Below are 56,995 nucleotides of genomic sequence, written 5' to 3' on the forward strand. Positions count from 1 at the left end.
GTGGCCACGCGCTACCTGCCGAACTACCTGGGATGGCGCTGGATACTCGACGCCGGGCGCATCCGCTCGCCCGAAACCTTATTGAAAGCAACGTTGGGAGCGTTCCCACACTTGATGGTGACATAGCCTAAAAAAAAGCGCCGCTCCATGGCCTGGAGCGGCGCCTTGCGCTACATCAAACGGGCAAACATCAGAACTTCATGTTGGCCGTCAGGGTGGCCGAACGGCCCGGTGCCACGCCGGCATAGTGCGGCGAGGAAACCTTGTCGAAGTACAGCTTGTTCGTCAGGTTCTGGATATTCAGCTGCAGGGTCACGTTGCGGCTGACCACGTAGCTGGCCATGGCGTCGAAGCGGGTATAGGCCGGGGCATATTTGTTGTTGGCCACGTTGGCATAGACCTTGTCGACGTAGTTCACGCCGCCGCCCACCGTGATGGCAGGCGTCACCAGGTAGGACGTCCACAGCGAGGCGCTGTTCTTCGGCGTCGTCGGGAACTGGTTGCCGTTGTACGGCGACGGCGCGTACTGCGTCACGCCATTGATGACGCCATTCGTCACGTAGCCATTGTTTTCCACGATGGCGTTCAGGTGCGTGTAGCCGCCGAAGACCGACCATTCCTTGGTGATATTGCCGCTCAAGCCCAGCTCGATGCCCTTGACTTGCTTGTCGCCCACGTTTTGCGTGCTGCCGTCCGGTGCCGTCACGCGCGCATTGCTCATGTCGCTCTGGAAATAGGCGCCGCTCAGGGACAGGCGGCCACCCGGCAGCACTTCCCATTTCGTGCCCAGTTCGAAGCTCTTGCTTTCTTGCGGCTTCAGGTTCTGGATGGCGACCGTCAGGCCGTCGATGCCGTCGCCGCCGTCATTGCCCGGTGGCGTGGACGAAGTGCCGTAGGACACATACACGCTGCTGTTGGTCGATGGCTTGTACACCAGGCCCGCCTGGTAGCTGGCGAACGTGGCGTGCACATTGGCGCTGGTGGCGGCGGTGGTCTTGCCGTCGAGCGTGTATTGCGGCGTGTTCAGCGAACTCTTGTAGTCATCCCAGCGGATGCCCACGTTCAGCAGCCATTGCGGCGTGAACTCGATCGTATCGAAACCGTACACGGAGCGCGTGTTGGTGACGATGTTCGTGCGTGCCGGCGACACCGAGCGCGTGTAGACCCATGGGTCGTTGGCGTTCGGGTTGAGCAAGGGCGCGCAGTTATACAGGGTGGCCGCGCCATAGGTCGGGCAATTGGTGCCGACTTTTTCCAACGGGTTGTTGGTGCCAGGACTAAACAGATAAGAGCTGCGGTCCGTTTCTTCGCGGCCGATTTCCAGGCCCACGGTATAGGTGTTCTTCACGCCGCCGGCCAGGAATTCGCCGCCCAGGCTGGTCGCATTGGCCAGCGCCTGCGTATCGGTCGTGCGGGTGTTGGCGCGGCGCCAGACGGTGCCGTACAGCATGGTGTTGCCCTTGGAATCGTCGGGCTGGGTCCACACGTAGTCGTTGCTGGTCTTGCCGTAGCGGGTCACGTTGCGCAAAATCAATTTATTGCCGAAATCGTGGCGCACGTCGATGGTGCCGATGTCGCTCTGCGTGTCGCGGAAATCGCGGTTCACCAGGCCATAGAAAGTGTCGCGCGGCACGTTGACGGGGGTGCCGTTGCCGTTTTTCGAGACATTCGCGCCCGAGGAGAACGGGTTATTGAACGGCAAGCCCGTGTCCGGCAACTCGCTCGACTGCATGTGGTAGTAGCTCAGGGTCGCCTGCGTGGCCGACTTCAGGCCGAAGGTGATGGACGGCGCGATGCCCCAGCGGTCGCCATTGATGTAGTCGCGGCCCGCCACGTGGGCGTCGTGCGCCATCACGTTCAGGCGCACGGCCACGTCGTCGCTGATGACGCGGTTGACGTCGGCCGTGGCGCGGCGGTACTTGGCGCTGCCCAGGCCCACGGTGGCGTTGGTGAAGTCTTCCGCCTTCGGCGTCTTGCTGATCAGGTTGACGCCGCCGCCCGCGGACGAGCGTCCGCCGTAGGCCGAGTTCGGGCCCTTGACGACTTCGATTTGTTCCAGCGCAAAGATTTCGCGCGATTGCGAGCCCGTGTCGCGGATGCCGTCGATATACGTATCCGTTTGCGCGTTGTAGCCGCGGATGAACAGGTTGTCGCCCACGGGGTTGCCGCCTTCGCCGGCGCCGATGGTGATGCCCGGCACGGTGCGCAGCGCATCCGTCAGCGAGACGGCGCCCGTTTGCGAAATGATCTCGGCAGGAATCACCGTCACGGATTTCGGCGTATCGAGCAGGGGCGCCGTCAGCTTGTCGTTGGCCGACTTGACGGGCGCCTGGATCAGGCGCTCAGCCGTGCCCACGACCTTAACTTCCTGCAACTGCTGCGGCTTGTCCGTCGTTTGCGCGTGCAGCGCCAGCGGCATGGCCAGGGTGGCGAACGCGGCCAGGGCCGTGCCGTGCATGCGCGGCGTGGAAGGGGTCTGGTGCTTGCGGCTGCGGATGGTGGCGCCCGCTTTGTCTTTCGATGTCATCGCTATCTTTCAATATATCGGATGGAATAAATTGGCTGGCTACTGCCCCCCGGCAGTTGGCTGGCTCGTTGATTGCTTGGTACTACAAACTTGGGGACTGCAAAACTAGAACCGCCACAGCGCCGTCATGCGCAGCGCCCGGGACGAACCGGGCGCGATGTTGTCGTTGCTGTGGGCGGAAGCGTAATATTTCTTGTTGAATAAGTTTTCCACGTTCAGCTGCAGCTGGAAACGCGGCTGCGGCTTGAAATAGACGGCGCCGTCGACGCGGGCAAAGCCGGGCAGCGCCACCGTATTCGACACGGAGGCGTACACGGCGCTGCGGGCGATCACGCCCAGCGCCGCGCCCCAGGCGCCTGAAAAATCGTAGCGATTCCACAGGGACAGGCTGTGCCTGGGCACGTGCGCCACCGTGGCCCCTGCCAGGGCCGTGGCCGATTGTGTGGCCGTCAGCACGGCGCGCTGCCAGGCATAGCCGCCGGCGATGCGCCAGCCAGGCAAGACCTTGCCATTGACGTCCAGTTCCAGCCCTTCGCTGCGCTGGCCGTCGACCAGCATGGCCCGCGTGCTGTCGCTCGGGTCGGTGACGGCGACATTGCTGCGCGTCAAACGGTACAGGGCCGCGCTGGCCGTCAAGTCCGGCGTCACTTCCCACCTGGCGCCCGCCTCCACGCTGCGGAAACGCTCCGGCTCGAAGACGGCGTTGCTGGGCGTCAAGGACGCCAGCTGTTCGCCCGCGCGCGGCAGGAAGGACTGGCTCAGGCTGGCATACAGCGACAGGGCGGGCAGCGGCTGGTAAATCAGGCCCGCGCGCGGCGACCATGGCGCATCCGTGCGGGACAGGCGCTCGCCATTGCGCCGGTTGACGAAATCGACGGCAAAGCGCTCGTAGCGCACGCCGGCGACGGCTTGCCATTGGGGCGAGAAGCGCACCTGGTCCTGCAGATACACGGCGGCCGTGTCGGCCACGCCATGGTTGTCGGCATCCGTGGCGCTGGGGCGGAAAGTCACGGGCAAGTCCGTCACGGGGTGGGACGTGGGCAGGCTGATGTGCGTGACGCTGTCGCCCAGGGTGGTGAAATACCCCGTGTTGCGCAGATTGTCCGTCGTCTGCCGGCCCAGTTCCGCGCCCGCCGTCAGCCGGTGCTGCACGGTCCCGGCCGCCACCGTCCACTCGACGTCCGTCTGGTTGAACAGGTTGCGCCGCCGTGTCGCGCTGTTGTACGCCAGCACCGTCACGGACTGGCCGTCCGCGCTGACGGGACCGGGAAAGGCGTTCTGGTACAGCTTGTCGTAATCGGCCAGGCGCGTGCGGTTGCGCACGCTCGCGCCGCTGCCCAGTGCATGCTCGACGGTCATGCCCAGCGCATCGATGTAGGCCCAGGACGGGCTGGTGCCGGCGATGCCGAAGAACGTGGACGGGTCCGTGTCGATGGGCCGCCCCCGGTACGATGGCACGCCCCGGTCCGTCACCCGGTCGTCGCGGAAATGTTCATAGCTGGCCACCACCGTCGTGCGCGGCGACAGGCGCCAGGCCGCGACGGGATTGATGGCGCTGCGGCGCACGTTGACGCCCTGGCGGAACGAATCGCTGTTTTCCGCCATGGCATTGACGCGCAGGGCCACGTCGCTGCCGACAAGGTGCTGCACGTCGAGGGCGGCGCGCCGGTTGCGCCAGGCGCCCAGGCTCGCCGTTGCTTCGCCGGCATCCGTCCACTGCGGCTGCTTGCTGCTGCGGTTGATGACGCCACCGCCGCCGCCGTGGCCGAAGACCAGGGCGTTCGGCCCCTTGATGGCCTCGACCGCTTCGATATTGTAGAAATCGCGGTAATACTGCACGTCGTCGCGCATGCCGTCCAGGTAGAAATCCGACGTGGAACTGTTGCCGCGCATCACGGCCGTATCGCGGTTGCCCTCGCCCGCCGCCGTGCCCACGCCCGGCATGTAGCGCAGGACGTCGGCCATGCTGCGCATGTCCTGGTCGCGCAGCAACTCGCCCGTGACCACGCTGACGGCTTGCGGCGTGTCGCGCAGGGGCGTGTCATGGCGGCTGGCGGCCGTCGAGCTGGCGCGGCGGTAGCCCGCGTCGCCCTCGCCCGTCACCGTGACGGGCGCCAGCACCTGCAGGCCGGCCCCTGCCCCGTCCAGGTCGGCGCGCACGGGCGGCGGCGCCAGGCGGACGATGTAACTGCCGTCGGCCAGGGCCACGGCCACCAGGCCCGTGCCTGCCAGCAATTGCTGCAAGCCCTGGCCGATGGCCACCGTGGCGTTCAGCCCGGCGCTGCGCTTGCCCTGCGTCAAGCCACCTTCGGCCGACAGCAGGATGCCCGCCTGCCCCGCGAACTGGCGCAGGGCCTGGCCCAGGGGCGCGGCGGCGATGCGGAAGCTGCGCGGCGCATCCGAGGCCGCCGCTGCCATCGCATACATGGCGGGCACGGCCAGCAACGCCGCGGCCAGGGACAGCGGCAGCAGACGGCGGGCAAACGGCAGGGATGACGGGGACAGGGGCACGGCGTTCCTATGTGGTGTTGAGCAGGCTACTTCTACCTTGCCAAACAACTTTTCAAAAAGGGAACCACTTTTTGAGAAATATTCTTATTTACAGTTTTCAGCGCGCTTCGACCGTCACCCACCAGTCGTGCAGGCGGCGGACCTTCACGGGCAAGGTCGCTTCCAGCGCCGCCAGGATGCGGTCCGTGTCGGCCAGCGGATAGCTGCCCACGAGGCGCAAATGGGCCACTTCGGGCGCGCAGCCCAGGTGGCCGCGCCGGTAGCGCGACAGTTGCGCGAGGAAATCGTCGAGGCGCATCTGCTCGGGCTGCAGGCGGTACTCGATCCACGCGGCCCCGTTCGGATCGGCGGCGAACGGCTCGCCGATACTGCCATCGCCGAAGCGGATCTGCTGGCCGGCAGGCACGATGCGCGGCGTGCCGCCATCGCGGGGCGCCACCTCGACGCGGCCCTCGTAGACGGCCAGCAAGGTCGTCTCACCCTGCGGCCGCACGCTGAAACGCGTGCCCAGCGCGCGCAGGCGGCCGTGCACGGTGTCGACGACCAGCGGGCGCGCCGGCTGCCGGCCGTCGGGTGCTGTGGCAAGGTGGATTTCGCCCGCATACAGCTTGATGAGGCGCAAGCCGGCGCCATAGTCGATGTCGAGGGAAGTTGCCGTGTTCAGCCACAGCTGCGAGCCGTCGGCCAGCGCCAGCTCGCGGATCGTGCCGACGGGGGTGTGTTCCGCCGCTTGCAGGCCGGCGACCCAGCTGCGCGCATCGCGCCGCCAGAACATGGCGCCGCCCAGTCCGCTCGTCAGGCACAGCAGCAGCAAGCCCTTGACGGCGCTGCGGCGCGGACCTGCCTCGTCGAGCGCCTGGCGCGCCGGCTCGCCCGGCAAGTGGCGGAATTCGGCGCTGACGGCTTCCACCCTGCGCCAGGCGGCCCGGTGGGCGGGAGACGCCGCATGCCAGCGCTCCCACGCTTGCCGGTCGGCGGGCGCCACGTCATCCCCGCGCAGCACGGCGAACCATTCGGCCGCCTCCTGCAGGATGGCGTAGTCGGCCGGTGCCTGGCGCAGCGCGGAGGCGGGCTCAGGCGGCATCATCCATGCACAGCATGCATTGCAGCATGGCTTGCGCCATGTATTTTTTCACCATGCGTTCCGATACGTCCAGCTGGCCGGCGATCTGCGCATACGTCAGCCCGTCGAGCTGGGCCAGCAGGAAGGCCTGGCGGGCGCGCGGCGACAGGGTATCGAGCATGGCATCGATGCGGTACAGGGTTTCGACCAGCAGCGCCCGCTCCTCGGGCGACGGCGCCGTCAGCTCGGGCCGGCTGGCCAGCGCGGCGAGGAAGGTGCGCTCCAGGGTCAGGCGGCGCCAGTGGTTGACCAGCAAGCCGTTGGCGACCGTGCTCAGGTAGGCGCGCGGTTCGCGCAGGCCGTCCGCCGACTGCGTGGCCAGCATGCGCACGAAGGTGTCCTGCGCCAGGTCCGCCGCGCCGTCGCGGCAGCCCAGCTTGCGCCACAGCCAGTTATACAGCCAGCCATGGTGGCTGGTGTACAGGTCGCTGAAGCTATCGAGGGAGGGAGAAATGGTGGACACGGGCAAACGGACAAAAGGGCTGCCGGACTTGCCTGCCAAGTGGGTCAGCCGGTATCAGGAATTCATGCTCAGGAATGCTTGATCATTTCATGATCACGAATGAGAATGATTTTTATTTTCACACAATTTCACTGCGATGTAAATTATCAATGTCATCATTTTCAAATTCCGTGGCGATTTTGCGCCGCCAAGGCATCCCGCCATTATTTGCGAATGATTCTCGTTTGCGATACTATAGCAGCCTTCACCACCCCTGCCATGCCATCCGACGCCCTGCATGGCTGCGCTATCGAAAGCCGATTCATGACCACCTCCCCTACCCTGCATCCGCCCCAGCTGCGCGCCAGCGCCGACGCCGCGCCCGAAGCGCGCCAGCAGCGCCAAGCTGCCGCCGCATCGCCGCGCCGGCACTGGAGCTGGAAGCAGGTGTGGTTCCAGTTGCACTGGTTTATCGGCATCACGGCCGGCACGGTGCTGGTGGTCATCGGCCTGAGCGGCGCCACCCTGGCCTTCAAGGATGAGCTGCTGGACCTGATGAACCCCGGCGTGCGCCACGTGCCCGTGGAAACGCGCGCGCCGCTGACGCCGGGCCAGCTAAGCAGCATCGCCGCGGCCGAACACGGCCAGCGCGTGGCTTCCATCACCATGTATGCGGAAGCGGGCGCGGCGCCCCGTTTATTCTTTGCGCCGAAGAATGGCCAGCGGCGCGGCGAATCCATTTATGTGCACCCGTACACGGGCGCGACCCAGCCGGCGCTGACGGGCGCGGAATTTTTCGAATGGACGGAATCCCTGCACCGCTGGCTGCTGCTGCCACGCGATCCGGGCCGGCAGGTGGCGGGCGCGCTGGCCCTGTGCCTGCTGGGCCTGGCATTGTCCGGCCTGTACCTGCGCTGGCCCCGCCGTCCGCTGGACTGGCGCACGTGGCTGACCTTCGATCCGGCCCTGAAAGGCCGCTCCTTCCTGTGGAATCTGCACGCCGTGGCCGGCACCTGGTGCCTGGTGGTGTACGTGGCGCTGACCCTGACGGGCATCTACTGGAGCTATGACGTGGTGCGCGACAATATCGACGCGTGGGCCGGCAAGCCGCCCCGCGTGGCGCAGGCGCCGGGCAAGAAAGGTCCGCCGAAAGAGAACAAGGAAGCGTCCGCCGTCGACATCGGCCCGGCCTGGACCAGCTTCCAGCAGCACGCCCCGGGCTGGACCCTGGCCAGCGTGCGCCTGCCCACGCGCCCGGACGAAGCCGTGCAATTCACGTGGCTGGCCGCCGACGCGCCGCACGAGCGGGCGCGCAGCCGCATGGACATCCTGCCGGCCGACGGCAAGGTGACGGATAACGCGCCGTACAGCCAGCAGGGACTGGGGGCGCGCCTCGTCAACATCATTTATCCGCTGCACATGGGCACCTATTTCGGCTTGCCAGGACGCATCATCGTCACCCTCGCCAGCCTGGGCCTGCCCCTGTTCGCCATCACGGGCTGGATGCTGTACCTGGGCCGCCGCAAGGCGAAGCGGGCCGTGCAGGCGCAGCGCGCCATGCTGGCCGGCACGCCCGGCAACGCGGGCACGGGCTTGCCCACCCTCGTCGCCTACGCCAGCCAGTCGGGCCAGGCCGAACGCCTGGCCCTGGAAAGCGCGCGCGCCCTGCAGCAGGCGGGCGTGGCCGTGGACGTGCAATCGCTGGACCAGTTCGATCCCGCCCAATTGCGCCGGTACGAACGGGCCCTGATCGTTGCCAGCACCTTTGGCGAAGGCGAGGCGCCGGACGGCACGCGCCGCTTCGCGCGCCTGCTGCAAGCCACCCCGGGCACGCCGCTGGCGGGCCTGGAAGTGGGCGTACTGGCCCTGGGCGACCGCCATTACAGCGCCTTCTGCGGCTTTGGCCATGCGCTGGAGCAACAACTGCACGCGCTGGGCGCCACGCCGCTGTTCCCGCTGATCGAGGTGGACAAGCACGATCCCGCCGCCCTGGCCGCCTGGTCGCAGGCACTGGCCCGCTGCAGCGGCAGCGCCATCGACGCCATCGGCGTGCAGGAAGAAGCATCGTATGACACGTGGCATCTGACGGGCCGCGTGCTGCTCAATCCGGGCAGCCTGGGCGGCGAACTGCACGAAATCACCCTGGCCGGCCCGGCCGGGGCGACCTGGGAAGCGGGCGCGCTGGCCGAAATCATTCCCTGCAATGCGGATGGCAGCGATGGCGACGGGGATACCGCCCACCATGCGCCGCGCAGCTATTCCATCGCTTCGCTGCCGGCCGATGGCGCGCTGCAATTGCTGGTGCGCCAGGAAACCCATGCGGGCGAGAACAATCAGGGCCATGGCCTCGCTTCCGGCTGGCTCACGCGTTTCGCCCCGCCTGGCGCGGCCATCCGCTTGCGCCTGCAAGCCAATCCCGCCTTCGCCCCTGCCCTGGCGGACGTGCCCTGCATTTACATCGGCAACGGTTCCGGCCTGGCCGGCCTGCGCGCGCACCTGCGCGCACGCCAGCGGGCGGGACTGGCCCGCAACTGGCTGCTGTTCGGCGAACGCCAGCAAGCTGTTGACAGCATCTGCGACGCGGAGTTGCAGGGCTGGCTGGACAATGGCCACCTGGCGCGCCTGGACCGCGTCTTCTCGCGCGACGGCGCCGGGGACGCGCGCGAATACGTGCAGGACCGCTTGCGCGCCAGCGCCGGCGCATTGCGCGCCTGGCTGGAACAGGGCGCCATCGTCTGCGTGTGCGGCAGCCTGCACGGCATGGCGGCCGGTGTCGATGCTGTGCTGCAGGAAGTGCTGGGCCAGGACGGCGTCGACGCCCTGCTGGCCGCCGGCCGCTACCGCCGCGACGTGTATTGAGCCACATCAAAGCACCTTGCCTGCCGCCGCCCTGTGTGCGGCGGCGAACGGTGAAATAGCGCCACGGGACTAGAGTGGGCACATGGCGGCAAGCCTGCCGCCCCACCCACCAGCTGCGAGGTCCCCCATGAAAAACCCCTGGATGAGCATGTACCTGAGCGCCGCCAACCGCATCGCCAACACGGCGCGCGGCCAGGCCACGGCGGCCGTCAAACGCGAGGCGGCGAAGAATACGCGGCAGCTGACGCAAGTGTGGTTCGACTCCTTCCTGCCGGCGGCGGGCCAGCCGCGCAAGCGCCGCAAAGCCAGGTAAGCGGGCGACGGGCAGGCAAACTGGTGCAGTGCATCACAGCAACTAGTTGAAGTTTCAATCAAATGAACTAAACTGCAAGCATGGTAGTAAAGATATGAGCACGCGATTGAAGTGACCGGCAGGCGCCGCACCCCCGCGCCGCCACCGGCTCATCAGGAGACGACCATGTTGACGCTCAAAGTGCTGGTCTGCCTTGCCCTCTCGGCGCTGCTGCTGATACCGCTGGTGTTGCGGGATGCCATGCAGACGTCGGCCGGGCAACAGTTGCAGGTGCCGAACGTGGATGCGCAAGGCATGTGGGCCCGCTGGCCCAAGCAATAGGCCTGCGCGCGGCTGAAAAACGCCGCCGGCTGCGTTGCCGCGCCGCGCCGCACAGGCGTATTGCCGTCGGCACGGCGCCTCGCCGGCAGTGTCGTTTGGCGGCGCCCGCCTATTGCCCGCCAAGGGTACGCATCGTTGAAACCGCTTTGTTGCGGGTGGGATAGTGTTCCCTGGCTCCCCCCTGCTCCAGCTTGCTTCTTCCCTCCCGTTCTTCACCATACTTTTGATCCAGATCATGGATTTACCGCGTTCCTGCGCCCACACTGGAACAGCCCGGCTCGCATCGGGACGGGTTCAACGGGGAGGTTCGGCATGCATGATTCGCATTGGAAAGAAGAGATGGCACTGGGCGTGCCCGCCATCGACGAGGCGCATGAGGCGCTGTTTCTGGAACTGGGGCGGCTGTCGCAGCTGGGCGACCAGCATTTCAGCGCGGCGTTCCGCGACCTGATCGCGGCCGTCGAACGCGATTTTCGGGAAGAGGAAGACTTGATGGAGGAAATCGGCTTTCCTTCGCTGGCGAACCACCGCGAACAGCATGCGCGGGTGCTCAGCGGCCTGCACCATGCCTGGGCCGCCGTCGACGAAGGCGACCTGGCACAGGGGCGCCACGCGCTGTCGCTGTTGCCGCAATGGCTGATCTTTCACCAGGCCACCATGGACCTGGCCCTGGCCGCGGCGCTGGAACTGGCGCAGCGCCAGCCCCACTGAGCGCCGCCCGCGCCCGTCCTACAGCAGCAGCACGGTGGCCTGCTCGGGCAGCACGACGCGGTAGTGGCCCGGGTATTTATCTTCGCCATCGAAGATCTTGCAGAACACGGGCTGGTTGATGTCGTTGACGGCCGGCTCGTTCATGGGCAGGGTGGCAATCAGCTGCTCGCCATCCATCAGGCGCAGCGCGCTGCCCGTCTCGGCCGCGCAAAAGGCCAGTGCCTGCACCTCGCTGGCGAACGGCCGCTTGTACCACGGCGTGATGGCCCGCACGGCGCGGCGGGCGTCGTGCAGGACCTGGCCGATGCGCGTGACATTCCACGCGTCGCGCGCAACCGAGGGCTGGATGACGATGTTCGCCGTCAACTCTCCCTTGCCCTTGTTGACGAGGAAAGTACCGTCCTGGGCCGCGATATCGTCATTCAGGGGCACGACGAACACGCCCCCTTCCGACACCTTGATGGGAATCGGCGGGCCATTGCCCTGCAGGGCCACGCGCACGTCGTCGATGGTGGCGCTGAGCTTGGCCGGAATCAGGCGCAAGGCCATGACCACGTTGCCGCTCGACACTTGCCAGACCTTCCTGGCCGTCAGGTAGCTGTCGCGGTAAGCCGTGAAACGTATGCGGGGCGGCTTGGCGTCGCCATTGGCCGTGATCGTCACCGTTTGCGGCGGCAACGCTTCCGCCGCGGAGGCGGGCTCGCCGGCCGGCGCGGCGGCAGGCGGCGCGGCCTCGCTGGCGGCCGAGGCCGCAGCACTGGCGCTGGCCGGCGGCGCGGGAACAGCCGGCGGCGGCGCGTGCTCCTGGGCCTGGCCCAGCGAGACGACACACCACCACCCTGCACAGGCTATCCATGTACGCATGCAATTCTTTCAAATAGGAAAATATTTTGTCAGCGTCTGCATTATCGCAGAAGCCCCGCCAACGCGCCGTCCACGGCCGGCATGCACTCTTCTGGTGCGCACGCTTGCTTAATTGGCAAATACCCCCTATATTGATAATGATTCTTATTCACGAAATGTGACAGGAATCGCACGCACGTCCCTCCCGCGCCCCGCGCGCCGGAACCGCTATCCGAGCCAGACCCCGGGCCAGCCTCCCGCCATCCCCCAGCTACTGCGCCATGCGCCAGACGCGATAGGAACCCTCACGACTAAAAATATGCCAGGAAAATGATGCAATCGACTACCGTCTTCTCTTCTTCGCGCCAGCCCGCCTTGCGCCCCCTCCCCCGCCTGCTGCCGGCCGCCCTGCTGGCCCTTGCCGCCGGCGCGTCCCTGCCGGCCCGGGCTGCCGATGCCGCGCCGGCCGACATGACCATGCCCGCCGTCACCGTACTGGGCCAGTCGACGGCCAGCACGGAAGGCACAGGCTCCTACACGGCGGGCGAGGCGCGCAGCGCCACGCGCATGGACCTGTCCCTGCGCGAAACGCCGCAATCGGTCAGCGTCATCACGCGCCAGCTGCTCGACGACCTGGGCGCCGTGCGCCTGGACCAGGCGCTGGCGCAAACGACGGGCATCCAGGTGGGCCAGAATGACACGGAGCGCACGACGTTTTATGCGCGCGGCTTCGGCATCAACAATCTCCAGATCGACGGCATGCCGCGGGGCGGCAATGCGCCACTGCAAGACACGATCCTGTACGACCGCATCGAAGTGATCCGTGGCGCCACGGGCCTGATGGGCGGCAAGGGCGACCCGTCGGCCACCATCAACATGGTGCGCAAGCGGCCGACGAAGACCTTCCAGGCCAGCGCCGGCCTCATCGTCAGCCGCTGGAACGACCAGCGCCTGGAAGCGGACGTCTCCGGCGCCCTGAACGGGGATGGCAGCGTGCGCGCCCGCGCCGCCCTGGCCTGGCAAAAACGCGATTCCTACCTGGACATGTACCACGAACGCAAGACGGTGGGCATGGCCATCCTCGAGGCGGACTTGCGTCCCGGCACCCTGCTGACGGCCGGCGTCGACTTCCAGGACAACCAGCCGACGGGCGCCACCTGGGGCGCCGTGCCCTACTGGAATGCGGACGGCAGCCTGGCGAACTTGCCGCGCAACACCAGTTTCACGACGCCGTGGAGTACCTGGGCCAACAAGCAGCATACCGTGTTCACGTCGCTGTATCAGCGCCTGCCCGGCAACTGGAATCTACACCTGGGCTATGCGCGCACGGAAAGCACGAACCGCACCACCGTCGCCTACGCGGGCGCGGGCCATCCCGACCCCGCCACGGGCGCAGGCATGCGCCTGTGGACGGGCGCCTGGGGCCCGGGCAAGAGCAGCAGCGACAATTTCGACGTGTACGCCAGCGGGCCGTTCACCTTGCTGGGACGCAAGCACACGGCCATCGTCGGCTGGAACGGCGGCAACCAGCGCGCCCGTTCGCTGGGCGGCGAGGCGGAAATCGCCTATCCCGACTTCATCCCAGACTACCGCAGCTGGACGGGCAACATTCCCCGTCCCGTCTTCCACGCGGACGGCTCCCGCACGGAAACGGTCACGCGCCTGGCGGGCGCCTACGTGGCCACGCGGCTGAGCCTGGCCGATCCGCTGCACCTGATCATCGGCGCGCGCAGCAGCACCTACCGCACGGATACGCGCAGCTACGATACGCGGGGCGCGTACACGGGCAGCGCCGACTTTGCGGAAACGCGCAATGAAGTCACGCCCTACGTGGGCGCCGTGTTCGACCTCAACCGGCAATATTCTGCGTATGCCAGCTTTACCCAGCTGTTCAACCCGCAGACGAGCAAGGACCGCAACGACAAGTTCTTGCCGCCGGAAACGGGCGACAACGCGGAGCTGGGCATCAAGGGCGAATTCTATGAGGGCAAGCTGAACGCGTCGGCCGCCCTGTTCCACACGCAGAAAAAGAACCTGGCGGAACTGGACCGCACGGTGCCGCCCGGCTTCCTGCTGCCCGACGGCAGCCAGGCCATGGTGGCCAACGGGGCCGGCGTCACGGCCAGGGGCATCGAGTTCGACGTGTCCGGCCAGCTCACGCCCGCGTGGGAAGCGAGCGGCGGCTACACCTACCTGCATGCGGCCGAGGCGGACGGGCGCCGCGCCGCCACCACGCAGCCGCGCCACCTGTTCCGCCTGGCCACCAGCTACCGCTTCGACGGCCAGCTGAACGGCTTGCGGGCCGGCGCCAGCATGACGGCGCAAAGCGCCACCTACAGCGAAGCGTGGTATGGCCGCCCGCCGTCCGGGGACGTCGCCAACATCCCGCAGGCGGGCTATGCGCTGCTCAATGCCATGGCCAGCTATGCGCTCAACAAGCATGCCAGCGTGCAATTGAACGTGGACAACCTGCTGGACAAGAAATACTACCGCAACGTGGGCTTCTTCGACGGCGTGTTCTGGGGCGAACCGCGCAACGTCAGCCTGTCCCTGCGCGGCACCTACTGATCACGCTGCAGGGTCGCTGCGCCAGTGCGCGGGCGCCGGCAGGTGGAAGCCTTCCAGCAGGGGTCCGCCCACGGGCGCCAGCACGGCGGCGGCCAGCTGCGCGAACGCGCGCTGCCCGGCCGGCAAGTCGCTGGCCACCAGGCGCAGCGCGCCATCGAGCTGGACGGCGACGGCCCCATCGAACGCCTGCAGGCGGCGGAACAGGTGCTTGCCGCCGCCGCTCCATGCGCCGGCCGCGCGCAGGCGCAGGTCGGCCAGCGCCTCATACAGCTGGCAGGCCACGGCCAGCGCCTCGCCCGGGTGCCGGCTGTCGACCAGGTCTTCCAGCAGGGTCGTGATGGCGTAGCGGCGCCGCAGCAGGGTCTCCCCGTCGAGCACGGGCGGCCCTGCCGCATCGATGGCCTGCGCCAGCGCCAGCAGCTGCGCATGGCGCGGGCCGGACGCGACGATGTTTTCCCCTTCCAGCACCATGCGCGCCAGCGGCACCGTGCCGCCCGGCGCATCCATTTCCTTGCAGAAATACGTGAACGTGGCCAGATCGTGCGCGAACAGTTCCACCGTGCGCCCCTCGGCCACGATGGTGGAACGCCAGGCGCAGTCGACGTGCTCGAACAGGAGCAGCAGGTCGATGTCGGAAGTGGGCGTGGGCCGGCCCGTGGCGAACGAGCCGCCGATGATGGCCGCCACGGCCGTGGGATACTGCCGCTGCACCAGCCGCGCGGCGATGGCGCGGATGGTGTCGTAGGTGGGGATGGTCGTCAAAGCCGGTTCTCCGTGCCGAAAAAACACTATCCTACCCGCAATAGGCAGGTGGCTGCCATGCGTCCGCCATCCTGCTACACTGGCGCTATCTCATTCAGCACGGCGTTCGCCCAGGCGGCCTGACCAAGGAACAGACATGGAATACAGATGCATGGTGGTGCCCTCGCCCGTGGGCGAGCTGACCCTGGTGGCGCGCGGCGCGGCCCTGGCCGCCATCTTGTGGGAAAACGACAAGCCCAACCGCGTGCGCCTGGGCCAGATGCGCGTCGATGAAGGCTGTGCCGTGCTGCAGGAAACGGCGCGCCAGCTGGCGGCGTATTTTGCCGGCACGCTGCAATGCTTCGACGTGCCGCTCGATTTCGCCGGCACACCCTTCCAGCAGGACGTCTGGCGCGCGCTGCTGACGATACCGTATGGCCAGACGCGCAGCTATGGCGAGATCGCGCGCCAGATCGGCCGCCCTTCCGCCGTGCGCGCCGTGGGCGCCGCCAACGGCAAGAATCCCATTTCCATCATCGCACCCTGCCACCGGGTCATCGGCGCCACGGGCGAGCTGACGGGCTTTGCGGGCGGCTTACACGCCAAGGAAACTTTACTGGCGCTGGAAGGCATTTCCCTGTCCAGCGACCGCGAAGCCCTGAAGACGGGCCACGCCCGGCGCCGCGCCGTGCACGTCGATACGGCGCAGGGCTGCCTGTTTTAGCAGGCAGGCTCGCTCCCCTTGTGGGATACTCGCGCCTTCCGTTCACGCCTGCCCATCCTATGCCCTACCTGTCCATCCTGTTCTTTGCCATCCTGTATTTGCTGGCCATCTTCTTTTTCCATATTCCCGCCCTGGTCGCCCTCGTGTATGGCGTGCTGAGCATCAGCTGCTTCGTGGCCTATGCCATCGACAAATCGGCCGCCAAAGGGGGCCGCTGGCGCACGTCGGAACGCACCCTGCTGCTGCTGGGATTGCTGTGCGGCTGGCCGGGCGCCGTGCTGGCCCAGCAATGGCTGCGCCACAAGTCGAGCAAGCGCTCGTTCCGCACCCTGTTCTGGATCACGGTCGCCCTCAATATCGGCGCCTTCGTGTACTTCAGCATGCATTACGCGGCGCCGGACATCGGCACGGACGTGGCGCCCATCGAACTGTAGGGCGCAAGAAGCGCCCGGCCGCTCACTCGCCCAGCAGGCGCAGCGACTCCAGCCAGTCCGCCTTCCACTCGCGCAGCAGCGGCTGCGTGGCGAAGGCCTTCTTCAGGTGCGCCATCGGCACGCGGTGCACGTCGTGCAGGCCGAACGCCAGCGTCACCGGATGCCACAGGTGGCTGTTCTTGCCGCCGCGCGAATTCTTGCGCACGCGGGCGCCATCGTCGCCAAAGATGCCCACGCCGCTGGCCAGCCCCTTGTCCAGGTCGACCTTGCCCACGCCGGCGAAGGCAAGCAGGATCTGTTCGCGGCCCAGGCCTTTCAGGGCGCTGGGCAGGACGACGGGCGCCGCCTTTTCCGCCGCCTCATCCGGCTGCGGCTGCTGCAATTCCTTGAGCAAACGCAACAGGTCGCGTTCCTGGAAGTGCAGGCCGTCCAGCGGCACGCGCAAGCCCGGCGCCTTCAGTTCGATGGCGAGGTTGCCCGAATCGCGCGTAAAACGCAGCCAGACGTCGCCCGCGCCCGAGGCCAGGTGCTGCTTGTCGCCAATAAACACGACGGGCGCCGCATAGCGCGTCACGCCATCCTGGAACAGCTCGGCCCATTCCTCGCTGTAGTCGAGCCACACGTACGGCGCGCCGCCCTGCTCCAGCAGGCGCGCCAGGGTCCACGGCGAACCTGTCTGTTCGGCCAGCCAGGCACAGGCTTCAAGGGTGGTAGCGCGGTAAGGCAAAGGGAGGGAAGTCATGGCGGTTCCGTGGATCAAAGTGGAGCGCAGTGTAGCAGACGCCGCCATTGCCCAGCCTGGCAAGCGCGGCGGGCGCGCCTTTTTTGCGCGATGTGCTAGGCTGGAAGCGTCAGCCCGCGCCATGGCCATCCTGGCCGCATGGCGCACAACCGCGAGGGGATCACCATGCAATCGAGCACCAATGCCGCCACCGCACCCGCACCGCCGCCGGAGCGCGATTCGCCCACGCCGGCCAGCGAAAGCCACGCCGAGGAAATCCTCGATGAAGCGCTGAAGGAAAGCTTTCCGGCCAGCGACCCGATCGCCATCGCCACGCCCAAACCTGCCCCCAAGACGCCCGCCTGAGAGCGCCAGCCCGCCTGCCACCCTCGCGGTGGCATTTTTTATGGCGATGTCACCATCAAGTCATGGCGGTGACAGTGTGCGGATTGGCAGACGGGGCAATGCAAGCGTTGCCGGGCCACGCTTTCGAGCAGTGCCACGGCGGCATCCGGCGATACGGCCCCATGCCGCAAGGCGATACCGGCCAGGCGCTGGCGCCGGCTCAGATTGGCAAACTGGGCGATAAAACGTTTCCATTCGGCTGCTTGCATGCGGTGCTCCCGGCTGGCTGGTCCACTCAGTTAGACCTCAGCCATACCGTGAGCTCCCCTATTTGACGGGGACAAAGCCTTTTTTATCTTCCCCTGAATCCGAACGGCGCGCCCGCGCGTAGATGGCTATGCCATCGCCCAAGGAAGTGACCACGCGGAAAGGGAGTGCCATGATGCAGCATTACAGCAAGAAGACGGACCCCATGGATCAGCGCCTGTACCTGGCCCGGCGCATCGACCAGGCCGACGCGCGCCTGCGGCGCCTGAATGGAGCGCTGGCCGATGCGCCGGCGCGCGAACGCTGCGCGCAATGGATCACGGCCTGGGCCGTGGCGGCCGGTGCCGACGCGCCGCGCGGCATGAAGCTGCGCATCCGGGACAATTTCATCTTGCTTTGACCTTCATCAAAAGCAAAAGCCCCGCCCCATGCAGGCGCACGGGGCGGGGCCAGTCACGCCGGCGGGCGCTCAGTCTAGTCGCGCGTATCGCGGTACTGTTCGGGCGTCGTGTCGCCGTCGGCGATTTCGTACCACATCGCATTGAGCACGGCGAAGGTCGCCGCCAGCGGCAGACCCAGTATCCAGGCGAAATACCACATAATGATTTCCTTTCTTAAACTTAGTAAGCGTGACCGCTGTCGTCGGCAATGGCCTTGCCGTCAACCTTGCCCCACAGCACTTTGTACACCCAGGTGGTGTACGCCACGATGAGGGGGATGAAGACGGCCGTGACGACCAGCATGATGAACAGGGTCAGGTGGCTGGACGAGGAATCCCATACCGTCAGGCTGGCGCGCGGGTCGATCGACGAAGGCAGGATGAACGGGAACATGGCCGCGCCCACGCTGAGGATGATGCCGGCGATGCTGGCCGCGCTGGCCAGCAGGGCAGGCACTTCGCGGCGCGCGCGCAGGAAGGCGAAGGCCAGCAAGGGGCCCAGCAAGCCCAGCGCGGGGGCGATCCACGTCCACGGATGGGCGGCGAAGTTGAGGAACCAGGCGCCCGCGTGCACTTCCGCCGTTTTCAGCAGCGGATTCGACGGGCCATCGACGAGCACCGTGCTGGTGAAGCGGTAGCCATCGACCCACAGCCACAGGGCCACGCCGGCCAGCGCGTACAGCACGACGGTGGCCAGCGCCGCCACGCTGCCGTAGTTGCGCGAACGGTCCGCCACGGCGCCGTCCGTTTTCACTTGCAGCCAGGTGGCGCCATGCATCACCAGCATGGCCACCGAGACGAGGCCGCACAGCAGCGCGAACGGGTTGAGCAGCGCGAAGAAGCTGCCGTCATAGAAGATGTGCATGTCCGGCGAGAAACGGAACGGCACGCCTTGCAGCACGTTGCCGATGGCCACGCCGCAGATCAGGGCCGGCACGAAACCGCCCACGAACAGGGCCGCGTCCCAGCGGGCGCGCCAGCGGGGATCTTCGCGCTTGCTGCGGAACTTGAAGGCCACGGGACGGATGATCAGCGCCACGAGGATGACGAACATGGCCAGGTAGAAGCCCGAGAACGAGACGGCGTACAGCTGCGGCCAGGCGGCAAAGATGGCACCGCCGCCGAGGATCAGCCACACCTGGTTGCCTTCCCATACGGGACCGATGCTGTTGATGATGACCCTGCGCTCGAGGTCCGTCTTGCCGGCGAAGGGCAGCAGGATGCCCGTGCCCAGGTCGAAGCCGTCCGTGATGGCAAAGCCGATCAGCAGCACGCCGATCAGCAGCCACCAGATCAGGCGCAGTGTTTCGTAAGAAATCATTTCATGCAAAATCATGGTCTGCCCTCCTTAGGCGTGTTGGGTACGAATGGCCGGGGCCGCTGGCGCGGGCGCCGGCGCCGTCTCTTCCGGCCCCTTGCGGATGGCCTTGAGCAGCAGCTTCATTTCGATAATCAACAGCACGGTATAGATGGCGGCAAAGCCGGCGATCGTGAGCAGCAGGGTCGTCGCGCCCAGGTTGGACACGGCCACGGCCGTCGGCAGCACGCCTTCGATGACCCACGGCTGGCGGCCCACTTCGGCCACGATCCAGCCCGCCTCGATGGCCACCCACGGCAGCGGAATGGCGAACACGGCCAGCTTCAGCAGCCAGCGGTGCTTGTCCAGGGTGCGGCGCGTCGACAGCACGAAGAAGGTCCCCATCAGCAAGATGAAGAACATGCCCAGGCCCACCATCACGCGGAAGGACCAGAACAGGGGCGCCACGGGCGGCACGGTGTCGAGCGCGGCCTTGCGGATCTGCTCCGGCGTGGCCTGGCGCGGATCGTCCACGTAGCGTTTCAGCAACAGGGCATAGCCCATGGACTGGCCTTTCGACTCGAACATGTCCTTCGCCTCCTGCGGCACGGGACTGCCTGGCGCCACGCCGCGGATGGTCTGCAGCGCGTCATACGCCTTGATGCCGTCGCGTATCAGCAGTTCGCCGCGCTCGACGAGCTGTTCGATGCCGGGGATTTCCGTCGTCAGCGAACGCGTGCCGATCAAGCCCATGACCATGGGGATGTGCACGGCGTAGTGCGTCTCACGGGCCTTTTCGTCAGGGAAGCCGAAGGCCGTGAAGGCGGCTGGCGCCGGCTCCGTGGTCCACATGGCTTCGATGGCGGCCAGCTTCATCTTCTGATGTTCCGACGACAGGTAGCCGCTTTCATCGCCGAGCACCACCACCGACAGCGAGGCGGCCAGGCCGAACGAGGCGGCCACCGTCATCGAGCGCTTGGCCAGCTGCACGTGGCGGCCTTTCAGCAGGTACCAGGCGGAAATCCCCAGCACGAACACCGCCGCCGCCGTATAGCCGGCCGATACCGTGTGCACGAATTTTGCCTGTGCCACGGGATTGGTCAGCACGGCGCCGAAATCGCTCACTTCCATGCGCATGGTCTGCGGGTTGAAGGCCGCGCCGACGGGATTTTGCATCCAGCCGTTGGCGATCAGGATCCACAGGGCCGAGAAGTTCGAGCCGATGGCCACCAGCCAGGTGGTCACCAGGTGGCCCCGCTTCGACAGCTTGTCCCAGCCGAAGAAGAACAGGCCGACGAAGGTCGCCTCCAGGAAGAAGGCCATCAAGCCTTCGATGGCCAGCGGCGCGCCGAAAATGTCGCCCACATAATGGCTGTAGTAGCTCCAGTTCATGCCGAACTGGAATTCCATGACGATGCCCGTCGCCACGCCCATGGCGAAGTTGATGCCGAACAAGACACCCCAGAACTTGGTCATGTCGCGCCAGATGGGTCGGTTCGTCATCACGTAGACCGTCTCCATGATGGCGAGGATCACTGACAGGCCCAGCGTCAGCGGAACGAATATAAAGTGGTACAGAGCTGTCAGCGCAAACTGCAGTCTGGATAAGGCGACAATATCGAAGTCCATATGATTTCCCTTGGTGTTTCCCTGCTGTAATTGTAAACTTGGTATCTATCTGATGCTGTTCGATTGGCGCCGCTGTTGTAAAGCGGTCAGGCAGCGCCCCCTGTGTCTCCCCTGTTCTTCCTTGTTCTTCGTCAATCGCCGCGCAGGGCGGCCAGCGCCGCCTCGTAGGCCGGCGTGCCGCGCCGTGCGTCGCCGACGATGCGTCCGCCGCGCAGGCTCACCAGCCGGTCCGCCAGCGCCGCTTCGCGCCGCAGGTGGGTTGCGATCAGCAAGCTGCGCCTTTCGCTGCGCGCGCGCAGGCGCTGCAAGACATCGATCGCCGTCTGCGCATTGAGCGCCTCGGTGGCCTCGTCCAGCAGCCATACATCTGATTCATGCAGGAACAAACGCGCCAGCGCCAGGCGCCGCGCCTGCCCGCCCGACAGGCCCAGGCCGCCTTCGCCCAGCATGGTGTCGAGGCCGCCCGCGAAGGCCCGCACCTCGTCCTCGAGGCCGGCCGCGTGCAGCGCCTGCCACAGGCGCGCGTCGCTGGCGGACGGGTCGGCCAGGCGCAGGTTGTCGCGCACGCTGTCCTGGAATAATTCGGTACGCTGGGTAAACAGGCAGGCGCGCCCCGCACGGACCGTGCCCGCCAGCGGCGCCAGCTCGCGCGCGGCAAGGGCCAGCAAGGTGGACTTGCCCGCGCCGCTGGGGCCGATCAAGGCCACGCGCTCGCCGGCGCCGATATGCAGGGAAATGTCGTGCAGGATGGCCGCCCGGCTGCCCGCGTGCGCTGCACTGACGTGCTCCAGATGCAAGCCAGGCGCCGCATCGACGGGCGGCGCCGCAAGGTCTTGCCGGTCCAGGCGCGGCGCCAGGCGGCGCATGGCCAGCAGCATGCGTCCCGCTTCCAGCGCGCCGCGGCGCAGTCCCGCAAACGGTTCCACGGCCGTCAGGGCGATCAGCAGGGCCAGGGCCGCCAGCGGCACGTCCAGCGCTTGCTGCTGCACCAGCGCGGCCACGGCCAGCAGCACGCCGGCCAAGGTCACGCTGCCGGCCACGCCATACGCGGCGCCGGCGGACGTTTCCAGGCGCTGCAGGGCAACATCGGCGTGCGCCAGGGACCGGTCGATCTGCGCCAGCGCGGCGCACTGGGCATCGATGCGGCCGGCCATCACCAGGTCCGTCTGGCCCGCCACCAGGTCGATGGTGTTGGAGCGCAATTTTTCGATGGCGCGGCTACGCACGATGGCCGGGCGGCGCGCGCGGCGGGCCGCCAGCCAGCCGATGCCGCCGCCGGCGGCCAGCAGCCATGCGGCCACGCCGACACCCAGCTGCCACCGCATGAGGCCCAGCGCCACGCCCGCCAGCAGGGCCGCGCACAGGGCCGTGAAAGCGGGCACCAGCAGGCGCAGATACAGCGATTCGAGGGCGTCGATGTCGGCCGTCAGGCGGAACAGCAGCTTGGCGGGCTGGCGCAGCAGGCGGCTGGCCGCCTCGGGACGCGACCAGCCACGGAACAGCTGCACGCGGATATGCGCCAGCGCGGCAAACGTGGCATCGTGCGTGACGAGGCGCTCCGCGTAACGGGAACCCGTGCGGCCGATGGCCAGCAGGCGGATGCCGGCCGATGGTCCGAATACGTCGAAGACGATGGCCGTCGAGGCGTGCAGGCCGGCAACCGAGGTGGCCGTGATGAACCAGCCGGACAGGCCGAGCAAGGCCATGCCGGCCAGCGCCGTCAGGGCCGCCAGCATGGCGCCCGCGATCAGCTTGCCGGGCTGGGCCAGCAGCAACTGGCGCAGGACGGGATTTAACAGGAGCGAGTTTTTCATGCGCGCGCCTCCTGTGACTGCGCCCGGGCATCGACCAGCACGCTGCGCTGCAGGCGCCCGGCCAGCACGGGGTCGTGCGTGGCGACGAGCATGGTCTTGCCTTGCGCCAGGGCCAGCAGGGCGTCCGTCACGCGGGCCGCCGTTTCGCTGTCCAGGTGGGCCGTCGGTTCATCGACGAGCAGCACGTCCGCATGCGGATGCAGGGCCACGCGGGCCAGGGCCAGGCGCACGGCTTCGCCGCCCGACAAGCCCTGCCCCCCGTCGCTGAGCATGACGGCCGGCTGTGCCTGCGCCACCTGCGCCAGGTCGGCCAGGTGCAGCGCCTGCGTCACTTGCGCGGCGCTGGCGCCCGCGCGGCCCAGGGTCACGTTCTGGCTGACGGAAGCGGCAAACACGTGGGGCCGCTGGCCCATCCACGCCATGCGCTGGCGCAAGGTATTCACGCTGGCGTCGTTCAGGCGCACGCCGCCGATGCGGATCTCGCCGCCGCCGGCAGGCAGCAGGCCGGCCAGCAAGGATAACAAGGTGGTCTTGCCCGCGCCGCTGGCGCCCAGCAGGGCCACGTGTTCGCCGGGGCGCACGTGCAGGTCGAAGCCGTCGAACACGGGCGCCTCGCCGGGATGGGCAAACGATAATTGACGAATGTCAATGCCGGGCGCCGCTGCCACGGCCATGGCGGCGGCGGAGACGGCGGCGACAGCCACCTGGGCGCCGGGCAGCGGCACGCCGTCACCGGCCAGGTCGTGCAGGCCGGCCAGGCCCGCTTCGCCGGCCGCCTTGTCGTGCCAGACGGCGGCCAGTTCGCGCAGCGGCTCGAAGAAGGCGGGCGCCAGCAGCAGGATGAACAGGCCTTGCCCCAGGCTCAGCTCCCTGCCCCAGGTGCCGAAATGAATGCTGCCCAGGAGGGAAAAGCCGATGTAGGCGGCCACCATGGCGACACCGAGGGCGGAAAACAGTTCCAGCACGGCGGACGATAAAAAGGCGATGCGCAAGACCACCATCGTGCGCCGGCGCACGGATTGCGACGAGGCAGCGAGCCGCTCGGCCGTGGCGTCCACGGCGCCCAGCGCGCGCAGGGTGGCCAGGCCGCGCAGGCGGTCCAGCAGAAAGGCGTTCATGCTGCCCATTTCCACCATCTGCGCGCGGCTGGCCGCCTGCGCCCCCATGCCCACGAGGGCCATGAAGACGGGAATCAGCGGCGCGGCGATGAGCAGGATCAGGGCGGCGATCCACGACAGGGGCGCCACCACGGCGAGGATGACGAGCGGCACGAGCATCACCTTCCAGCGCGCCGGCCGGTAGCGCACCAGGTAGGGCACGATGGCCTCGGCCTGCTCGGCCATGACGCTGGCCGCCTGGCCCGACTGGGCGCGCTGGCGGTCCAGCGGCGAACGGCGGGCCAGCGCCTGCGCCACGTGGGCGCGCAGGGTCGACAGGTGGGCGCGCGCCGCGCCGTACATGCGCCGCGCGCCCCACGCCTCGGCCGCGGCCCTGAGCATGCCCAGCAGCAACACGCCGGCCGCCGGCGCCAGCGCGGCGCGCCAGCCCGCGCCATCGAGCATGGCTTGCACCGCCCCGGCCAGCAAGGCCGCCTGGGGCAGCCACAGCAAGGCGGCGCCCCCTTGCACCAGGCTGGCAATACGGGGAAGGACAAAGCGGGGCAAGGACAATGGCGCAGTCGGCATATTTTATACTTCTTGAGTTTTCAGAATTTTCTGTAAATTCGATTTTTTGTATAATACTGCGAAACATGACATATATCAATTGACCCGGCCAGTATGCCGTGAAAAAATCCAAACACTTATGAAAACTCAAAATATCCAGATGACGCCGCTGATCCTGACCTTCGTCAGCCATCTCGGCGAGATGGGCAGCCGCTGGGGCTTCAACCGCACCGTGGGCCAAGTGTACGCGCTGCTGTTTGTCGCCGAGCATCCCCTGCACGCGGATGAAATTGCGGAACACCTGAGTTTTTCGCGCTCGAACGTGAGCATCGGCCTGAAGGAATTGCAGGGCTGGGGCCTGATCCGCCAGTCGCGCATTCCCGGCGACCGGCGCGAGTATTTTTCCTCGCTGGGCGATGTATGGCAAATCTTCCGCGTGGTGGCTGCCGAGCGGCGCCGCCGCGAAGTGGCGCCCACCCTGACGGTGTTGCGCGAATCGCTGCTGGCGCCGGCCACGGAACCCGTGGACCAGTACGCGCAGGAGCGCATGCGTGAAATGTATGAACTGGTCGACCTGGCCAATACCTGGTTCGACGACTTGCAGCGCCTGTCGCCCGAGTCGATGGCGCAGCTGATGAAAATGGGCGCCAAGGTGCAAAAACTGCTCAACGCCAAGGATCGCCTGTTCGGCGTCGGCAACAACAGCGACTGACCCCCTCCCCTGCGCTACAGACAGCCGCCGGCACGGCCCGGCGCGGATAGCCACGCCCCTCCCCGCCTCGCCGGATCAATCGGACATAGCCGTATGCGATGTTATCAACTTCACCAATAGCATTATTTAAATTGTATTAATTTTCATCAAGACTAAGCTTGCATATGCGTACTCGCTACGCGCAGCAAACTGGCAACGGGATGACCTCCCCGGCATGCAGGGATGCGTCCCGACGCAATGAAGCGACTGTCTCAAGTACAAGGGGATTTCCATGAAAAACATAAAGAGCATTGCCCTCAAGGCATCCATGCTGACCGCCGTGGCCGTCCTGGCCGGCACGGCGCAAGCGGCCACGTGGGTGGACGTGGGGCCGGCCAGCGGTTTCATCGTGGCCGGCAGCACCGTCACCTACACCCCGTCGCCCGCACTGGTGGTGAAATACTATGACGATAATCTCGTGCCGCAGAGTCCCGCGGCCATCCAGGGATATCTCAACAGCCTGTTCGGCACCAGCCTGGGCGCCGCCGTCTCGGCTTGCGACAATCCCACCTCGGGCTGCACGGCCGGCACCACGGCGGGCATGAGCGGGGGCGTCAATTCCTATACAAGCGCGGCCGCCTATGACTACCTGGCCATCCACTTCGGCCAGGGCGAGCTGGTATTCCACTGGGCCACGCCCCTGGCTGCCGGCAGCACCTTCACGGTGACAGGCCTGCCCAAGGACCTGAGCAACTACAGGGCCTTCACTTCCGCCGTGCCGGAACCTGAAAGCTATGCCATGCTGCTGGCCGGCCTGGGATTGCTGGGCTGGATGGCGCGGCGCCGCTCGTCCTGACAGACACGGCGCGGACGGCGCCAGCCATTTTTTACGCCGCGTAGACGCCACGCCGCCTTCTTTTTACGGCGCATTGATACCTCTCCCGCTATGCTCGATGACTTCATCGATCATGCGGGAGAGCATGCATGCACAAGCCACCATTCCAGACGCGCACGCGACTGCCCGTGCGCGAACGGCTGCGTCTGACGCAGCTGGCGCGCAAGAAAATGCGGCCGCTATGGTCCGCGCTGTTGTGCGCGCCGCCGCTGCTGTATTTGCTGAGTGAGGTATTGTTTGCGCGGCCGTGAAGCGGCACGCAGGGAAATGGCCAGTATGAAACTGGTCCGCCCAGAGGGAATCGAACCCCCATTCACGGTTTAGAAGACCGTTGTCCTATCCGTTGAACGATGGGCGGAAAGGTGCAGTATTTTAATCCATGCGCGTCAGCAATGAAATGGCTGCGCGGAATAGAAAACGGGCTGTCATCTCTGACAGCCCGCTTATGACTTTGGTCGGAGTACAAGGATTCGAACCTTGGACCCCCTGGTCCCAAACCAGGTGCGCTACCGGGCTGCGCCACACTCCGAAGACAAGATAATAACGCCCCCACCCAATTTCGTCAATTGCCATAGGCAAATTAGATGGAAATAACTATCGCCCTGCCCGCTCAGCCTGCTCGAAAACGTTCAGGGCAAGGCGGGCAAGGCCGCCCTGGCCCTGTTCAGGCAGCAACCTTGTCGGCGATGCGGCGCGCCATGCTTTCCGCCTTCTCCTTGTCCTTCGCTTCCACCATCACGCGGATCAGCGGCTCGGTGCCCGAAGCGCGGATCAGCACGCGGCCCGTGTCGCCCAGCTCGGCCTCGACTTTTTCCTTCTCGGCCACCATGGCGGCATTTTTCTGCCAGTCGAAACCGGGCGCCACGCGCAGGTTGATCAGGGTCTGCGGGAACAGTACCAGTTCCGCCAGGCATTGCTGCAGACTCTGGCCGCTGCGCTTGAGCGCGGACAACACCTGCAGCGCGGAGACGATGCCGTCACCCGTCGTGTGCTTGTCCAGGCACAGCAGGTGGCCGGAACCTTCGCCGCCCAGTATCCAGCCCTTTTCCTTCATCACTTCCAGCACGTAGCGGTCGCCCACCTTGGCGCGGGCGAAACCGATGCCCTGCTCCTTGAACAGCACTTCCAGCGCCATGTTCGTCATCAGGGTGCCCACGGCGCCGGCCACGGGGCCCGTCGCCAGGCGGTCCTTGACCATGACGTACAACAACTCGTCGCCGTTATACAGGCGGCCCGTCGCGTCGCACATGATCAGGCGGTCGGCGTCGCCGTCGAGCGCGATGCCGAGGTCGGCGCCGTGCTCGACGACGGCCGCGGCCATGGCAGCCGTCGCCGTGGCGCCGAAGCCCGCGTTGATGTTGAAGCCGTCCGGCTTGTTGCCGATGGAAATGACTTCCGCGCCCAGTTCATGGAACACGTGCGGGGCGATATGGTAGGCGGCGCCGTGGGCGCAATCGACGACGATCTTCAGGCCACGCAGGTCCAGCTCGTTCGGGAAGGTGCTCTTGCAAAATTCGATGTAACGGCCCTGGGCGTCGTCGAGGCGCTTGGCGCGGCCCAGCTTGTCCGACGGCACGCAGGCCATGGGCGCATCGAGCGCCGCCTCGATTTCCAGCTCCACGCTGTCGGGCAGCTTGGTGCCCTGGCCGGAAAAGAACTTGATGCCGTTGTCCTGGTAGGGATTGTGCGAAGCGGAAATGACCACGCCGGCCGACAGGCGCAGCGCCCGCGTCAGGTAGGCAATGGCCGGCGTCGGCATGGGGCCGGCCAGCATCACGTCCACGCCGGCGGACGACAGGCCCGCTTCCAGCGCCGCCTCCAGCATGTAGCCAGAAATGCGCGTGTCCTTGCCGATCAGCACAGTCGGGCGCGCCTTGCCGCCTTGCGACTGGGCCAGCACCGTGCCGGCTGCATAGCCGAGGCGCATGACGAAATCGGGAGTGATCGGGGCCGTACCCACCAAGCCGCGGATGCCATCGGTGCCAAAATATTTACGCGTCATAGTCTTTCTCTTTTTGTTGTTTATATTGAATCTTACAGGCTCAGTGCGCCATGCGCCAGACCTTCAGGGCATCGACGGTTTCCGCCACATCATGCACACGGATAATTTCTGCACCTTGCGCTACCGCAGCCAGGGCGCCGGCGATGCTGCCGGCCAGGCGCTGCCCGACGGGGCGGCCCGTGACGGCGCCGACCATGGACTTGCGCGACAGGCCGGCCAGCACGGGCAAGCCCAGTTCGCTGCGCAGCTGGCGCGTGGCGCGCAGCAAGGCGTAATTCTGCTCCACCGTCTTGCCGAAGCCGAAGCCGGGATCGACGCACAAACGCTCGCGGGCGATGCCGGCCGCCACCATGGTGTCAACCCGTTCGCGCAGGAAGGCGATGACTTCGCGTACCACGTCTTCGTACTGCGGCTGCTGCTGCATGGTTTCCGGCACGTTCTGCATGTGCATGATGCACAGGGCGCAATCGCTGCCCTGCACGGCCTCGATGGCGCCCGGCGCGCGGAAACCGTTGATATCGTTGATCATGTCGGCGCCGGCCAGGATGGCTTCGCGCATCACTTCGGGCTTGTAGGTATCGACGGACAGGGGCTTGCCGCAGTCGCGCAAGGCGTACAGCACGGGCATGACGCGCTGCAGCTCTTCGCGCAGCGGCAGCGGCGGCGCGCCGGGCCGGCTCGATTCGCCGCCGATGTCGAGGATGTCGGCACCGTCGGCAATCATCTGCTCGGCGCGCGACAGGGCAGATTCCAGGTGCTGGTACTGGCCCGCGTCGGAAAAGGAGTCAGGCGTGATGTTGAGGATGCCCATCACCAGCGCCTGCGCGCCCGACAGGTTGAAGCCGAAACGGCCGAATTGCAAATAGTGTCGCATTTGAAACTTTATAGTCATCAAGGAAACCTGGGGCGCCAACGAAAAAGGGCAAGGATCGCTCCTTACCCTTCTCTTTCACGCCACCAATCAGGCGGTGGTCGCTATCAGGCTGGCGCCGTCACGTTCGGCGAGATGCCGCCCGTGCCGCTGTCGCCCGCATTGCGGCGCGGCGGGATGACTTTCGGTGGGCGCGGCTCCAGGCCGGCCATGATGTCATTGATTTGCTCTGCATCAATGGTTTCCCATTCCAGCAAGGCCTTGGTCATCATTTCCACCTTGTCGCGGTTGCTTTCCAACAAGGTACGCGCCAGGGCGTATTGCTTGTCGAGGATGTTGCGGATTTCAGCGTCGACCTTTTGCTGGGTCGCTTCCGAGATCGTCTTCGTGGCGCCACCGAAGAAACCTTCGTTTTCGCTGTCTTCGTAGACCATCACGCCCATGCTGTCGGACATGCCGAAGCGGGTCACCATGGAGCGGGCCAGCTTGGTGGCGCGCGAAAAGTCGTTCGAGGCACCCGTGGACATCTGGCCGACGAAAATCTCTTCCGCGATACGGCCGCCGAACAGGATGGAAATTTCTTCCAGCATCTTGTCCTTGTAGGCGGACAGGTTGTCGTGTTCCGGCAGCTGCCACGTCAGGCCCAGGGCCCAGCCGCGCGGCATGATCGTTACCTTGTGCACGGGATCGGCCTTCGGCAGCAGCTTGGCGACGACGGCGTGACCGGACTCATGGTAAGCCGTATTGCGGCGCTCTTCCTCGCGGATGATCATCGATTTACGCTCGGGACCCATGTAGATCTTGTCTTTCGCGTCTTCGAAGTCGATCATTTCCACCAGGCGCTTGCTGCGGCGCGCGGCGAACAGGGCTGCTTCGTTGACGAGGTTGGCCAGGTCCGCGCCCGAGAAACCGGGGGTGCCGCGGGCCAGGATATCGGCTTTCACGTCGGTACCGATAGGCACCTTGCGCATGTGCACGTTCAAGATCTGTTCACGGCCGCGGATATCGGGCAAGCCGACGGACACCTGGCGGTCGAAACGGCCCGGACGCAGCAGCGCCTTGTCGAGCACGTCGGCGCGGTTGGTGGCGGCCACGACGATGACGCCGGAGTTCGCTTCAAAACCGTCCATCTCGACCAGCAACTGGTTCAGGGTCTGTTCGCGCTCGTCATTGCCGCCGCCCATGCCGGCACCACGGTGACGGCCGACAGCGTCGATCTCATCGATGAAGATGATGCACGGCGAATGCTTTTTCGCGTTTTCGAACATGTCGCGCACGCGGCTGGCGCCCACGCCGACGAACATTTCCACGAAGTCGGAACCGGAAATCGAGAAGAACGGCACCTTGGCTTCGCCGGCGATGGCGCGCGCCAGCAGGGTTTTACCCGTGCCCGGAGGACCGACCATCAGCACGCCGCGGGGAATGCGGCCGCCCAGTTTCTGGAATTTGCTCGGATCCTTGAGGAAATCGACCACTTCGTTGACTTCTTCCTTCGCTTCGTCGCAACCGGCGACGTCGGCGAAGGTGACGGTGTTGCTGGCTTCATCCATCATGCGTGCCTTCGACTTGCCGAACGAGAATGCCCCGCCCTTGCCGCCGCCTTGCATCTGACGCATGAAGAAGACCCACACGCCGATCAGCAGCAGCATGGGGAACCAGGAAACAAAAATAGTTTGCAGGAATGACGCTTCCTCGGGCGGACGCACGTCGAAATGGACGCCATTGTCACGCAGGTCGCCGATCAGGCCCTTGTCGAGGGTGGTGGCGGTGGTACGTACCTTGGTGTCGTCCATCAGCTTGGCGGTGATCGACGAACCTTCGATCACGACATCCTTGACGCGCTTGGCTTTGACTTCATCCAGCAAATCGGAATAAGCGATGGCCTTGCTGCCGCCTGTGGCGCCATGACTGTCGAATTGCTTGAACAGCATGAACAACAGCAGCAATACGACTACCCAGATGGCAGATTTGGAAAACATGTTATTCACGAAGACTCCTTGGATGCAGTGCGCATCTCTTTACCTATAGCTAGAAACACGATTTTACTCGCAATAAGCGGGCCGTGCCAAAGCCCGCCGATCCGTGCGCGCGAAAAAACCGCGTTCACGCAAAAAAGTGCAGTATAAACAATTTAGGCTTTTACGCCATTGCCGCCAGCGCACTTCTCGTTCCCATGTGCGGATTCGGCCTTAAATATCAAGGGCGGAATCGTCTTCTTCCACGGCATTTTTCAGCGGATTCTTGATTCCACGTCCCATCAGGAAGATTTCCGAGGATTTATCGCGGCTGGCCTTGGGCTTTTTCTGCACCACGACCTTGAATTCGGCGCGGAATTTCTCCACGATCTGGCTGAAACCCATGTCTTTAAAGCATTTCACCAGCAAGACGCCCGATGGTTTCAAATGCAATTGCGAAAATTCGATGGCCAGGTCGATCAGGTGCTCCATGCGCGCGGCATCCGCCGTGGCGATGCCCGACAGGTTGGGCGCCATGTCCGACAGGACCAGGTCGACCTTGCGTCCTTGCAACACCACTTCCAGCTGGCGCAGCACGCGCGACTCGCGGAAATCGCCCTGGATGAAGTGGAAATCGGCAATCGGCTCCATTTCCAGCATGTCCAGGCCAATCAAGGTACCATTGACCCCGCCGCCGTCCTTGCCGGCCAGCTTGCGCCGCGTGTACTGGGCCCAGCTGCCAGGAGTGCAGCCCAGGTCGACGATCACCTGGCCAGGTTTGATCAGTTTCTCGTCTTCATCGATTTCTTTCAGCTTGTATGCTGCCCGGGCGCGGTAGCCCTCTTTTTGCGCCAACTTCACATAAGGATCATTTATGTGGTCGTGCAACCAGTTTTTGTTTAATTTCTTCTTTGCCATTCGCGTAGAATACTGCTTTTAAGGGAATTACTAAATATTATTATGCTAAAACTTACACCCGTAGAGCGCAGCGCACTGCGCGCCGAAGCACACGCGCTGAAGCCTATCGTCATCATTGGCGAAGCGGGCTTGACACCTGCTGTCCTCAAAGAGATCGACCTTGGCCTGGATTCGCACGGCCTGATAAAAGTCCGCGTGTTCGGCGACGACCGCGAAGCCCGCGTCGGAATGTACGATACGATTTGCGGCAATCTCGGCGCCGCCCCGGTACAACATATTGGCAAACTGCTGGTAATCTACCGTCCGAAAAAAGAAGTGGTTAAGGAGAAGGTCAGCGCCGGCAAAGGCATGCGCGAAGTGACCATCGTCAAGGCCAGCGCCAGCGGCACCAAGCGCCCCAGCGTGACGAAAGTCATGATCAAGGGCAATGAGCGCGTCACCGAAGGCGGTTCCATCAAGCGTGCCAAGCCACGTCAGAAGAGCGCCAAGAAAAGCGCACTGGGCAGCAAGTAAGCCTGTTCACCCGGCCACCGCAAGGCGGCCGGGCTTGAAACAAGAAGCGGAGCACGGGATATCCCCTGCTCCGCTTTTTTTTGGGGTCAGACCCGGCGGGGGATTCCGTCCCAGTGGAACGGAATCCAATCTCGAAGAGACTGACCCCGGATGTTTCCGCTTCTGGGGTTAATAGAACTATTGCTGCTTCCAGATCAGCACGCCCGCCAGCAGGCTCTGCACGGCAAAGATCAGGGTCGACACGCCATGCAGCAGGCCGAAGCGGCTGCGCATGGCCTCGTCCATGATGCCCGACGGTGCCTGCGCCTTGAGTTCGGCCATCAGCGGCGTGATGCCGAAGTGGCTGAGCAGCGCGCACACGAGCATGGACAGCACCAGCGCGCCCAGCAGGCGGCGGCGCTTCGCTTCCAGCGCCCCGGGACTCCACTGCAGCAAGGCCAGCAGTATCAGCGCGCAGGCGATGGACAGCCACGCTTCGGCACGGAACATGCTGCCGGCAATGTTGCCTGCCAGCACGCGATCGCCCAGGGTGCCGAACAGGGTGGGCGCCACGATGAAGCCGATGGTCCACAGGCTGCCCGCCCACAGGGTGGCAACGAGGATGCGCACGCGCGTCAGCATCAGATGTACAGCACTTCCAGGATTTCGTATTCGCGCGGGCCGGACGGCGCCTGCACTTCCACCACGTCGCCGGCGTACTTGCCGATCAGCGCGCGGGCGATCGGCGAGGTCACGGACACCTTGTTCATTTTCAGGTCGGCTTCATCGAGGCCGACGATCTGGTAGGTGACTTTCTGGCCCGATTCCAGGTCTTCCAGGTTCACGGTCGAGGCAAACACGACGCGGCCTTCCGCGTCGAGCGCCGTCGGATCGATGATTTGCGCGGCACCCAGCTTGCCTTCGAGCTCGGCGATGCGGCCTTCGACGAAGGCCTGGCGCTCCTTGGCGGCATCGTATTCGGCGTTTTCCGACAGGTCGCCGTGCGAACGCGCTTCGGCGATCGCATCGATGACGATGCGGCGTTCCTTGGTCTTCAAATGATGCAGCTCTTCCTTCAAGAGTTCTGCGCCGTATTTGGTCAATGGGACTGAGGTCATGTTATCTCTACTATCTACTAGTTATCGGCGCCGTTGCCAGTGTTTTGTCACTGTTATCGGATGCACCAAGCGAAAACCACAGAGGCCGCGCGCTATTCTGCACGGAACTCTGTGGTTGAAGCTTGCAGTGTACCGCCTAACGGCAGTCACTGCAAATAGCTTAGTGCAAGGTCTTGTGCAGGCCTTGCAAATCGTACACGCGCAACTCGTCCAGGTGGCGGATGCCCTCGACGGCCGCTTCCGCGCCGGCGATGGTCGTGTAGGTCGTCACGCGCGAGGCCAGGGCCGACGTGCGGATGGCCCGCGAATCGACGATGGCGCTGCGCTTTTCTTCTACGGTGTTGATCACCAGCACGATTTCATGGTTCTTGATCATGTCGACCACGTGCGGACGGCCTTCGATCACCTTGTTCACTGGCGTGACGGCGATGCCGGCAGCAGCGATCACGGCGGCCGTGCCCTTGGTCGCGACCACGGTGAAACCGGACTCGACCAGGTCACGCGCCACTTGCACGGCGCGCGGCTTGTCCGACGCTTTCACGCTGATGAAGACCTTGCCCGATTTTGGCAGGTTCACGCCGGCACCCAGTTGCGATTTCACAAACGCTTCGCCGAAGGTCAGGCCCACGCCCATGACTTCGCCCGTCGATTTCATTTCAGGGCCCAGGATGGTGTCCACGCCCGGGAACTTGACGAACGGGAACACGGCTTCCTTGACGCTGAAGTATGGCGGCACGACTTCCTGCGTGATGCCCTGCGACGCCAGCGACTGGCCGACCATGCAGCGCGCGGCGATCTTCGCCAGTTGCAGGCCAGTGGCTTTCGACACGAAAGGCACGGTACGCGAAGCGCGCGGGTTGACTTCCAGCACGAAGACGACGTCTTTCATTTCGCCATCGATCTCCTGCTTTTGAATCGCGAACTGCACGTTCATCAGGCCGACCACGTTCAGGCCCTTGGCCATCAGCGCCGTCTGGCGTTTCAATTCTTCAATGGTTTCCGCTGCCAGCGAGTATGGCGGCAGGGAGCAGGCCGAGTCGCCCGAATGGACGCCAGCCTGTTCGATGTGTTCCATCACGCCGCCGATGAAGGTGGTTTCGCCGTCGGAGATGCAATCGACGTCGCACTCGATGGCATCGTTCAGGAAGCGGTCCAGCAACACGGGCGAATCGTGCGACACCTTGACGGCTTCGCGCATGTAGCGCTCCAGGTCGCGCTGCTCGTGGACGATTTCCATGGCGCGCCCGCCCAGCACGTACGATGGACGCACGACCAGCGGGTAGCCGATTTCCTGTGCCAGCGCCAGGGCGTCGGCTTCCGTGCGCGCCGTGCGGTTAGGCGGCTGGCGCAGTTCCAGGGCGTGCAGCATCTGCTGGAAACGCTCGCGGTCTTCGGCCGCGTCGATCATGTCGGGCGAGGTGCCGATGATGGGCACGCCGTTCGCTTCCAGGTCCAGCGCCAGCTTCAATGGCGTCTGGCCGCCGTACTGCACGATCACGCCCACCGGTTTTTCGATGGCAACGATTTCCAGCACGTCTTCCAGGGTCAGGGATTCGAAGTACAGACGGTCCGAAGTATCGTAGTCGGTCGAAACCGTTTCTGGGTTGCAATTGACCATGATGGTTTCGTAGCCGTCTTCGCGCATGGCGAGGGCCGCGTGCACGCAGCAATAGTCAAACTCGATGCCCTGGCCGATACGGTTCGGGCCACCGCCCAGCACCATGATCTTTTTCTTGTCGGTCGGATTCGACTCGCACTCTTCGTCGTACGTGGAATACATGTACGCCGTGTCGGTCGAGAATTCCGCCGCGCAGGTGTCGACGCGCTTGTAGACGGGACGGATGCCCAGCGCATGGCGCTGCTGGCGCACGGCCGTGTCGGTCGTCTGCAGCAAAAAGCCCAGGCGGCGGTCCGAGAAGCCCTTCTGTTTCAGCTTGTACAGGGTGTTCTTGTCCAGGTTTTCCAGCTTCTGCGTGTCCAGCCACAGTTCCAGGTCGACGATTTCCTTGATCTGGATCAGGAACCATGGGTCGATCTTGGTCAGCTGGTGCACTTCTTCCATGGTGAAGCCCTGGGCAAACGCGTCACCCACGTACCAGATGCGCTCGGGACCGGGCTCGCCCAGTTCCTCTTCGATCTTTTCGCGGTCCTTGGTCTTCTCGTTCATGCCGTCCACGCCCACTTCCAGGCCGCGCAAGGCTTTCTGGAACGATTCCTGGAAGGTACGGCCGATGGCCATCACTTCGCCGACGGATTTCATCTGCGTCGTCAGGTGGTGGTCGGCAGTCGGGAATTTCTCGAACGTGAAACGGGGGATCTTCGTGACGACGTAATCGATCGACGGTTCGAACGAGGCCGGCGTGGCGCCGCCCGTGATTTCATTGCGCAGCTCGTCCAGGGTGAAACCGACGGCCAGCTTGGCGGCGATCTTGGCGATCGGGAAACCCGTCGCTTTCGAGGCCAGGGCCGACGAACGCGATACGCGCGGGTTCATCTCGATGACGATCATGCGGCCATCGACGGGGTTGATCGAGAATTGCACGTTCGAGCCGCCCGTGTCGACGCCGATCTCGCGCAGCACGGCCAGCGAGGCATTGCGCATGATCTGGTATTCCTTGTCCGTCAGGGTTTGCGCTGGCGCAACCGTGATGGAGTCGCCCGTGTGCACGCCCATCGGGTCGAGGTTTTCGATCGAGCAGATGATGATGCAGTTGTCCGCCTTGTCGCGCACCACTTCCATCTCGTACTCTTTCCAGCCCAGCAAGGATTCCTCGATCAGCAGCTCTTTCGTCGGCGACGCTTCCAGGCCGCGCTTGCAGATGGTTTCGAATTCTTCCTCGTTGTAGGCGATGCCGCCGCCGGAGCCGCCCATGGTGAACGATGGACGGATGATGGTCGGGAAGCCCAGGGTGCGCTGCACGGCCCACGATTCTTCCATCGAGTGCGCCACGCCGGAACGGGCCGAACCGAGGCCGATCTTGGTCATCGCGTCCTTGAACTTGGAACGGTCTTCCGCCTTGTCGATGGCTTCCGGCGACGCGCCGATCAGCTCGACGTTGTATTTCGCCAGCACGCCATTGTTGAACAGGTCCAGGGCGCAATTCAGCGCCGTCTGGCCGCCCATCGTCGGCAGGATGGCGTCAGGACGCTCCTTGGCGATGATGCGCTCGACGACCGACCAGGTGATCGGTTCGATATAGGTCACGTCGGCCATTTCCGGATCCGTCATGATGGTCGCAGGATTGCTGTTGACCAGGATGACTTTGTAGCCCTCTTCGCGCAGGGCCTTGCACGCTTGCGCGCCGGAATAATCGAATTCGCAGGCCTGGCCGATGACGATCGGGCCGGCGCCAATAATCAGAATACTTTTGATATCTAAACGTTTAGGCATTTTTCTTTTTCTCCTCCGCAGCCATCAGATTGATGAAGCGGTCAAACAGGTAAGCAACATCCATCGGGCCCGGCGACGCTTCAGGGTGGCCCTGGAAGCAGAAGGCCGGCTTGTCCGTGCGGGCAAAGCCCTGCAGGGAGCCGTCGAACAGCGATTCATGGGTCACGCGGCAGTTCGCAGGCAAGGTCGCCGCGTCCACTGCGAAACCGTGGTTTTGCGAGGTGATCAGGACCTGTTTCGTTTCCAGATCCTGCACCGGGTGGTTGGCGCCGTGGTGGCCGAACTTCATCTTCAAGGTTTTCGCGCCGGACGCGATCGCCATGATCTGGTGGCCGAGGCAGATGCCGAAGGTCGGGATGCCCTTCTCGATCAGCTCCTTGGTCGCCGCGATGGCGTAGTCGCATGGCTCCGGGTCGCCGGGGCCGTTCGACAGAAAGATGCCGTCCGGGTTCAAAGCCAGGGCGTCGGCGGCCGTCGCCTGCGCGGGCAGCACGGTGACCTTGCAGCCGCGCGCCGTCAGCATGCGCAGGATATTGCGCTTGACGCCGTAGTCAAAGGCGACCACGTGGTATTTCGCGTCCGCGTCGGCCAGCTGGCCGTAGCCTTCGCCCAGGGTCCATTCCGTTTCGCGGTATTCGTAGGCGGCCTTGCTCGATACCACCTTGGCCAGGTCCATGCCGGCCAGGCCGGGGAAGGAGCGGGCCAGTTCCAGCGCTTGCGCGGCGGATGGCTCGTTGCCCTGCGTGCCGACGAGGATGGCGCCGCCCTGTGCACCTTTTTCACGCAGGATGCGCGTGAGCTTGCGTGTATCGATGCCGGCGATGGCGACGATATTTTCAGCTTTGAGGTAGTCGGACAGGGAAAGGGTGGAACGGAAATTGGATGCCAGCAATGGCAGATCGCGGATGATGAGGCCAGCAGCGTGAACCTTGGAAGATTCGACGTCTTCCGGATTGACGCCCGTATTGCCGATATGGGGATAGGTCAGGGTGACCATCTGGCGGCAATAGCTTGGGTCGGTAAGGATTTCCTGATACCCGGTCATGGAGGTGTTGAACACCACCTCGCCCGTGGTATGACCGGCGGCACCGATCGAAAAACCTTTAAAGATCGTTCCATCAGCAAGCGCTAATATGGCTGGAACGGCAGGGCCAGAAAAAAATGGCGGCAAGGGCAACTCCTGATAAAGTTACCGTAGCTGCGCCACGTCAGACCGACCGCCTAGATACCCGAGCTGCATGCACTCAGGGCGTTTCAACGGTCATTTTGAATGAGGGGATGGGTAGTCGCTACGGTATATGTGTGATTGGCTAAACCTTTGAATTATAACCAAAAGGAAGCTTTTCCACAAGGAAGAAAATTCAGAACGGGCGGCATTTTTTTGCGCAGCAGCATAAATCCCCCGCCCCATGAAAAAAGCCGCCCGGCTGGCGCGGGGCGGCTTGTTCCGCAATTGCGGCTACTACTTAGGCCGTCAAAGCGGCGATACCGGCTTTCGCGATTTGCGCATCTTCCGCCGACTTGACGCCCGAGACGCCGACGGCGCCCACGTAGTGGCCTTCGAACACGATGGGCACGCCGCCTTCCAGCAGGCCGTCGATTTCCGGCACGCTCAGGAACGAGACGCGGCCGCCGTTGATCATCTCTTCATAGATGCGCGATTCGCGGCGGCCCAGCGCGGCCGTCTTGGCTTTCGATGGCGCGATGTGCGACGAGATGGGCGCCACGCCGTCCATGCGCTGCAGCCAGACCAGGTGGCCGCCGTCATCGACGATGGCGATCGTGACCGCCCAGTTATTCTTGACCGCTTCCGCTTCGGCGGCGGCAGCGATTTTCTTCACATCATCCAGGGTCAAAACCGGTTTCGATTGCATAGGGCATCCTTGTTATGTTGAAGCAAAATTGTATACGAAATGCATGGCGGCGCCAGCCCTTACTGCTCGCGCTTGGCCTTCAGCTTTTGCTTGAGCTGCGCCATGACGGCAAAGGTCGCCTGCTCGCCCGCCAGGATGGCCTGGTTGCGGCTGTTGAAGTCGTTGCCCTTCATGGTGCCCAGGCTGGGCTGGATCACCACGTCCGCATCCTTCAATTCGAACTGGTTGATGCGCTGGCCCATGATGGCGAAGGTCTGCATGATCACTTCCATCGAGCTGATGGCCTTCTGCGTATCCGTCTGCGACGAGATATTCACGGCGATGATGAAGTCGGCGCCCATGTCGCGCGCAAAGCGCACGGGCACGGGGGCGACGAGGCCGCCATCGACATAGGTATGGCCGGCGATCGTCACGGGCTGGAACACGCCGGGCACGGCCGACGAGGCGCGCACGGCCATGCCGGTGTTGCCGCGCTGGAACAGGATCGGCTGGCCATTCTTCAGGTCGGTGGCGACGACGCCAAACGGGATTTTCAGCTTTTCCAGCGGCACGCCGCCGACGGCCTTGTTGACATAGCTTTGCAGGGCCTCGCCCTTGAGCACGCCGGAGGACTTGCCGAACAGGGGCAAGGCCCAGTCGGAAATGGCCGCCTCGTCCATGTCGAAGGCCATCTTTTGCAGGGCGAAGCCGGAATTGCCCGCCGCATACAAGGCTCCCACGACGCTGCCGGCGCTGGTGCCCGTGACGATGTCGGCATGGATGCCCTGCGATTCGAGCGCCTTGATCACGCCGATATGCGCGAAGCCGCGCGCCGCGCCGCCGCCCAGGGCCAGGCCGATCTTGATCTTGCGGGGTGCGACGACGACCGGCTCGGGCGGCGTCAGTACTTGTACGGGTTTCGGGGCGGTGGTATCGCAGCCGGCCAGCACGAAGGCGGCCAGGGCAAGCAGGGTCAGGCGTTTAGGGAACATAGTGGCAGGAAAGAACCGCACGCGGCAGTAAAAAGAAGAGCCGATTGTAGCGCAAGCACGGGCGCGGTCGCTGAAGCCCGTCTTAAATGTTTATAGTGACAATGTTCGTGCGCACCCGTCCGGCTGCTAGACTGGCGCCTGGCCCTTTACTGACCATGCACATGCCGCACCCCTTGCAATTTGCCGACAGCCGCGCCCTGAGCGCCCCGTTTGCACAACAGTTATCCACCATGCCGCCCGACGGCGCCCTCGCCTGGCTGACCGCCGTGCTGGCCGCGCAGGCGCCCGCGCTGCGCTCCTCGAACGCCAGCCTGCTGGCCTACACGGGCAATCCGGCCGCCATGGCGTGGATCGAGGCTAATATAGCGTCGCCCGTGGCAACACAATGGGGCGTGGCGGCGGCGCTGCTGGACACGCCCTGGCCCCGCATCGCCGGCTGGCTGCAGCGCGGCGGCCCGCACCGACTGATGGCGCTCGACACTCTGCTGGCGTATCGCAAGCCGGCCGTCAACATGGCGCCGCTGGAACAGATCGCCGCCCCCGTGCTGCCGCAAGCGCCCGCGCGCGCGGAACTCGACGCGGCGCTGGCCGCCTGCCTGGCAGCGTCTGCCACGCCGCGCATCCAGGCGGCGGTGACCGCCATTGCCAAACACGGCGACGAGATCCTGCGCGGCGGCCCGCGCGGCGTGGCCGTGGCCGACTTGCCGCGCCTGTACCTGGACCCGACACCGTTCCAGCACGCCACCGCCATCCTGGCGCAGCACGAAACGGTGGCCGCCGGCATGCGCGACAAGCTGCAGAACTTGCTCAAGGGAATAGTGTGAGCCGGCAAGCCCTCGTGACGATCGACTTGAGCGGGATCAATTCGGCGCGCCCCTTGCATGCCGCCCTGGCCGCCGCGCTGGGCTTCCCTTCCTTCTACGGCATGAACTGGGATGCATTCCACGATGCCATCACGGGCCTGGTGGACATGCCGCAACAGCTGGAGCTGCGCGGCTGGCCCGCCTTCGCGGCACGCCTGCCCCGCGACGCGGCCATCCTGCAACGCATCCTGGCGCGCATGGCGCAGGAAATGCCGGCCGTGGCGGCGCAAGTGCGGTACGTGTGACACAGGACAACGCCAGGAAACGCTTGACAGCCCGCCCCAACCTCCCTTACATTGGGTGCATGTCCTCCTTCAAACATCCATCCCCTTCCCTGCTGTCGCTATCGCGACTACTACTAGCACGCGCATAAGCTTGCCGCATTGCTTCGCCTGGCCATCCGCCGGCGTGTTTCAAGAACCCTGGAAGGTTTGATGATGTTTGCACCATCCCCCGCTACACCCGTAATTTCTGACGCGACCGCCCCCGCTGGCGCCGTTGCCGTGCTTTGCCTGCTAAAACTACCGATCGCTTGCCTGGCCTAGTGTTGCGTGGCCGCCCGGCAAGCTTGCGCCACAACCATTGATTTCCCCCTATCTTCAGGAGTACCCGATCATGATGTTGCAGAACCCAGCTTCCAAATACCGCGCCTTCCCTCCCGTCAAGTTGACCGACCGTCAATGGCCGAACCAGATCATCAGCAAGCCGCCTATCTGGATGAGCACCGACTTGCGCGACGGCAACCAGTCCCTGATCGAGCCGATGAGCGCGGAAAAGAAGCTGCGGTTCTTCGAGATGCTGATCGCCATCGGCCTGAAGGAAATCGAAGTGGGTTTCCCATCGGCATCGCAGACGGACTTCGATTTCGTGCGCAAACTCGTCGATGAAGGCCGCATCCCGGACGACGTCACCATCATCGTGCTGACCCAGTCGCGCGAAGAACTGATACGCCGCACGGTGGAATCCGTCGTCGGCGCCAAGCGCGCCATCGTGCACCTGTACAACTCCGTGGCGCCCGTGTTCCGCAAGGTCGTGTTCGGCATGTCGCGCGAGGAAATCACCAACATCGCCACCACCGGCACCACCCTGGTCAAGCAACTGGTGGCGCAGCATCCGGAAACGGAATGGGGCTTCGAATACACGCCGGAATCGTTCTCCACGACGGAACTCGATTTCTCCAAGCATATCTGCGACGCCGTCAGCGCCATCTGGAAGCCGACGCCCGCCAACAAGATGATCATCAACCTGCCATCGACCGTGGAATGCAGCACGCCCAATGTGTATGCGGACCAGATCGAATGGATGTCGCGCAAGCTGGCGCGCCGCGATTCCATCATCATCAGCGTGCACCCGCACAATGACCGCGGCACGGCCGTCGCGTCGGCCGAGCTGGCCGTGATGGCGGGCGCCGACCGCGTGGAAGGCTGTTTGTTCGGCAACGGCGAGCGCACCGGCAACGTCGACCTCGTGACCCTGGCGATGAACTTGTACACGCAGGGCGTGCACCCGGGCCTGGATTTCTCCGACATCGACACCGTGCGCAAATGCGTGGAAGAGTGCAACCAGCTGCCCGTCCACCCGCGCCACCCGTATGCGGGCGACCTGGTGTTCACGGCGTTTTCCGGCTCGCACCAGGATGCCATCAAGAAAGGTTTCGCCAAGCAGCAGCCGGACAGCATCTGGGAAGTGCCGTACCTGCCCATCGACCCGGCCGACCTGGGCCGCAGCTACGACGCCGTGATCCGCGTCAACAGCCAGTCCGGCAAGGGCGGCATGTCCTACCTGCTGGAACAGGAATACGGCCTGGTCCTGCCGCGCCGCCTGCAGATCGAATTCTCGCGCGCCGTGCAAGCCGTGGCAGACGCCACGGGCCGCGAAATCGCCGCGCAGGATATCCATGAAATTTTCCAGAAGGAATACCTGGAACAGACGGCACCGTACGCCTACGCCTCGCACCGCATGGTGGAAGACACGAGCAGCGATGAATCCGTGCAGATCGACATCAGCCTGTCGCACCGCCAGGCGCCGCTGGCCCTGCAGGGCGGCGGCAACGGCCCCATCGACGCCTTCGTCAATGCCCTGGGCCTGGACATCAAGCTGATGGACTACCATGAGCATTCCATCGGCTCGGGCGCCAATGCCAAGGCCGCCTGCTATGTCGAGTTGCGCCTGGACAACGGCCCTACCCTGTTCGGCGCCGCCATCGACAGCAACATCGTCACCGCCTCGTTCAAGGCCGTGCTGTCGGCCGTGAACCGCCGCATCAAGCAGACGGAAGCGGAAAAAACAACAGCAGCCGACGTGGCGGCCAGCGCCGCCTAAGCAATTTCGACGCGCTCCATAGGGATAAAAAGCGGTACGGCTTGATCGCCGTGCCGCTTTTTCATTTCTTTCTGGCAATTACCAGTGCCAATCAGGTATTGCCGGCCGTATAATTGATTCATAACAAGACCAGCGGAGACAGAATATCAGCTACCGAGGGAATCAGTATGAAATTGACGGACATGAAGATAGGCGCGCGCCTGGGTGCGGGTTTTGGCGTGGTATTGCTGCTGATGGCAGTGCTGGTGGGCACGGGCCTGTTCCGGCTGGACAAGATCGGCGCCCTCAGCGACTCCATCATCGAGCGCGACTGGGCCAAGGCCGACGCCATCGCCACCATCCGCAGCACCACCCGCTCGAACGCGGCCCTCGTGCTGGAACTGTTCATCCATGAAGATCCCGCCCGTGCCAGCGCCATCCACGCGGAAATCGACGCCAACAAGGCCACCATCACGGACGCGCTGGCCATCCTCGACCGCCTGATCGTGCTGCCGGAAGGCAAGGAACTGCTGGCGACCCTGAAACAGCAGCGCAAGGCCTATGTCGTGTCATTCAGCCAGGCGGACAAGCTGCTGGGCGCGGGACAGCGGGCGCAAGCGGCCCTGCACGTGCGCGACGACACCCTGCCCGCCCTGACGCGCCTGCAGGCGACCGTGAACCGCCTGAACGACATCCAGCGCGGCGTCGTCGTCCAGGGCGGCCGACAAATCCGCCAGAATATCTCCACGGCAAACGTGCTGATGACCAGCCTGGGCGCGGCCGCCTTGCTGCTGGGCGTGCTCTTCGCCTGGCGGGTCACGCGCTCGATCACCACGCCCGTCGCCTACGCCTTGCGCGTGGCGCAGGCCGTGGCCGCAGGCGACTTGAGCAGCAAGATCGCAGCCGAAGGCAAGGATGAAACGGCGCAGCTGCTGCACGCGCTGCGCGACATGAACGACAACCTGGCCACCCTGGTGGGGCAGGTGCGCAGCGGCACGGGCACCATCGCCGTGGCGTCGAGCGAGATCGCCAGCGGCAATGCCGACCTGTCGGCCCGCACGGAGGCCCAGGCCAGCGCGCTGGAAGAGACGGCGTCGTCGATGATCGAACTGACGGGCACAGTGCGCAGCAACAGCGACAACGCGCGCCAGGCCGACACCCTGGCCCGTTCGGCATCCGCCATCGCCCAGCGCGGCGGCACGGCCATGGCCCAGGTGGTCGATACCATGGACGCCATCAATGCGTCCTCGCGCAAGATCGTCGACATCATCGCCGTCATCGACGGCATCGCCTTCCAGACCAACATCCTGGCCCTGAATGCGGCCGTGGAAGCGGCCAGGGCCGGCGAACAGGGACGCGGCTTTGCCGTCGTTGCCACCGAAGTGCGCAACCTGGCGCACCGCTCCAGCCAGGCGGCGAAGGAGATCAAGGAACTCATTGCTGACTCCGTCAGCCGGGTCGGCCAGGGCGCGCAGCTGGTCAGCCAGGCGGGCGCCACGATGGATGAAGTGGTGGCCAGCGTGGGCCGGGTCAGCGCCATCGTCGGGGAAATCAGCGTCGCCAACCACGAACAAAGCGAAGGCATCGAGCAGATCAATGCCGCCATCATGCAGATGGACCAGACGACGCAGCAGAACGCGGCCCTCGTCGAGCAGGCGGCGGCCGCCGCGGCGGCCATGCATGCACAGGCGGGCGAGCTGGAAACCCTCGTCAGCCAGTTCACGCTGGAGTCCGGCACCGGCGGCAAGGCAGCGCCCCGCCCTGCCGCGCCCGCCGTCCCGCGCCTGGGCTAGGTCCTTATTCCACCTGGCGCGCCAGGCGGATGCCGGTAAATTGCCAGCGCGCCCCGGCCGGGAAGAAATTGCGGTAGCTGGCGCGCGCGTGGCCGGGCGGCGTGGCGCACGAGGAGCCGCGCAGCACGTACTGGTTCAGCATGAACTTGCCGTTGTATTCACCGAGCGCGCCGGGCGCCGGACGGTAGCCCGGATACGGCGCATAGCTGCTGCTGGTCCACTGCCAGCAATGGCCGAACATTTGCCGCAATCCCCCGCCCGGCGTGGCGGCGGCCGGATGCAGCTGGCCTGTTTCCACGGCGACACCCTGCGCCGCCACTTCCCACTCCGCTTCCGTCGGCAGGCGGGCGCCGGCCCAGTGCGCATAGGCATCCGCCTCGAACAGCGACAAATGGCTGGCCGGTGCCTGCAGGTCCAGCGGGCGCAAGCCGGACAGGGTGAATTCCTGCCAGCGGCCGCCATCGTCGCGCTGCCAGTACAGCGGACACTGCAACTGCTGGCTGCGCACCCAGTCCCAGCCTTCGGCCAGCCACAGATGGGCCGTGCGGTAGCCGCCCGCCTCGATGAAGGCGAGATAGTCGCCATTCGTCACGAGCGCGCTGGCCAGCTGGAACGGCGCCACGTACTGCGGGTGGCGCGGCAATTCATTGTCGAAGCAAAAGCCGTCGCCCGCATGGCCGATCTGCGTCAGGCCGCCGTCGAAGGCGATCCAGGCAGGCGATGGCGCAGGCGCCGCCGCGCTGTCCGGCGCCCCATCCACGTAAGCGGGAAACAAGGGACTCTGCGCGAGCAAATGCTTGACATCCGTCAACAGCAACTCCTGGTGCTGCTGTTCGTGCTCGAGTCCCAGCGCCAGCAGCATGGTCAGGCGTTCGCGCTCGGGGCGCGCCAGTTCGCCAGCGAGCAGGCGGGCGACGCGCGCATCGACATCCATCCGGTAGGCGCGCACGACGTCCATGCCGGGCCGCGTCAGCACGCCCCGCTGGGCGCGCGGGTGCTTCTCGCCCACGCCGTTGTAATACGAGTTGAACAGCACGCGGAAGGCCGGGTGGAATGGCGCGAAGCCCGCCTCCATGCTTTCCAGGATAAAGGTTTCAAAGAACCACGTGGTATGCGCCAGGTGCCATTTCACGGGACTGGCGTCCGGCATCGATTGCGCGCCGCAATCCTCGTCGGACAGGGGTTCGGCCAGCCGCAGCGAATGCCGGCGCACGGTATGGTAATGATCGATCAGCATCGTCGCCTTTAATCTCGGATGGCTCTGGCATAAATGACGGCAAACCACTGCTGCGGGTCCGTCCAGACTTGCACCGTGGAAAACCCGGCCTGCTCCAGCAAGCCGACGAAGCCGGCCCGCGTATATTTGTAGCTGTCTTCCGTATGGATGCGCTCGCCTTTCGCGAAACGCCGCTCGCCGCCCTTCCAGCGGACGACTTGTTCGCGGCGCGCTTCCAGGTGCATCTCCACGCGGCTCTCGTCGGCGTTGAAAAAGCCGTGGTGCTGCCAGGCGCGCACGTCGAAATCGGCACCGATCAACCCGTTCACGTGGCGCAGCATGTTCAGGTTGAAGGCGGCCGTGACGCCCAGCGCATCGTCGTAGGCGGCGTCGAGGATGGCGTCCTCCTTGACCAGGTCGACGCCGATCAGCAAGCCCCCGTCGCCGTCGGAATTGGCGCGCAGGCGGCGCAGGAAGGCGATCGCTTGCTCCGGCGCAAAATTGCCGATCGACGAGCCGGGATAGAAAAACAGCCGCCGCGCGTCGCGCACGCTGGCGGGCAAGTCCAGGCGGCTGGAAAAATCCAGGCCCAGGCCCGTCATCTCGATGTGCGGAAAGCGCTGCTGCAGCCGGCCCAGCGATTCGCTGAGAAAGTCATAGGAAATATCCACGGCCACGTACTGCGCCGGATGCAGCAGGGGAAACAGGCTGGCGGCCTTGGCGCAATTGCCCGCGCCCAGGTCGATCAGGGTGCTGCCCGGTCCCACCGCATGCGCGATCTCGGCGCCATGGCGGGCGAAGATGGCCGCTTCCGTGCGCGTCGGATAGTACTCGGGCAAGGCGCAGATGGCTTCGAACAGTTTCGAGCCCAGCGCGTCGTACAGGTATTTGGGCGACGTCCAGGCCTGGCGCGCCAGCAGGCCGCTGCTGATCTCGGCTATCGTGGCAGGAGTGGCGCTGGCCGCTTCGGCGTTGCCGGCGGGATAGAAATCGGACAGATGCTGCGCGGGTGGCGTGGTCATGGGCTGGCGTCGTCTCTCTCGGTTCAAGGATGGCTTGCTTGGCTGGCATCTGGCGGACAGGCCCTGCCGCACAGCCTGGCGGGCACCTGAAGCGATGACTTTTTCCCATCATAGCGGAATCCGCGCAAGCCAGCCGTGCGGCAGGTAACTTAAGGTCAAACGGGCGGCGCGCACGCGAAATTGGTATTGCCAAGCAAAAAGGACAAGCCTGTCGTATACTACACATTGCCGGCCAAACAATCCGCGCGCCATTGCAGTCCCCAGGCCCCCCTCTCCCCCGCGTGCCTCCCTTTACGATCGCCGTTAACACCATGCTCGAATTGCGCCATCTGTCCAAGTCCTATGCCCATGCACGGCCCGTGCTGGCCAACCTCTCCTGCCGCTTCGAAGCGGGAGAATTCATCGCCATCATGGGCGATTCCGGCGTGGGCAAGTCGACCTTGCTGAACCTGATCGCCGGCCTCGATACGCCCGATGCGGGTGCCGAAGCGCACCCTATCCTGGTGGACGGCATAGCCATGTCCAGCCTCGATGACGCGGCCGCCACCCAGCTGCGTCGCGCCCGCATGGGCTTTATCTTCCAGGCCTTCCACGTCTTGCCGCACCTGACCCTGCTGCAAAACGTGGCCCTGCCGCTGCTGCTCAACGGCCTGCCCCAGGAGCGTGCCGCCAGCATGCTCGAGGCGGTCGGCCTGGGCGGACGCGGCGGCGACTTTCCGCAGCAGTTGTCGGGCGGCGAAATGCAGCGCGTGGCCATCGCCCGCGCGCTCGTGCACAAGCCGGCCCTGGTGCTGGCCGACGAGCCCACCGGCAACCTCGATCCGGACACGGCGCACAGCATCCTGCAATTGCTGCGCGCCGAGATCAAGGCCAACGGCAGTTGCGCCATCATGGTCACGCATTCGCTGGCCGCCGCTGAAATGGCGGACAGGACCATGATCCTGACGAAAACAGGATTACAAAATACAACAACCGTCAACCGAATTGATCAAACAATCAGTTAATTTTACTGACCATGTATCACAAGTTTTGTTATCGTAGTATTATTGAAAACACTTGCCTGGTTATCAATGTTGTAACGCGAATGTTGTCACGTCATCCGGACAGCCGTACTGCGATGACGAACTATAGCCGGGACCGCTTTACGGGTCCCGTCCCTTGCATAACCTGAAGGAGGAGTAAATGAACGTTCGGCAAAAGAAGCTGGAAATGATTGAAGCGATGAACCGGGCGCGCGCGCTCGAACCATCGAGTTTTGTGCCCAACAAGCTGCTCGATACCCTCATCGAGAAGATGAATCTGAAAAATGATGCGGAACTGTGCCGTGTACTGGAAGTCCAGCCCCCCATCATCAGCAAGATACGGCACGGCAAACTGTCGGTCGGTGCGACGATTTTATTGCGCATGCATGAAAAGTCGGAAATCACCATCCGCGAACTGAAGGAATTGTCCGCCACGCCAGTCCATTGAACCATCACGCTGTTGTCTTGCCTTGCCAGGCACTCAGGTTCCCGGCGCCATGAACTTTTGCCATGAAATTCGCGTAGTTCGCTCACCGCAGAGCACCCGAGCACGATAGCGAAGAAGCCCAGCCCAAACCTTGCTGACCGTTTCTGCCGCCCTTGCCGCCACGCCATCCCCGCCACGCGCTTGCCCCTTCCCCCGCCTTTCCGCCTTCCGGCCGCCATTTCCCGCATCGACTTGATCTGACGCAACACGCCTTGCCCCGTCCCGTATCAAGGTCAGCTTTTAGCTCTTTTTTTCATCCGCATGTCCAGCGAGTCCCCTGCACCGGCCGCGCCGCCCGTGCTACGCCTGACGCTCACGCGCGACCCCCTCGCCAGTTGCGGCGAGTGCCCCGCCGCGCCCGGCTGGCACGGCGAGAGCCACGTGCTGTCGGGGGCGCGCGGCATCGGCAGCTGCCGCGTGGCGCTCGACATCGGCCCGGCCGACGTGGTGCAGCTGCTGCTGAGCGATGGCGGCTCGCTGCTGGCAAGCAGCCTCGACTTGCCGCGCTACCTGGGTCCGGCCGCGCTGCCCCGCGATGGCGCGCCGCCCGCCATCGACGTGGGACTGGCCCTGCGCCCGCAGGCGGTGCGGCCGCCGCCAGGCGCCAGCCGCGACGGCCTGGGGGCCTGGATGCTGCGCGCCGTGCGCGTCTACCGCAGCGGCGCCGGCGCCATGACGGCGCTGGCGGCGGCCGGCGCCTTCCAGGACCGCCAGCTGGAGCAGCGCCTGGGCCTGTACCGCTGCGGCATCGAAACGGGCGCCATGACGCAGGTCGCCAGCCTGCCGGCCGGGCCGGAACCCGTGCTGCTGCTGTTGCACGGCACGGCGTCGTCGACGCCGCGCAGCTTCGGCGGCCTGTGGCGCAACGGCCTGGCGCCGCAGCTGGCGGCGCAGTACGGCAACCGCATCTACGGCTACGAGCACCGCAGCCTGAGCGAAAGTCCCATCCACAACGCGCTGGCGCTCGTGCACCAGCTGCCGCACGGCGCCGTGCTGCACCTGCTGGCCCACTCGCGCGGCGGCATGGTGGGCGAACTGCTGGCGCGCGCGCAGCGCATCGACAGCCGCGGCGCCGTCGACCTGGCCGGCGACGGCCTGGCGCGGGCGAGCGAGAACACGGTGGGCGGCGAAGCGTTCAACAGCCACGATATCGAGCATTTCACGTCCCAGGCGCAGCTGTGCGGGCGCGCCGGCCACGCCGAGGACGCGGCGCGCCTGCGCGAGCTGAGCATGGAGCTGAAGACGCGCGCCATCCGCATCGCCCGCTTCGTGCGCGTGGCCTGTCCCGCGCGCGGCACCACGCTGATGTCCGGCCGCCTGGACCGCTGGGCCAGCGTGATGCTCAAGCTGCTGCAGGGCGCGGCGCCGGGCGACACGCCGGACGGCGCCCTCGCCTTCCTGCTGGCCGTGGTGCAGCAGCGCTGCGATGCGCGCATCTTGCCCGGACTCGAGGCGATGATGCCCGACTCGCCCCTGGTGGCCCTGCTCAATGCACCGGACGTGCGCGTGGCCAGCCCCCTGCACGTGCTGGCGGGCGACTGCAGCGGCGACAGCCTGCTGGGCTGGCTGGGCGACTGCCTCGGCGACATGTTTTATGGCGGGCAGAGCGACCTGGTGGTCAATTGCGCCTCGATGGCGGGCGGCGCCATGCGCAGCACGCCCGTGCGCCAGCTGCTGCTGCGCGGGCCGCAGGTGCACCACCTGAACTACTTCGAGCGCGCGCCGTCCGGCGCGGCTGCCGTGCAGGCGCTGGCGGGCGACGATGCGACCTGGCTGCCGCTGGCCGGCATGGAGCACGGCATGCTGGCGCGCGGCGGCGAAGTGCCGAAACGGCGCGAGCAGGCGCCCATCGTGCTGCTGCTGCCCGACATCATGGGCAGCCATCTGCAGGTGGGCAGCAACCGCATCTGGTTCGATCCCGTCAACCTCGTGGAAGGCCGCATCGAACGCCTGGCCGTGGGCCAGCCGCACATCGTCAGCGCCGGCTGGCTCGAATCGAGCTACGAACCGTTCGCCCGCTTTCTCGCGCAAAGCCAGGAAGTGCGGCCCTTTACCTACGACTGGCGTTTGTCGCTGCAGGACTCCGCCGCGGCCTTCCTGCCCGTGCTCGACGCGGCCATGCATGACGCGCAGCAGCGCGGCCAGTCGCTGCGCATCCTGGCCCACGGCATGGGCGGGCTGGTGGCGCGCCTGGCCCTGAAGGACCGCTGGCAGCGCTTCGGCGCCATCGCCGGCAGCCGCCTGCTGCAGGTGGGGACGGCCAACCAGGGCAGCCATGCCATGGTGCAGGTGCTGCTGGGACGCGATCCGCTGGTGCGCATGCTGGCCAGCTGGATCGCCTGGAAGCATACGCGGCGCCAGTTCCTCGGCTTCGTGCGCGCCTTCCCCGGCGTGCTGGAAATGCTGCCCTGGCCGCAGGCGGGCGGCGCCATCGACTACTTCGACGCCGAGGCCTGGGCCACGCTGGCGGCCGGCGATCCGCACGCCGGCCAGCCCGGCGGCTGGCAGGCGCCCGAGGCGGCGGCGCTGGCGGCGGCGCGCGCCACGGCGGCCCTGCTGGCCGGTGCCACGCTGGAGGCGCGGCACTGCAGCTACCTGGCCGGCTGCGCCGACACGCCGGTGGCGCTGCGCCTGCACGGCGGCGGCATCGAAGTGGCCTGGACCCCCGATGGCGACGGGCGCACGCCGTGGCAAGGCGCGATTCCCGCCGGCGTCAACGCCTGCTACCTGCCCGTGGCGCATGGCGACCTGCTGCTGCAAAAAGAGCATTACCCGGCCATCGCGCAGCTGCTCGACACGGGCCAGGGCGGGCCGCTGCCGCTGCATCCGCCGCACGCGCCTGGCGCCGCCCCGCCCCGCTTCCGGCCCCACGCGCCCGACGCGCCGCCGCTGTACCCGCAGCCGCAGGAGCTGCTCGACGCGGCCATCGGCGCCGCGCGCCCCGCCGTCGCGCCCGAGCGGCGCGCGCCGGGACTGGGCATTTCCGTCATCCACGGCAGCATGGCCTCGGCAGACGCCCCCGTCATGAGCGGCTGCTACGCCTACGAATCGCTGCGCGGCAGCATGAGTTTTCTCGACCGCCTGCTGGCGGGCAAGCTGCAGGAAATCCACGCGCTGGGCCGCTTCCCGCAGCGCCCCGATTCCGCGCTGGTGGTGCTGCAGCCCGATGCGGCGCGGCGCCCCGGCGGCGCCATCGTCATCGGCCTGGGCCCGCTGGGCGAGCTGACGCCGGGCGAACTGGCGCGCGCCTTCGCCGGCGGGCTGCTCGAATACGCGTGCGTCTGCCTGCAGGTGCGCGCCGCCGGCCACCTGGCCGCGCCGCCGACGGGCGAACACGGCCTGCGCGTGGCCAGCTTGCTGTCCGGTTCCGGCTACGGCGGCTTGAGCATCGCCCTGTGCGCGCGGGCCCTGGTCGACGGCGCGCGCAGCGCCAACCGGCGCCTGGAAGACGCGGGCATGGCTTGCCGCATCGGCCATCTCGCCATCTACGAGCAGTCCGAGGCGCGCGCCATCGCCGCCGCCATGGCCATCGAGGAAATCCTGGCCGAAGCGCGCTACCAGGACAGCTTCACGTTCGAGCAGCGCATCCGCCACAGCCCTGGCGGCTACCGGCGCATCCTGCCCATCCTGAGCGGCGACAATGGCTGGCGCCGCGTGCAGATCGTCGCCGCCGATCTCTCCGGCGCCCTGCGCTTCACGCTGCTGACGGACCGCGCCCACAACAGCGTCGACGAGGAGCCGAACCAGCGCCAGGCCGTCGATGGCCTGATCATGGACGCCACCGACAACACCACCGACCAGCCGGGCCTGTCGCGCGCGCTGTATGAACTGATGCTGCCCAACGGCCTGAAGGCGGCCATTCCCGAGATGCGCGGCCTGATCCTGGCCGTCGACCAGAGCGCCGCCATCTACCCGTGGGAACTGATGCGCGACGAGGCCGACGGCGAGGAAAGCCCCCTGTCGACGCGCATCGGCATGGTGCGCCAGCTGGCCAGCCTGCGCGAACAGCCGCCCGCCACCAGCCCGCCCAGCAGCAACGTGCTGGTGATCGGCGACACCGATTCCGGCCTGTCCGAACTGCCCGCCGCCCAGGCCGAGGCGCAGGACGTGGCGCGCATGTTCGGCGCGTACGGCTACCAGGTGCGCGAGCTGCTGCGGCCGCAGGCCCAGCGCGTGCTGGTGCACCTGTTCGACGAGCGCTATTTCGCCATCCACCTGGCCGGCCACGGCGAGGTGGCCGGCCCCGGCATCGCCCATACGGGACTGGTGCTGGGGCCGAAGACGCGCCTGACGGCGGCGCAGGTGAGCAAGCTGAAACGCGTGCCGCAATTCGTCTTCATCAACTGCTGCCACCTGGGCGACATGCGCCCGGACGCCATCGCGCCCTGGTCCAAGCTGGCCGCCAGCCTGGCCACGGCCTTCATCGAAATGGGCTCGCAGGCGGTGATCGCGGCCGGCTGGCGCATCGACGACCAGGCGGCCAGCATCTTCGCGCACAGCTTTTATCACGCCATGCTGAGCGGCGAATATTTCGGCGACGCCGTGCGCCTGGCGCGCGAGGCCGCGTACGTGCAGTTCCCCGCCTCGAACACCTGGGGCGCCTACCAGGCGTATGGCGACGACCATTACCGCTTCCCGAACACGCAAAGCCGCCCCTGGCAGGCGCCCGACTACCACTACCACGGCCATTTGCTGGCCGACCTGGAAACCCTGCACGCGCGCCTGGCGGGCGCCGATGCGGCGCGCCGCGCGGCCATCGGGGAAAAGCTGGGCAGCATCGAGGAAGCCGTGCGCGCGCGCTTCTTCGGCTGCGCCGACATCCGCGAAAACATGGCCGCCACGCGGGCCGGCCTGGGTGGGCTGGACAACACCCTGCGCGCCATCGAACATTACCGGGCGGCGCACAGCGCGGCCGACGGCAAGGTGGCCCTGCGCGCGCTGGCCCACTGCGCGGAACTGGAGATACGCCAGGGCGCGGCCCTGTGCGGCGTGGATGGCGGCGCCGGCATCGACGTGCCGGCCGCGTGCGACCCGGTGCGGGGCCGGCAGCTGATGCAGGACGGCAAACGGCATATCGACCTGCTGGTGGCGCTGGCGCCCACGGCGCAGCGCCTGGCGCTGCTGGGGCGCTACTGGGCCCTGCAGGCGCGCCTGGCCTGCCGCGCGGGCAGCGCGCCCGGGCAGGCGCTGCGGGCCATGAGCGACGCCTGCCTGGCGGCGCTGGAAGAGGCGCGGCTGCGCAGCGGCGTGGCCGACTGCGACCTCATTTTCCAGGTGCTGGCGGGCGCCCTGCTGCTGAAAGCCCACGACGACGACAGCGCCTGGCAGGCGCTGCATCCGCAGCTGGGCGAGCTGCTGCACGACGCCATCGCCTACGCGCAGCAGCGCCATGCGGACGAACACCGCGCCATCGACGCCAGCGCCCCCGTGCGCGCCGCCCTGCTGGCGGCCCTGTGGGACGCGCAGGACGGCGTGCCCTTCGATGCCGCAGCGCGCCAGGCCTTCCTGGCCCTGTACCACGACGCCGTGCGGCGCCACGGCAGCATCGGCGAACCGGAAGCGATCACCGTGCCCTTGCGCTTCCTGCTCGAACTGCTGCCGCCGGAGGGAGCGGACGGCGGCTTGCGCAGCGCCGTGCAGGCGCTGGCCGGCGCGCTGCCGCCGTGAGCGGACGCGCCTCAGTTGCCCGGCACGACCCCGTAGTGGCGCGCATAGCGTTCATCCAGGTTCGCCAGCGGCATCATCATGAACATGTCGGCGCTTTCGAAATCAGGATCCCAGGCCGGTTCGCCGCAAATCCATGCGCCCGAGCGCAGGTAGCCCTTGATCAGCGGCGGCACCTGCGGCTTGTGCGCCGCTTCCACCTGGTGGATGGGGAAAGGCAGGTGCGGTGTGACGCGGTATTCGCTGGGGGCCATGTGCTTTTCGGCCAGCGCCTGGTACACCGCGACGGCATTGTGGCCGCCATCGGCCAGGCTGATGCTGGCGCAGCCCACCAGGTAGTCGCAGCGCTCGCGGCGCATGTACTCGGCCAGGCCGGACCACAGCAGCATGATCACGCTGCCGCCCCGGTACTTCGGATGGATGCAGGCGCGGCCCGCTTCGACCATGCGGCCGCGCAGGTTGTTCAGGCGGCTCAGGTCGAATTCATTTTCGGAGTACAGGCGGCCGATCTTGGCGGCCTTGGCCGCGCTCAGCACGCGGTAGGTACCGACCACTTTCAGGGTATCGGCATCGCGCACGATCAGGTGATCGCAATGCGCGTCGAATTCATCGCTGTCGAGGCCATCGGCATTGGCCAGCGACGTCAGGCCCATGGTCTCGATAAACACCTTGTAGCGCAGACGCTGTACTTCACGCAGTTCAGCGGCCGTGGTGGCCTGGCTCAGCACCAGTTGGACCGGCCGGGACTTGACTTCGTTTGACGCGCTTATGTTTTGCATGGTTTCATCCCCCTGTGATCAAGACGACTCCAGCGTACTTGCCTAATATGTCAGGAAAATGACAGCCGAATGTCATTTCCATGACGCAAGTCAATACCAGGGGGAGAGCGTGCGGAATTACCACACCCGTGCGCGCCGCCAGTAAATACGGCGCTTACAGGGCGATGCCGGGCGTGTAGTCGACGAAGGCATCCTGGCGACAGAAGCCCACCAGCTTCATGCCCGCCTGGGTGGCGATACTGATGGCCAGCGAACTGGGAGCGGAAATGGTCGCCAGCAGGGGAATGCGCATGCGCGCGGCCTTGCGCGCCAGCTCGTAGCTGCCGCGGCTGGAGAGGAAGACGAAGCCGCGCCGCATGTCGACCTGGTGCAGCGCGAGGTGGCCGATCAGCTTATCCAGGCCGTTGTGGCGCCCGATATCCTCGAACACCTGCACGATGGCGCCGTCGGGCGCGCACCACGCGGCCGCGTGCACGCCGCCCGTGGCCTGCATCAGCGCCTGGTGCTCGCGCAGGCCGGCGGCTGCGCGCGCCAGCGCGGCGGGCAGGTCGACGTGGATCAGCGACGGCGGCAGCGCTTCCGGCTGCAGGTCGAGCATCTCGATGCTGTCGATGCCGCACACGCCGCAGCCGCTACGCCCCGTCAGCGCGCGGCGGCGGTCCTTCAGGCGCACGAAGTCTTCCTGGGCGATGGTCAGCGCCACTTCGGCGGAATCGGGACGCAGGAACACTTCGCAGTCGAAGATGGCAGCGGCCGACGTGACCACGCCTTCCGTCAGCGCAAAGCCGTAGGCAAACGCTTCCAGGTCGCGCGGGGTGGCCATCATGACGACGTGGGAAATGCCATTGAAGACCAGCGCGACGGGGATTTCCTCGGCGACGCGGTCGATGGCGGGAATGGCATCGGCCGCGCGGTGGCGGACGATGGCGCGCTCGACGAAGCCGGCGCGTTCGGCATGAATATCTTCTGACATGGCAACCATGGGGGAACTAGTACAGGCCCCATGGTAAACCAGAACGGCGAAGCGGGCGGCAGTCCGTGCGGGACCGCCCTGCCCGCGCCATCAATCCTTCTTCGGACGGCCCGTTTTCAGCTGCGGCAAGCCGGCCAGCACGTTTTGCAGGGTCGCCAGGTCGATCTGGCTGATCAGCGCCACGCCGATACGCAGCAATTCGCTCTTCTTGATCTCGAAGCCGGCTTTCAGGCAGGCTTTCTTGACCTGGCCCAATACTTCATATTCCGCTTCCGGCATGGTGAAGCTGTCGCGCACCAGTTTCGGCTTGCGGGCTTTTTCCTTCACGGCGGCGACCTTGGCGGCAGGCGCCTTTTTCGCGGCGGCCGGCTTGGCGGCGGCTTTGGCCACGGGCTTGGCCGGGGCTTTCGCTGCCGGCTTGGCGGCGGCCTTGGCGGCAGGCTTGGCGGCAGCTTTCGCGGCTGGCTTGGTGGCGGCCTTGGCGGCAGGCTTGGCAGCTGGCTTGGCGGCCGGTTTGACCACTGCGGCCTTCGCCGCCGGCTTGGCCACTACGGCCTTGGCGGCTGGCGCCTTGGCTGCGGCAGGTTTGGCGGCGGCAGGCTTCACGGCGGCGGGCTTGGCTGCCGCAGGCTTGACGGCGGCTTTTGCCACCGGCTTGGCGGCCGGCTTCGCGGCAGGTGCGGCCTTGGCGGCTGGTGCGGTCTTGGCCGCTGCCGCGCTAATCGAAGCGCTGGTGGGGAACATCGAGACGGGCGCGCTGTCGGCCTTTTTTGCTGGGACGGGTTTGGTCATGGATTTTCCAATCTAATAAATAATATAAACAATATATACTGTTTTTTGAAACCTTGCTTGCTGCACATCAAGTCATGCGCATGGCACGACCTGTCAGGCACTGGCGCGGATGGTGAAATCTACCCCGACCTCATCCCAGAATTCCTGTTCCTTCTCGATCCAGAACGACACGGTGGGATGGTGCGCCACCCAGCCGCGCTTGATGTCGAGTTCGATACGGCTCTTCATGCGCAGCCGCAGTTCGCTGAAATCGGCCTCGATGCGCGCATGCATGAGCAGGATCGACAGGCGCAGCGCCAGCACGGCCTTGGCAAAATCCGGGTCGGACAGCACTTCGCCGATCTTGCGCAGGTTGCCCTTCTGCGCCAGGATCAGCCGGCTCATGGTCTTCTGCTCGCGCGTGGTAAAGCCGGGCAAGTCCGCATTTTCCACGATATAGGCCGCGTGCTTGTGATAGCCCGTCTGCGACACGGCCAGGCCCACCTCGTGCAGCAGGCTGCTCCAGCGCAGGCACTTCACCAGCGCTTCGGACGTGGGCTTGAGCTGGGCGTACATGGCCAGCGCCTGCTCGGCGACCCGTCCTGCGCGCTGCTGGTCGATATGGAATTTGTC

47 protein-coding genes, 2 tRNA genes and 3 pseudogenes (1 of these 52 cut by a window edge) are annotated in these 56,995 nt (G+C 65.7%); 21 read left to right on the forward strand and 31 right to left on the reverse strand.

Translation table 11 applies throughout. The annotated features are described in order from the left end of the window. Window positions 1-126, forward strand: a pseudogene (locus EBS11_RS17320) (IS1595 family transposase); the annotation flags it as partial. Between the two features lie 64 nt (window positions 127-190). Here EBS11_RS17320 and EBS11_RS17325 read toward each other — a convergent pair. From EBS11_RS17325 to EBS11_RS17340, 4 genes are all read right to left on the reverse strand, one after another. Beyond that, the gene (locus EBS11_RS17325; protein WP_290604751.1) at window positions 191-2,527 is read right to left on the reverse strand and encodes a TonB-dependent siderophore receptor; all 2,337 of its coding nucleotides are present in this window, start codon (window positions 2,525-2,527) and stop codon (window positions 191-193) included. Window positions 2,528-2,632: 105 nt separating this feature from the next. Further along, window positions 2,633-5,038: a TonB-dependent siderophore receptor gene (locus EBS11_RS17330; RefSeq protein WP_290604752.1), complete on the reverse strand. Its 2,406-nt coding sequence runs from the start codon at window positions 5,036-5,038 to the stop codon at window positions 2,633-2,635. 97 nt (window positions 5,039-5,135) lie between these two features. After that, window positions 5,136-6,125: a FecR domain-containing protein gene (locus EBS11_RS17335; protein ID WP_290604753.1), complete on the reverse strand. Its 990-nt coding sequence runs from the start codon at window positions 6,123-6,125 to the stop codon at window positions 5,136-5,138. Continuing rightward, complete coding sequence (locus EBS11_RS17340) at window positions 6,112-6,624, reverse strand: sigma-70 family RNA polymerase sigma factor (RefSeq protein ID WP_290604754.1); 513 nt, start codon at window positions 6,622-6,624, stop codon at window positions 6,112-6,114. Before EBS11_RS17340 ends, EBS11_RS17335 begins: the two co-directional genes overlap by 14 nt. A 303-nt stretch (window positions 6,625-6,927) precedes the next feature. Between EBS11_RS17340 and EBS11_RS17345 the strand changes: the two genes are divergently transcribed. The 4 genes from EBS11_RS17345 (at window position 6,928) to EBS11_RS17360 (ending at window position 10,807) form a co-directional block, all read left to right on the forward strand. Beyond that, complete coding sequence (locus EBS11_RS17345; protein WP_290604755.1) at window positions 6,928-9,462, forward strand: sulfite reductase flavoprotein subunit alpha; 2,535 nt, start codon at window positions 6,928-6,930, stop codon at window positions 9,460-9,462. 127 nt (window positions 9,463-9,589) lie between these two features. Continuing rightward, a complete protein-coding gene (locus EBS11_RS17350) occupies window positions 9,590-9,775 on the forward strand; it encodes a hypothetical protein (RefSeq protein ID WP_290604756.1) in 186 nt (61 codons plus the stop codon). 165 nt (window positions 9,776-9,940) lie between these two features. Continuing rightward, window positions 9,941-10,096 (forward strand): hypothetical protein, encoded by a 156-nt coding sequence (locus tag EBS11_RS17355; protein ID WP_290604757.1) that lies wholly within the window; start codon window positions 9,941-9,943, stop codon window positions 10,094-10,096. A 312-nt stretch (window positions 10,097-10,408) separates the two neighbouring features. Then, a complete protein-coding gene (locus tag EBS11_RS17360) occupies window positions 10,409-10,807 on the forward strand; it encodes a hemerythrin family protein (RefSeq protein ID WP_290604758.1) in 399 nt (132 codons plus the stop codon). A gap of 18 nt (window positions 10,808-10,825) precedes the next feature. Here EBS11_RS17360 and EBS11_RS17365 read toward each other — a convergent pair whose 3' ends face one another. Further along, window positions 10,826-11,671: a hypothetical protein gene (locus tag EBS11_RS17365; protein WP_290604759.1), complete on the reverse strand. Its 846-nt coding sequence runs from the start codon at window positions 11,669-11,671 to the stop codon at window positions 10,826-10,828. Between the two features lie 309 nt (window positions 11,672-11,980). Between EBS11_RS17365 and EBS11_RS17370 the strand changes: the two genes are divergently transcribed. Then, window positions 11,981-14,218 carry a TonB-dependent siderophore receptor gene (locus tag EBS11_RS17370; RefSeq protein ID WP_290604760.1) on the forward strand — a complete coding sequence of 746 codons (2,238 nt, stop codon included), beginning with the start codon at window positions 11,981-11,983 and terminating at the stop codon, window positions 14,216-14,218. Here EBS11_RS17370 and EBS11_RS17375 read toward each other — a convergent pair whose 3' ends face one another. After that, window positions 14,219-14,980, reverse strand: a complete 762-nt coding sequence (locus tag EBS11_RS17375) for a nucleotidyltransferase domain-containing protein (protein WP_290604761.1) — start codon at window positions 14,978-14,980, stop codon at window positions 14,219-14,221. It abuts the gene before it with no gap. Window positions 14,981-15,116: 136 nt separating this feature from the next. Between EBS11_RS17375 and EBS11_RS17380 the strand changes: the two genes are divergently transcribed. Beyond that, on the forward strand, window positions 15,117-15,683 hold the full coding sequence (locus tag EBS11_RS17380) for a methylated-DNA--[protein]-cysteine S-methyltransferase (RefSeq protein WP_290604762.1): 567 nt from the start codon (window positions 15,117-15,119) through the stop codon (window positions 15,681-15,683). Window positions 15,684-15,742: 59 nt separating this feature from the next. Then, window positions 15,743-16,117, forward strand: coding sequence for a DUF1294 domain-containing protein (locus tag EBS11_RS17385; RefSeq protein WP_290604763.1), 375 nt, complete (start codon window positions 15,743-15,745; stop codon window positions 16,115-16,117). 22 nt (window positions 16,118-16,139) lie between these two features. Here EBS11_RS17385 and EBS11_RS17390 read toward each other — a convergent pair whose 3' ends face one another. Beyond that, entirely contained in the window at window positions 16,140-16,859 is a 720-nt protein-coding gene (locus EBS11_RS17390; protein WP_290604764.1) for a hypothetical protein, read from the reverse strand. A gap of 165 nt (window positions 16,860-17,024) precedes the next feature. Here EBS11_RS17390 and EBS11_RS17395 point away from each other — a divergent pair, with 165 nt between their 5' ends. Then, window positions 17,025-17,204, forward strand: a complete 180-nt coding sequence (locus EBS11_RS17395) for a hypothetical protein (protein ID WP_290604765.1) — start codon at window positions 17,025-17,027, stop codon at window positions 17,202-17,204. A 62-nt stretch (window positions 17,205-17,266) separates the two neighbouring features. Here EBS11_RS17395 and EBS11_RS17400 read toward each other — a convergent pair. Next, window positions 17,267-17,452: pseudogene (locus tag EBS11_RS17400) on the reverse strand (IS1595 family transposase); the annotation flags it as partial. 170 nt (window positions 17,453-17,622) lie between these two features. Between EBS11_RS17400 and EBS11_RS17405 the strand changes: the two are divergent. Then, the gene (locus EBS11_RS17405) at window positions 17,623-17,850 is read left to right on the forward strand and encodes a hypothetical protein (protein ID WP_290604766.1); all 228 of its coding nucleotides are present in this window, start codon (window positions 17,623-17,625) and stop codon (window positions 17,848-17,850) included. A 74-nt stretch (window positions 17,851-17,924) separates the two neighbouring features. On the opposite strand, the gene cydX is transcribed toward EBS11_RS17405, so the two are convergent. From cydX to cydD, 5 genes are all read right to left on the reverse strand, one after another. Then, window positions 17,925-18,050, reverse strand: a complete 126-nt coding sequence (gene cydX, locus EBS11_RS17410) for a cytochrome bd-I oxidase subunit CydX (RefSeq protein ID WP_290604767.1) — start codon at window positions 18,048-18,050, stop codon at window positions 17,925-17,927. Window positions 18,051-18,070: 20 nt separating this feature from the next. Next, the gene (gene cydB, locus EBS11_RS17415; protein WP_290604768.1) at window positions 18,071-19,225 is read right to left on the reverse strand and encodes a cytochrome d ubiquinol oxidase subunit II; all 1,155 of its coding nucleotides are present in this window, start codon (window positions 19,223-19,225) and stop codon (window positions 18,071-18,073) included. A 12-nt stretch (window positions 19,226-19,237) separates the two neighbouring features. Beyond that, window positions 19,238-20,815: a cytochrome ubiquinol oxidase subunit I gene (locus EBS11_RS17420; protein ID WP_290604769.1), complete on the reverse strand. Its 1,578-nt coding sequence runs from the start codon at window positions 20,813-20,815 to the stop codon at window positions 19,238-19,240. A 131-nt stretch (window positions 20,816-20,946) separates the two neighbouring features. Beyond that, window positions 20,947-22,629 carry an ATP-binding cassette domain-containing protein gene (locus EBS11_RS17425; RefSeq protein ID WP_290604770.1) on the reverse strand — a complete coding sequence of 561 codons (1,683 nt, stop codon included), beginning with the start codon at window positions 22,627-22,629 and terminating at the stop codon, window positions 20,947-20,949. Continuing rightward, complete coding sequence (gene cydD, locus EBS11_RS17430; protein ID WP_290604771.1) at window positions 22,626-24,314, reverse strand: thiol reductant ABC exporter subunit CydD; 1,689 nt, start codon at window positions 24,312-24,314, stop codon at window positions 22,626-22,628. The genes EBS11_RS17425 and cydD overlap by 4 nt, the downstream gene beginning before the upstream one ends. Window positions 24,315-24,432: 118 nt before the next feature. Here cydD and EBS11_RS17435 point away from each other — a divergent pair, with 118 nt between their 5' ends. The 3 genes from EBS11_RS17435 (at window position 24,433) to EBS11_RS17445 (ending at window position 26,130) form a co-directional block, all read left to right on the forward strand. After that, a complete protein-coding gene (locus tag EBS11_RS17435; RefSeq protein WP_290604772.1) occupies window positions 24,433-25,005 on the forward strand; it encodes a GbsR/MarR family transcriptional regulator in 573 nt (190 codons plus the stop codon). 271 nt (window positions 25,006-25,276) lie between these two features. Beyond that, on the forward strand, window positions 25,277-25,840 hold the full coding sequence (locus EBS11_RS17440; protein ID WP_290604773.1) for a PEP-CTERM sorting domain-containing protein: 564 nt from the start codon (window positions 25,277-25,279) through the stop codon (window positions 25,838-25,840). A 128-nt stretch (window positions 25,841-25,968) separates the two neighbouring features. Then, entirely contained in the window at window positions 25,969-26,130 is a 162-nt protein-coding gene (locus tag EBS11_RS17445) for a hypothetical protein (RefSeq protein ID WP_290604774.1), read from the forward strand. Between the two features lie 32 nt (window positions 26,131-26,162). On the opposite strand, the gene EBS11_RS17450 is transcribed toward EBS11_RS17445, so the two are convergent. The 6 genes from EBS11_RS17450 to EBS11_RS17475 form a co-directional block, all read right to left on the reverse strand. Next, window positions 26,163-26,237 (reverse strand) — tRNA-Arg (locus EBS11_RS17450). Between the two features lie 94 nt (window positions 26,238-26,331). After that, window positions 26,332-26,408, reverse strand: a tRNA-Pro gene (locus EBS11_RS17455). Between the two features lie 135 nt (window positions 26,409-26,543). Next, the gene (glmM, locus tag EBS11_RS17460; RefSeq protein WP_290604775.1) at window positions 26,544-27,881 is read right to left on the reverse strand and encodes a phosphoglucosamine mutase; all 1,338 of its coding nucleotides are present in this window, start codon (window positions 27,879-27,881) and stop codon (window positions 26,544-26,546) included. Window positions 27,882-27,921: 40 nt separating this feature from the next. Further along, complete coding sequence (gene folP, locus EBS11_RS17465) at window positions 27,922-28,755, reverse strand: dihydropteroate synthase (protein WP_290604776.1); 834 nt, start codon at window positions 28,753-28,755, stop codon at window positions 27,922-27,924. A 104-nt stretch (window positions 28,756-28,859) separates the two neighbouring features. Then, window positions 28,860-30,740: an ATP-dependent zinc metalloprotease FtsH gene (gene ftsH, locus EBS11_RS17470; RefSeq protein ID WP_290604777.1), complete on the reverse strand. Its 1,881-nt coding sequence runs from the start codon at window positions 30,738-30,740 to the stop codon at window positions 28,860-28,862. A gap of 201 nt (window positions 30,741-30,941) precedes the next feature. After that, window positions 30,942-31,625, reverse strand: coding sequence for an RlmE family RNA methyltransferase (locus EBS11_RS17475; protein ID WP_290604778.1), 684 nt, complete (start codon window positions 31,623-31,625; stop codon window positions 30,942-30,944). A 42-nt stretch (window positions 31,626-31,667) separates the two neighbouring features. Between EBS11_RS17475 and EBS11_RS17480 the strand changes: the two genes are divergently transcribed. After that, window positions 31,668-32,138 (forward strand): YhbY family RNA-binding protein, encoded by a 471-nt coding sequence (locus tag EBS11_RS17480; protein WP_010397237.1) that lies wholly within the window; start codon window positions 31,668-31,670, stop codon window positions 32,136-32,138. A 177-nt stretch (window positions 32,139-32,315) separates the two neighbouring features. Here the strand turns inward: EBS11_RS17480 and EBS11_RS17485 are convergent, their stop codons facing one another. The 6 genes from EBS11_RS17485 to EBS11_RS17510 form a co-directional block, all read right to left on the reverse strand. After that, window positions 32,316-32,759, reverse strand: a complete 444-nt coding sequence (locus tag EBS11_RS17485; protein WP_290604779.1) for a DUF4149 domain-containing protein — start codon at window positions 32,757-32,759, stop codon at window positions 32,316-32,318. Beyond that, on the reverse strand, window positions 32,759-33,235 hold the full coding sequence (gene greA / locus EBS11_RS17490; protein ID WP_034757428.1) for a transcription elongation factor GreA: 477 nt from the start codon (window positions 33,233-33,235) through the stop codon (window positions 32,759-32,761). Before greA ends, EBS11_RS17485 begins: the two co-directional genes overlap by 1 nt. A gap of 160 nt (window positions 33,236-33,395) precedes the next feature. Next, window positions 33,396-36,626 carry a carbamoyl-phosphate synthase large subunit gene (gene carB / locus EBS11_RS17495; protein ID WP_290604780.1) on the reverse strand — a complete coding sequence of 1,077 codons (3,231 nt, stop codon included), beginning with the start codon at window positions 36,624-36,626 and terminating at the stop codon, window positions 33,396-33,398. Next, window positions 36,619-37,797, reverse strand: a complete 1,179-nt coding sequence (carA, locus tag EBS11_RS17500; protein WP_071077946.1) for a glutamine-hydrolyzing carbamoyl-phosphate synthase small subunit — start codon at window positions 37,795-37,797, stop codon at window positions 36,619-36,621. Before carA ends, carB begins: the two co-directional genes overlap by 8 nt. A gap of 295 nt (window positions 37,798-38,092) precedes the next feature. Then, window positions 38,093-38,500 (reverse strand): heme-binding protein, encoded by a 408-nt coding sequence (locus EBS11_RS17505; protein ID WP_290604781.1) that lies wholly within the window; start codon window positions 38,498-38,500, stop codon window positions 38,093-38,095. Between the two features lie 59 nt (window positions 38,501-38,559). After that, window positions 38,560-39,471 (reverse strand): patatin-like phospholipase family protein, encoded by a 912-nt coding sequence (locus EBS11_RS17510; RefSeq protein WP_290604782.1) that lies wholly within the window; start codon window positions 39,469-39,471, stop codon window positions 38,560-38,562. 161 nt (window positions 39,472-39,632) lie between these two features. Between EBS11_RS17510 and EBS11_RS17515 the strand changes: the two genes are divergently transcribed. The 4 genes from EBS11_RS17515 to EBS11_RS17530 all read left to right on the forward strand — a co-directional run bounded on the left by EBS11_RS17515 (window position 39,633) and on the right by EBS11_RS17530 (window position 44,428). After that, window positions 39,633-40,295, forward strand: a complete 663-nt coding sequence (locus tag EBS11_RS17515) for a hypothetical protein (protein WP_290604783.1) — start codon at window positions 39,633-39,635, stop codon at window positions 40,293-40,295. Further along, entirely contained in the window at window positions 40,292-40,579 is a 288-nt protein-coding gene (locus tag EBS11_RS17520; protein ID WP_290604784.1) for a barstar family protein, read from the forward strand. Before EBS11_RS17515 ends, EBS11_RS17520 begins: the two co-directional genes overlap by 4 nt. Window positions 40,580-40,949: 370 nt before the next feature. Continuing rightward, window positions 40,950-42,656, forward strand: a complete 1,707-nt coding sequence (gene leuA, locus EBS11_RS17525; protein ID WP_290604785.1) for a 2-isopropylmalate synthase — start codon at window positions 40,950-40,952, stop codon at window positions 42,654-42,656. 167 nt (window positions 42,657-42,823) lie between these two features. Continuing rightward, window positions 42,824-44,428 carry a methyl-accepting chemotaxis protein gene (locus EBS11_RS17530; RefSeq protein ID WP_290604786.1) on the forward strand — a complete coding sequence of 535 codons (1,605 nt, stop codon included), beginning with the start codon at window positions 42,824-42,826 and terminating at the stop codon, window positions 44,426-44,428. 4 nt (window positions 44,429-44,432) lie between these two features. Here the strand turns inward: EBS11_RS17530 and egtB are convergent, their stop codons facing one another. Together egtB and egtD are read right to left on the reverse strand one after the other, a co-directional pair. Then, a complete protein-coding gene (gene egtB / locus EBS11_RS17535) occupies window positions 44,433-45,665 on the reverse strand; it encodes an ergothioneine biosynthesis protein EgtB (RefSeq protein ID WP_290604787.1) in 1,233 nt (410 codons plus the stop codon). Window positions 45,666-45,673: 8 nt separating this feature from the next. Continuing rightward, window positions 45,674-46,666: an L-histidine N(alpha)-methyltransferase gene (egtD, locus tag EBS11_RS17540; RefSeq protein ID WP_290604788.1), complete on the reverse strand. Its 993-nt coding sequence runs from the start codon at window positions 46,664-46,666 to the stop codon at window positions 45,674-45,676. Between the two features lie 311 nt (window positions 46,667-46,977). On the opposite strand from egtD, the gene EBS11_RS17545 reads away from it, so the two are divergent. The 3 genes from EBS11_RS17545 to EBS11_RS17555 all read left to right on the forward strand — a co-directional run bounded on the left by EBS11_RS17545 (window position 46,978) and on the right by EBS11_RS17555 (window position 53,842). Continuing rightward, window positions 46,978-47,670 (forward strand): ABC transporter ATP-binding protein, encoded by a 693-nt coding sequence (locus tag EBS11_RS17545; protein WP_290604789.1) that lies wholly within the window; start codon window positions 46,978-46,980, stop codon window positions 47,668-47,670. Window positions 47,671-47,848: 178 nt separating this feature from the next. Next, window positions 47,849-48,136, forward strand: coding sequence for a hypothetical protein (locus tag EBS11_RS17550; protein ID WP_219116767.1), 288 nt, complete (start codon window positions 47,849-47,851; stop codon window positions 48,134-48,136). Window positions 48,137-48,436: 300 nt separating this feature from the next. After that, window positions 48,437-53,842, forward strand: coding sequence for a CHAT domain-containing protein (locus EBS11_RS17555; RefSeq protein ID WP_290604790.1), 5,406 nt, complete (start codon window positions 48,437-48,439; stop codon window positions 53,840-53,842). Between the two features lie 11 nt (window positions 53,843-53,853). Here EBS11_RS17555 and EBS11_RS17560 read toward each other — a convergent pair whose 3' ends face one another. The 4 genes and pseudogenes from EBS11_RS17560 to EBS11_RS17575 form a co-directional block, all read right to left on the reverse strand. Continuing rightward, the gene (locus EBS11_RS17560; protein WP_290604792.1) at window positions 53,854-54,618 is read right to left on the reverse strand and encodes a GNAT family N-acyltransferase; all 765 of its coding nucleotides are present in this window, start codon (window positions 54,616-54,618) and stop codon (window positions 53,854-53,856) included. 154 nt (window positions 54,619-54,772) lie between these two features. Then, window positions 54,773-55,600, reverse strand: a complete 828-nt coding sequence (gene fdhD / locus EBS11_RS17565) for a formate dehydrogenase accessory sulfurtransferase FdhD (protein WP_290604794.1) — start codon at window positions 55,598-55,600, stop codon at window positions 54,773-54,775. Window positions 55,601-55,681: 81 nt separating this feature from the next. Beyond that, window positions 55,682-56,383 (reverse strand): hypothetical protein, encoded by a 702-nt coding sequence (locus EBS11_RS17570; protein WP_290604796.1) that lies wholly within the window; start codon window positions 56,381-56,383, stop codon window positions 55,682-55,684. Between the two features lie 93 nt (window positions 56,384-56,476). Beyond that, a pseudogene (locus EBS11_RS17575) lies at window positions 56,477-56,995 on the reverse strand (Ppx/GppA phosphatase family protein); it runs 928 nt beyond the window's last position.

This window comes from Janthinobacterium sp., assembly GCF_009923995.1.
Taxonomy (GTDB): Bacteria; Pseudomonadota; Gammaproteobacteria; order Burkholderiales; family Burkholderiaceae_D; genus Janthinobacterium.

Excerpts from the sequence above, each read along its gene's own strand:
- egtB (WP_290604787.1), bottom strand. The coding sequence starts at position 45,665 with ATGCTGATCGATCATTACCATACCGTGCGCCGGCATTCGCTGCGGCTG.
- EBS11_RS17395 (WP_290604765.1), top strand. The coding sequence starts at position 17,025 with ATGCAATCGAGCACCAATGCCGCCACCGCACCCGCACCGCCGCCGGAG.
- EBS11_RS17485 (WP_290604779.1), bottom strand. The coding sequence starts at position 32,759 with ATGCTGACGCGCGTGCGCATCCTCGTTGCCACCCTGTGGGCGGGCAGC.
- fdhD (WP_290604794.1), bottom strand. The coding sequence starts at position 55,600 with ATGGTTGCCATGTCAGAAGATATTCATGCCGAACGCGCCGGCTTCGTC.
- EBS11_RS17440 (WP_290604773.1), top strand. The coding sequence starts at position 25,277 with ATGAAAAACATAAAGAGCATTGCCCTCAAGGCATCCATGCTGACCGCC.
- EBS11_RS17505 (WP_290604781.1), bottom strand. The coding sequence starts at position 38,500 with ATGCAATCGAAACCGGTTTTGACCCTGGATGATGTGAAGAAAATCGCT.
- EBS11_RS17550 (WP_219116767.1), top strand. The coding sequence starts at position 47,849 with ATGAACGTTCGGCAAAAGAAGCTGGAAATGATTGAAGCGATGAACCGG.
- EBS11_RS17355 (WP_290604757.1), top strand. The coding sequence starts at position 9,941 with ATGTTGACGCTCAAAGTGCTGGTCTGCCTTGCCCTCTCGGCGCTGCTG.
- EBS11_RS17325 (WP_290604751.1), bottom strand. The coding sequence starts at position 2,527 with ATGACATCGAAAGACAAAGCGGGCGCCACCATCCGCAGCCGCAAGCAC.
- EBS11_RS17480 (WP_010397237.1), top strand. The coding sequence starts at position 31,668 with ATGCTAAAACTTACACCCGTAGAGCGCAGCGCACTGCGCGCCGAAGCA.
- EBS11_RS17555 (WP_290604790.1), top strand. The coding sequence starts at position 48,437 with ATGTCCAGCGAGTCCCCTGCACCGGCCGCGCCGCCCGTGCTACGCCTG.
- EBS11_RS17345 (WP_290604755.1), top strand. The coding sequence starts at position 6,928 with ATGACCACCTCCCCTACCCTGCATCCGCCCCAGCTGCGCGCCAGCGCC.
- EBS11_RS17515 (WP_290604783.1), top strand. The coding sequence starts at position 39,633 with ATGCCGCACCCCTTGCAATTTGCCGACAGCCGCGCCCTGAGCGCCCCG.
- glmM (WP_290604775.1), bottom strand. The coding sequence starts at position 27,881 with ATGACGCGTAAATATTTTGGCACCGATGGCATCCGCGGCTTGGTGGGT.
- EBS11_RS17445 (WP_290604774.1), top strand. The coding sequence starts at position 25,969 with ATGCACAAGCCACCATTCCAGACGCGCACGCGACTGCCCGTGCGCGAA.
- egtD (WP_290604788.1), bottom strand. The coding sequence starts at position 46,666 with ATGACCACGCCACCCGCGCAGCATCTGTCCGATTTCTATCCCGCCGGC.
- EBS11_RS17545 (WP_290604789.1), top strand. The coding sequence starts at position 46,978 with ATGCTCGAATTGCGCCATCTGTCCAAGTCCTATGCCCATGCACGGCCC.
- leuA (WP_290604785.1), top strand. The coding sequence starts at position 40,950 with ATGATGTTGCAGAACCCAGCTTCCAAATACCGCGCCTTCCCTCCCGTC.
- carB (WP_290604780.1), bottom strand. The coding sequence starts at position 36,626 with ATGCCTAAACGTTTAGATATCAAAAGTATTCTGATTATTGGCGCCGGC.
- EBS11_RS17510 (WP_290604782.1), bottom strand. The coding sequence starts at position 39,471 with ATGTTCCCTAAACGCCTGACCCTGCTTGCCCTGGCCGCCTTCGTGCTG.
- EBS11_RS17435 (WP_290604772.1), top strand. The coding sequence starts at position 24,433 with ATGAAAACTCAAAATATCCAGATGACGCCGCTGATCCTGACCTTCGTC.
- cydB (WP_290604768.1), bottom strand. The coding sequence starts at position 19,225 with ATGATTTTGCATGAAATGATTTCTTACGAAACACTGCGCCTGATCTGG.
- EBS11_RS17405 (WP_290604766.1), top strand. The coding sequence starts at position 17,623 with ATGATGCAGCATTACAGCAAGAAGACGGACCCCATGGATCAGCGCCTG.
- EBS11_RS17475 (WP_290604778.1), bottom strand. The coding sequence starts at position 31,625 with ATGGCAAAGAAGAAATTAAACAAAAACTGGTTGCACGACCACATAAAT.
- EBS11_RS17335 (WP_290604753.1), bottom strand. The coding sequence starts at position 6,125 with ATGATGCCGCCTGAGCCCGCCTCCGCGCTGCGCCAGGCACCGGCCGAC.
- cydX (WP_290604767.1), bottom strand. The coding sequence starts at position 18,050 with ATGTGGTATTTCGCCTGGATACTGGGTCTGCCGCTGGCGGCGACCTTC.
- EBS11_RS17530 (WP_290604786.1), top strand. The coding sequence starts at position 42,824 with ATGAAATTGACGGACATGAAGATAGGCGCGCGCCTGGGTGCGGGTTTT.
- EBS11_RS17380 (WP_290604762.1), top strand. The coding sequence starts at position 15,117 with ATGGAATACAGATGCATGGTGGTGCCCTCGCCCGTGGGCGAGCTGACC.
- EBS11_RS17365 (WP_290604759.1), bottom strand. The coding sequence starts at position 11,671 with ATGCGTACATGGATAGCCTGTGCAGGGTGGTGGTGTGTCGTCTCGCTG.
- EBS11_RS17385 (WP_290604763.1), top strand. The coding sequence starts at position 15,743 with ATGCCCTACCTGTCCATCCTGTTCTTTGCCATCCTGTATTTGCTGGCC.
- EBS11_RS17570 (WP_290604796.1), bottom strand. The coding sequence starts at position 56,383 with ATGACCAAACCCGTCCCAGCAAAAAAGGCCGACAGCGCGCCCGTCTCG.
- EBS11_RS17425 (WP_290604770.1), bottom strand. The coding sequence starts at position 22,629 with ATGAAAAACTCGCTCCTGTTAAATCCCGTCCTGCGCCAGTTGCTGCTG.
- EBS11_RS17390 (WP_290604764.1), bottom strand. The coding sequence starts at position 16,859 with ATGACTTCCCTCCCTTTGCCTTACCGCGCTACCACCCTTGAAGCCTGT.
- cydD (WP_290604771.1), bottom strand. The coding sequence starts at position 24,314 with ATGCCGACTGCGCCATTGTCCTTGCCCCGCTTTGTCCTTCCCCGTATT.
- EBS11_RS17370 (WP_290604760.1), top strand. The coding sequence starts at position 11,981 with ATGATGCAATCGACTACCGTCTTCTCTTCTTCGCGCCAGCCCGCCTTG.
- EBS11_RS17360 (WP_290604758.1), top strand. The coding sequence starts at position 10,409 with ATGCATGATTCGCATTGGAAAGAAGAGATGGCACTGGGCGTGCCCGCC.
- folP (WP_290604776.1), bottom strand. The coding sequence starts at position 28,755 with ATGCGACACTATTTGCAATTCGGCCGTTTCGGCTTCAACCTGTCGGGC.
- EBS11_RS17560 (WP_290604792.1), bottom strand. The coding sequence starts at position 54,618 with ATGCAAAACATAAGCGCGTCAAACGAAGTCAAGTCCCGGCCGGTCCAA.
- EBS11_RS17350 (WP_290604756.1), top strand. The coding sequence starts at position 9,590 with ATGAAAAACCCCTGGATGAGCATGTACCTGAGCGCCGCCAACCGCATC.
- EBS11_RS17420 (WP_290604769.1), bottom strand. The coding sequence starts at position 20,815 with ATGGACTTCGATATTGTCGCCTTATCCAGACTGCAGTTTGCGCTGACA.
- greA (WP_034757428.1), bottom strand. The coding sequence starts at position 33,235 with ATGACCTCAGTCCCATTGACCAAATACGGCGCAGAACTCTTGAAGGAA.